Consider the following 57,671-nt stretch of genomic DNA (forward strand, 5'->3'; position numbering starts at 1 on the left):
ATATGGAAAGTTTTATTAGAACAAATATTCATAATAACATTGCTACAATTTCCTTTTTTCATCCATCAGGAAATTCATTTCCAAGTATTCAACTGGAAAAGCTAACATTAGAAATACAACGAATAGGAAAATTGAATACTGTTTCAGTTATAATTCTAAAAAGTGAAGGAGAAGGTGCTTTTTGTGCTGGAGCTTCATTTGATGAATTGTTACAAGTATCCAATTTAGAAGAAGGCAATCATTTTTTTTCAGGCTTTGCCAATGTTATTAATGCAATGAGAAAGTGTCCAAAGATAATTATTGGTCGAGCACAAGGAAAAGCAGTTGGTGGTGGCGTAGGTTTGTTAGCGGCTTGTGATTATGTGCTAGCACATGAAAATGCAGCCATAAAGTTATCTGAACTCGCTATAGGAATTGGTCCATTTGTTATTGAACCAGCTGTTACAAAGAAAATAGGTAAAACCGCAATGGCAGTTATGACATTAGAAGCTACCCAATGGAAAAGTGCCGCTTGGGCAAACGAAAAAGGATTATTTTCACAAGTTTTTTCATCTGTGGAGACATTAGATGCGACGGTATTACAATTTTCAGAACAATTAGCTAGTTATAATCCAGATGCATTGTTAGAAATGAAAAAGGTTTTGTGGGAAGGAACGGAACACTGGGACACACTTTTATATGAAAGAGCCGCTATTTCTGGTCGTTTAGTACTTTCCGATTTTTCTAAAAAGGCATTGGCACAATTTAAACAAAAATAAAGTATAATTACATTAAGCTATCCAAAGGCTATTGTTGTAAAATAGCCCCGGTTGTAGCAAGTTACCTTGTAACGCGTAAAACGGGAGCAATAGTCTACTGAAAAACAATGTAGTGCTCCTAAAAATTATAATTTTCGAGTTTTTAACCAACCCGTAATACTTAATCTTTCTCTACGAACCGGTTTTACCTCGTGTTCTAATATTTGGCTTTCAAAAACAACCATTCTTCCTTTTAGTGGAAATACATTAATGGTTTCATTTTCTTTATAAATGGCTAATTCGCCTCCAAAATCTTCGGTCCAGTCTTCTTCATTGAGATAACAAACAATGGATAATTTTCGACTATCATCATTTTGAAACGTATCTAAATGTCTTTTATAGAAAGTTCCAATTGGATACAAAGCATAATGAAATTCTCGTTCTTGAATTCCAAGAAAACAAGTACGGTTTAAATAATTTGTAAAATGTTCTATTTTATCGAAAAAAACAGCTTCTGCTTCGTTTTTTTGTGATTCATCTATCCATGAAATAAAATCACCACGAATTGTTTTGATAATTTGTTCATTGAACTGATTGCCAATAGCTGCTTTTTTAAATTCATCTTCCTCATATTTTTTCAATAGACTATCCCTAAGATTTTCTACTTCATCGACTGAAAAAAAATCATCAACAATGCTATATTGCTGTTCTAATAGGTCTTGGATAACCTTCTCATATTTTGGAATTAAGACAAATTCGCTCATAATGTTATTCAAAAAAAGTGAGCAAATATAATGCGAAAAAAGCAACAAAAAACAAGAATTAAAATTTAGTAACTTTGCAGAAATATAGGATTATAAAAAATGAGTAAAATTAGAATTACAAAACAGTTTTCATTTGAAACAGGTCATGCCTTATATGGTTATGATGGCAAGTGCAAAAATGTACACGGACATAGTTATAAGCTTTCAGTAACTGTTATTGGAACACCTATAACAGACATTTCTAATGTAAAATATGGAATGGTGATCGATTTTACCGATTTAAAAAGAATTGTAAAAGAAGAGATTGTAGATCAATTTGATCATGCGACTGTCTTTAATAAAAATACCCCACATATTGAATTAGCAAAAGAATTAAGTGAAAGAGGACATCATGTAATTTTAGTGGATTATCAACCTACCAGTGAGAATATGGTGATTGATTTTGCTAAAAAAATACAAGACCGTCTTCCTAAAGAGATTCAATTGCATTCGTTACGTCTTCAAGAAACGGAAACTTCATTTGCAGAATGGTACGCTTCAGATAATGAATAAAAGCAAATGAGAAAAGCAAAGCCCTTAAAGTAATAACTTTAAGGGCTTCTAAATTTAACTATAAAAATTGCAATTAACTAATTCATTATTTTTTTACAATTAAGAATTCTGAGCGTCTGTTTACAGCATGTTGTTCCTCAGTACATTCATCACAAACTACCTTAGGTTCGCTCTCCCCGAATCCTTGTCCTGAAATTCTATCTTTACTAATTCCTTTAGAAATAATATATTGAACAGTTGCTTTAGCTCGACGATCGGATAAATCTAAGTTATATTTATCTTTACCTCTACTATCTGTATGAGATTTTGCGAAAATAACCATCTCTGGATGCTCATTCATTACTACTACTAATTTATCTAGTTCTTCTGCACCTTGAGCTGTTATGTTACTTTGGTTGAACTCAAAGTAAATAGGTTGTAAAATAACCTCTTTCTCTGTAATAATTGGTTTAATTGGTTCTAAATTAGCATCAACAGTTACAACACCATTTGGTGAGGCAGGCATAGTAAATATTCCATCTTCAAATCCTTCTTTTGATACCTTAAAGCTATATTCTTTATTACATTCAATCTCAAAAATTTGACTTCCTGTACCATCGCTAAAACTATTAGCTACTAAAGAATTAGAGTTATCTAAAACCTTTATTGACGCACTTTCAATTACTTTACCTGTAGTCGCATTTTTTACAATTACAACAGCATTTACTCCACATACAGGAGTAGCCATATATAAATTATCTATTCCTGCATCTCTATTACTAGAAAAAATAGCCATTTTTTTAGAAGCATTGTAACTAAATCCAAAATCATCTTTATTGGTATTTACAGGTTCTCCCACATTAACAGGAACTGTATTAGTATTTAGATTCGCTTCAAATACATCAAAACCACCAAAACCGGGTTGAGCATCAGAAGAAAAATACAATATGTTTTCACTTGTTATAAAAGGGAAACTCTCATTGCCTGGAGTATTTATTTTATCGCCTAAATTTTCAGGTGTACCATATTCATCACCATTTACACTCACTTTCCAAATATCTTCACCACCAAATCCACCAGGCATATCAGAAGAAAAATACAGCGTCTTTCCATCACTACTAATACTTGGATTACGTAATGAATATTCGATATTATTAATAGGTAATGCTTCTAAATTTGACCATTTACCATCTTTTTTAGTAGCCTTGTATAAATACATTCTACCCATTTTAGATTTTTTATCTTCTGATTTTTCAAATTTATTCTCATTAAAGCTTTCACTAGTTATATACATCGTATTCCCGTCTGTAGTAAAAGTAGCAGGACCGTCATGCCATTTCGTATTTACACTTTCTACAAGAGTAGGTTCGCTTGTTGAACCGTCTTCGTTGTAAATTGCCTGATATAAATCTAAATAAGGCTGATCATTCCATCCATAGGTTTTTCTCGCTTCATTTCTTGCGCTAGTAAAATAGATTGTATTATCATCGTTTATAACACCTCCAAAATCGGATTTAGTACTACTTAAACTTGAAGGTTTGATATCAAACAGTGGTCTTTTTGATTTCAATTCCGTTAAATAATCAGGGTCATTTTTAAAAGCAACGGCTCTTTCGTCTTTTGGCTCTAATTGTGCAAATTGCTGCATTTGTCTATTGGCTGCATCATAATTTCCTTCAGCTTTAAGCATTTGAGCATATTTATAATATACCTCAGCATCTTTAGGACTATTTTCAATTAATTTTGCATACCATTTTATGGCTTCAGATGTATTAAAAACATTATAATAACTATCGGCTAATCTTTGTTGAATATAACTGTCTTCAACTCCTTTCTCTGTTAATTTTAAATAGGCAGAAGCTGCATCTATATATTCAAATCGATTGTATAAATTATCAGCATCTTTTGTTTTTGCGTTTTGTGCACTTAGTATTCCACTAGCGATTACAAAACTTAAGGTTATATATAGTTTCTTCATTTCTTATCGCTTTTAAATTAAAAATATCGTGGTGAACGAGACACTTTTTTCGATAAATTCAAATCGAATAACAAAATAATCTCATGAGAAGATGGAGTAGTAACTTTTAAATCAGATACAATATGATCGTAAGCGTAACCCACTCTTAAACTAGGTGAAATAGCATAATTAATCATAGCTCCGAAACTATCATCTATTCTATAAGTAGCTCCAATTTCAAATTTTTGATTGAATAAGAAATTTGCAGATAAGTCTAAAGAAGGAGATACTTCAAACGCAGATTTTAACATAAAGAAAGGTTTAAACTTTATTTTATCGTTTAAATCAAAGACATATCCTCCTGTTAAGAAATAATGACTCGTCTCTGCACCAAATTCATATTGATTACCTGAATCATTAACTGTCAAATGTGTTTTCTTTAAAAAATTTGGAACAGAAAAAGCAACATAGTAATTATCAGAATAGAAAAACATTCCTGAACCTAAGTTAAAATAAGTATTACTCACATTTTGACCAAAAGCTGGGTCAATTATAAAATTATCTTGGAGAGACGGATCAACATCGCTTAGCAAACCGATTTTCTGCATAGTCAAACCCGCTTTAATACCAAAAGCTAATTTATGTGCATCCCCTAAATTTAAAGTATAAGAAAAATCTCCAAAAACATTGTTTTCTTCTACTGGACCTAATTTATCTGAAACTACAGATAATCCAAGTCCTACATTTTTACCTGTTGGTAAATGTCCAAAAAGTGTTGCGGTTGTAGGTGCATCTTCAATTTCAATCCATTGTTTTCTATACAACAACCCCATTGAAAGCGTTTCTTTAGACCCTGCATAAGCTGGGTTTATTACACTCATATTATACATATATTGAGTATAGTGCGGATCTTGTTGCGCTAAAGTATCAATTGTAAAACCAAACGCAATTATAGCAACTAATATTAGTTTTTTCATTATTAATATTTTGTGATTAAGCAGCTTTCATTTTATCAATGAAAGCTGCAATATTTTTATTCCCCTTTATTGATATATACCCAACCAGTAGAGCTTTCTCTGTCATAAAATTCTATGCTAAAATAATATGTCCCAGAAGGTAATACATTACCATTATCTTGTTTACCTCCCCATTCATCAACATAATCATTTTTAGAGTAAACCTTAAGACCGTATCTATTAAACACTTCCACTTTTTTAACATTAAAAGCAGATAAATCCCAAGTATCATTATTACCATCACCATTAGGAGAGAATCCTTTTGGAATGGTACATCCTTTTATAGATATATCAATTGTGGTTGTAGCAGCACAAAAGGCAACATCAGGAGTAAAAGTATAAGTTGAATTCCCAACTAAAGAGGTATTAATAGTAGATGGATTCCATGTTCCTGTAAAACCTTCTATTGAAGTTAGTGGTAATTCTGTGGATAAAGAACCCGAACATAATTCTGCTATAGGATTAAAAGTAGGTATTGCTTTTTGATCAATTACAACAGATAAAGTTCCAGTACTAGCACATTGCCCTGCATCTGGGGTAAAAGTGTAAGTAAAATTACCTGAAGCTGATGTGTCTATATCTACTGCATCCCAAGTTCCTGTATATCCTTCTAATGAATTACTAGGCAGATCATTATCTGTAGATCCCTCGCATAGTGAGATTACATTAAATGTTGCAACTGTACTTGAATTAATTACAATATCGAATGTTTCAGTACCTGCATTAATACAATTAGATGTATCCACAAGAACTGAATATGTAATAGTATAATTACCTGATGTACTATTTAAAACATTAATTTCTCCAGTATTCATATCAATATCTAAACCAGTAGTATTAGATGTAAAAGTACCCCCAGTTGTAAATCCAGCAACAGAAGTATCAGGAAGCAAATTAACATGGTCTTCACAAACTGGAGTTGTATAAGTAAAATTTAAAACTGGCTCACTAAATACAGGTGCATTTACCACAACACCTAATGGATCTGAAGTACAACCTGTAACAGAATCAAAAGCAACTACAGTATATGCACCTGGTGCAACATTTGTAAATAAAGGGTTAGTTTGTACTATAGGATTTAAACCATCACTTAAAGTAAATTGATAACTAGATAAAAATAAACTATAATTACCTACATCTGAATAATCAAATACAGTTGTAGTCCAATCTGTAGCATTCCAATCTGCTGGATCAAAAGTTGTAGAAGGTAAAATAGTTCCTGAGGCTATTCTTCTATAATTATATCCTACACCATAAGGCAAAATAGTACCATCTGTATTACCCCAAACATCTACATCCACATTAGCTAAGTCTGTCAATCTAATATTATCATTATTATTTATATTGAAACCTGTAAATGACAAATTAGGAACTATACCAGCTACATTAGCTGAACTTCCAATTTTAACTATCACTACGTCATCATTATTTAACATTCCAGACAAAACATATTCGTTGGTAGCTGGTCCTGGATAACCTCCTCCATTATATAACCTTAGTTTATAACTGCTTAAATCTACAGTTGCTCCTGTTCCATTATAAATCTCTATATAAGTTAAAGAACCAGATTGAGCATCAGTAACTTCAGAGATAAACAAGTCAGTTGGGTAATTCAACTGATTAATCAACGGTGAAGTCACTTCTACTTCTCCTGTTTGAACAGCACAAGTAGGCTGAGTGACAGATGCAGTTGGTACTGGAACTGTAACAATTGTCACATTTGCCGTTACACCACTTAATGTGCTTGAACAAGTGGTAGTATTATTGGTAATATCTAACAATTGTACTTCTATATTATTGGTTGGAGCTGGAATAGTAATAGTATGAGTACCCATTGCATCTAATACTAAAGGAGGATTATTATTACCATTAATAGTATAATTTACAGTTGCATTTGGAGTTCCATTTATTATAAATTGAGCATCACTTCCAATACAAACAATATTATCAGCTGCAACAAAACTTGTAATTGTAGGTAATGGATTCACAACCACTATATCAGTATTTGTTAATGGTATATTACATACTGCATTATGTATGTCTATTAAAGCTAGATTAACATTACCCACTACAGGATTAGTTACAGTAATTGTTCCAATTCCAGTATTATCTAAACTTAATGGTGCTTGAGGCATACCATTTATACTGTATTGTACTTGAAAATTTGGAGTACCAGTAACAGTAAACACAGCATTTTCACCGAAACAAATTTCAGAATTGTTTGTTATTTGGGTTATTGAAGGAGAAAAATCTGTAATAACTATTGTTGTCATATCAGAAATCACACATCCATTAATCTCAAAATTAAAATTATCATACGTTCCAGCATTTAATCCTGTAATTATTATTTCTCCATTAGAATTTGCTGTAAAGTTTGTTGGCCCTACAGCTATTGAATCATCATTATAAGTCACGCTATAAACATCACCAGCATTAAAACCAGAAACAGTTATAGATGCATTAGAACTACCACATTCTTCATTAGTGAATGTAAATGTTGGTGTATTTTGAATAGTAAAACTTGCTTTGAAATTATTTCCTGCATTATTAATGATTATAGTGTCATCACAATCAGTTGTACTATCATTATCTCCAACTAAATCAAAATAAACGTCAATTATGTAATCGCCAGGAGCATTAGCTGCTAAATTAATGTTTAAAATATTTGAATCAACTCTCCATTTTTGGTCACCATCATTACATGTACCACCAGTTGGAAAATTCCCAGTTACACAACTATCATAAAGTGTCATTGGCACTTGTGTATAAGAAGGTGTTCCACCAACCGGATAAATTGAATAATAGAGATTCGCACCACATACATTAGAAGCTGTAGTTTTAAAAGATTTTAACTCCGCTCCATTAAAGAATAAATTACCTGAACCTTGAACAAATGTACCATAATCGTTATTTGGAAAAACATTTGTAAGTGGGCCAATACTTGTTGTACCTGAGCCAGTAATATTAAAAAATTCACCTCCTGGAGTAGTTTCACAGCTTTCTATATGTACTGCAGTAGCAATAGAGTTGAATGTACATGCTGCAGTAACTTCGACATCTATCGTTATAACTTCTGCACATTGAAAAGATGCATCAGGGGTAAAAGTATATTGAGTTATTCCTGAAGTAGCTGTGTCAATAGTTGCAGAAGGTGTCCATATTCCTTGTACGCCATTATTAGAAGTATTAGATAAAACTACAGGCGTATCTCCTTGACAAAATGGTCCAGGAACAGTAAATGAAGGTATTGTTTTTTCTAATACGGTTACTTCAATAAAATCTGCAGTAGCACAAAGTGCATTCGTATCTGTTGATTCGACATTAATTGTATATGTCCCTGGAGCTGGAGGTGTGAATACCACTGTATTACCTGTTGTTGCATTTAATCCAACACTTGGAGTCCAGTTATATACTCCATTACCACCTGTAACATCAAGTGTTAAAGTCTCATCAACACAAATTGTCGTGTTAGCCTGGGTGATTTGAACGTCTGTTGTTGTAGATCCACCAGAAGTTACAGTAACCGAGTAATCACAAACTGCTCCTGCAAAACCGTCAATCATTAAATAATATGTTTGACCTGGCACTAAACCATTAAATGTTAAAGAATTTGTACCTACAGTCATTTGAAAGAAACATCCAATAACATTTAATGGGCCTGAACCTGGGGTTGCAGCACTAAAAATCATAAATTGGATATCACTTCCATTAAAACAATTTCCTACTAATACATCCATAGAAATTGAAGTAGATGTAGCTTGGAAAATTAAAAAAGAATTATTTTCAATAGAACCACAGAAAGCCGTGTTTAATTCTGGCCAGTTATTTTCATCGGTGTATGCTGCTGAAGTATTTCCGCAATAACCATTTAAATTACAAACAGGTGCAGCTTGAGGCACATCATCACCCGCAGGTACTGATCCACCACAACCTGGAAATAATGTTGTAAAACTTGCTGGTCCTGACCAAAAACTATAATCTCCACCTCCACAATCTGCTCTAACATAAAATTCATAAGCCGTATTAGGGTCTAGTCCACTAACCGTAAATGGCATTGTGGGAGCATTTATAATTGTAGAAGCACCTGTTGGATATCCTAAAATTACTGGTTGAACAACAATTTGCCAAGTAGTTGCAGAACCTGCCTCATTCCAAGAGAGAGTTGCCCCTGTATCTGAAATTAAACCTACAGTTAAATTAGTTGGATTAGGACAGGTTGGAGGCACTATACATTGAATTGATGCGTCCCATCCTGCTGTTTGTGTAAATCCATTAGATACAAATTGAAACGTTAAACAACCATTTGCTGCTGTTGAAACTAAAATTGGAGGTAGATTTGTACCTGTATATGTTCCTAAAACTGGGGCAGCTGTTGTACTACCATTATAAACAGTTAGGACATCATTAGTATCTAAATTAAATGAATTAAAAAATGCAGCAACTGTATTTCCAGGTACATCTGGACAAATCGTTGTTATAATATTTTCATTAGCGGCATAAGTTCCGTTTAATCCTCCTGTATCATAAAAATGATCACCAGCACAATAATCTGGTGCAGTTGTAAATGTTGTTCCTACTGACCAGTCACTTATATCTGAAGCCGAACATCTTGCACGCACATATACTACATAATCAGTATAAGATTGTAAACCTGTAGCTAAGTAAGAATATGGTGGTCCTGCAGATGTAATACCTTGATTTGTTGGAGTAGTTCCAGCTGTAGGTGGTGTTGCAGGTGCAGGCACAATATAAATATCCCATTCTGGTGCACCAATATTATGATTCCAAGTAATAGTACCACTGTCTGGAGTTAAAGATGTATAGGTTACCTCTATAGGTTTAGGACATGTTGGAAAAGGTTGACATATAACATTTGCTGTCCAACCTGGATTAGTTACAGAAGTATCACTTCTAAATCGGAAAGTTAAACATCCTTGCGCGTTTGTAGCCTCAAAAGGTCCTGGTATAGTTGTACCCCAAAAACCACCAGGAAGACCACCAGGAACATTCCCTGGTCCATTAGTACTTGCTATTTGTGGCGAAGTAATACTAGGTCCATCATAAACATATAATGCATCCCAATTAGCCTCTGTATTAAAACTGGTAAAAACAACTGTTACAAAATCACCTGGATTATCTGGACATAATGTAATTATATAATCTGAATTATTGGGATAATTAGCAGAAACACCACCTTCATCTATATAGTTACCTCCACAACCTGGTGGTAATGCCGATGTAGTAAAACATTGTGGTCCAGACCAACCGCTCACATTGTCGCTTGAACATAATGATCTTACATAAAAACAATAAGTAGTTAAAGGTGATAATCCAGTAAGGTTATAAGGAGGCCCTGAATTTACAGCTACAGTAGTTCCTGTGCCTTGAGTAAAACCATTTGGTCCATATTCTATTTCCCATTGCGTTGCGGTACTTGGACTAGTCCAATTCAAATTAGCTGAAGTAGATAATGGGGTTGCAGATAAATTTGTATTATCTAAACATTTAGAATCAATATTCACATTATCAATAAACCATCTATCACCATTGTCATTTATCATTACAAAAGCAACATAAATTTGAGAACCAACCGGATAAGTAGCCAATGGTATATCAACTACTTTCTGTATATAAGTAGTCTGCTCAGCAACTGTAGTTCCATTCATTAATGTAGATTCATCCCATGTTTGAATAGTCGTATAATTTGCTGCAGTAGTTTGAGTTCCATTAGAAGGGTTTATTCTAACCGAAAAAGTACTTCCTTGAATACCTGCTTGAGTTAGTTTAGTATAAAATCTAATTTGCCCGTTAGCTGGAACGGTTACAAAATCTGTAACCAACCAATCTTCAGCAAGTGTACCATCTACAACATTTTCTCTGTTTAGATAGGCAGCTCTGGAACCTGCATACTGTTGACCTGCAGGGGAAACACCCCAACGCTGTGCGGTTCCAATTCCATTGTCAAATACTGCCCAGTTACCAGAACCCAATGCCCAAACACTTGGACTAGGACCTGCTACTGGCACAGAAGTACCTTCAAATCCTTCAGACATTTGTCCAAAGGATGCAAAAGTTAAAATTGACATGAAAAAAAGTAGTAATTTTTTCATTCTATAATGTTTTAGTTAAAATTTGATTAATATTTCAAAGTTAACAATTAAATAATGTTAATAAACATCTATCGGTAAAATGTATTTTTTCATCGTTAAAATACATTTATTAACAATTAACTAATCTCCTTTTTTTTATCTATTTTTGCTTTTCAAAATCAAATCATTAAAAAATAAGTTTAAATTGAAAATCTATTTTGCTTCCGATCAACATTTAGGTGCTCCTACTCCTGAAAAAAGTTTCCCAAGAGAACAGAAATTTGTAGCATGGTTAGATTATGTAAAACAAGATGCAACCGCTATTTTTTTATTAGGTGATTTGTTTGATTTTTGGTTTGAATACAAAACTGTTGTTCCAAAAGGTTTTGTTCGGGTTTTAGGCAAACTAGCTGAAATAAGGGATTCAGGAATACCAATTTATTTTTTTGTTGGAAATCATGATTTATGGATGCATGATTATTTTGAAAAAGAATTAAATATTCCTGTTTATCATGACAATCAAGAATTTACATTTAATGAAAAAACTTTTTTAATAGGTCATGGAGACGGAAAAGGACCTGGTGACAAAGGCTATAAAAGAATGAAAAAAGTGTTTACCAACTCTTTTTCAAAATGGCTTTTTAGATGGTTACATCCCGATATTGGAGTTCGTTTAGCGCAATATTTATCTGTTAAAAACAAATTGATTTCTGGAGCAGAAGATGTTAAATTTTTAGGAGAGGAAAACGAATGGCTTGTTCAATATGCCAAACGAAAATTGGAAACAAAAAACTACCATTATTTTGTTTTTGGACATCGTCATTTACCCATGATTATCGACCTAAATGAAAACTCAAAGTATATTAATCTTGGAGATTGGATTGGTTATTTTACTTATGGTGTTTTTGACGGAGAACATTTCGAATTAAAAGATTTTAAAAATTAAGATTCTTTTTCCAAGTCCTCTATCTCTTTCTCTAAATCCAAATTTCTAAATTTCGGTGACACATAAGCAGTTACCAAAACAGTTCCAATAGTCATACATCCACCAAAAACAACTGCTCGCACTGCACCCATTAATTTAGCCGTTACTCCACTTTCAAAAGCACCTAATTCGTTAGAAGAACCAACAAAAATTGAATTTACAGAAGACACTCTACCTCTCATATGATCTGGTGTATGCAATTGTAAAATAGTACTTCGAATAACAACCGAAACCCCATCCGCAACTCCACTTAAGAACAAAGCAAAGACTGAAACCCAAAAAATTTCCGACAAACCAAAAAGGATAATACTTCCTCCAAAAATAAATATCGCAATCAGTAATTTTTTACCGGCATTTTTATTTAATGAAAAATAAGCTGAAGCCAACATGGTTACAATAGACCCAACAGCAGGTGCAGCTCTTAAAATACCAAAGCCTTGAGAACCTACCTTTAAAATATCTTGGGCAAAAACAGGTAATAACGCAACTGCACCGCCAAACAAAACAGCAAACATATCTAAAGAAAGTGCTCCTAAAATAGTATGGTTTTTAAACACAAAACGCACTCCTTCTTTTAAACTTTGAAAGACTGGCTCTCCAATTTTAGGATTTAAAATGGGCTTTCTTTCAATTTGACTTAACCCCAATAATGCCAAAACTGTAAAACCAAAAACCAAACACATGGACCAATGAACTCCCATAAAACTTATTGAGACCCCTGCCAATGCTGGTCCAAACATTGCGCCCATTTGCCAAGTAGAACTACTCCAAGTGGCAGCATTTGGATATGTTTTTTTGGGAACTATTAAGGATAACAATGAAAAAACTGTAGGACCTATAAAGGCTCTAACCAAACCTCCCAAAAAAACCAATGCATAAATGATAAGCAATACATTTGAAACCGACAATGCTTTTTGAATACTAGGAATCGTAATCAAAAAAAGCCCTAAACTTACTGTAGAAAAACCTAATAAACATTTTACTAGCAATGATTTTTTCTCGTTTTGATCTACTATATGTCCTGCGAACAATGCCATTGCAACTGCAGGAATAATTTCCATTAGACCTATAAATCCTAAGGACAACGGGTCTTTTGTTATACTATATACTTCCCATTCAATAATTACAAACTGCATGGCCCAAGCAAAAACCATAGCAAAACGCATGAATAAGAAAAAACGAAATTCTTTAAAACGCAAGGCTGCGTAAGGGTCTTTTTTAGCCATTTTTCTCTTTTATTGCTCTAACATTCAATTGCAAACTCACTTGATTATTCCATTCATTTTCATCAACTACATACGCCATTTGAAATTCTTTTTTACTTTGTACCAAAGGCAAATATTTTCCTAATCCAAAACCAATGGCACCAATCCCTGCTTCCTGCGAGGTTTCAAATTGCTTTACATACAGTTTTAAATGTTCACCTTCACTACCTAATGTTTTGGCAAAACCGGTATCAAAAACTGAAGTACTCATAAAAACAGGATGCATATTTTGGGGACCAAAAGGTTCAAACTCTTTTAAAATTCGAATTAATTTTGGTGTAATATCCGAAAAATCAATTTCCATATCTATTGTAATTTCAGGAATTAATAGTTCGGGATTAATGGTGTCTTTTACCACATCTTCAAAGGCTTGTTTAAAAACCGAATACTTTTCTTCTTTTAATGTCATTCCTGCAGCATACATATGCCCTCCAAACTGTTCTAAATGATGCGAACATGCTTCCAAAGCCTGATACACATCAAAATCTTGAACTGATCGTGCAGAAGCGGCTAACTTATCACCACTTTTGGTAAACACTAATGTTGGTCTATAATAGGTCTCTGTCAAACGAGATGCTACTATTCCTATAACCCCTTTATGCCAATCCTCATTATACACTACTGTTGTAAATCGAGTCTCTTCTTTGTTTTCTTTAATTTGATGAAGGGCTTCTTTGGTTATTTGTTTGTCTAAACCTCTACGTTCTGCATTGTTTTCTTCAATTTCTTGAGCAAAGGTTTCGGCTTGTTTTAAATCGAACTCGGTTAACAACTGAACCGCATAATCGCCATGCTTTATTCTTCCCGCTGCATTAATTCTTGGCGCCACTATGAAAACTACATCGGTAATAGTTAAAGTCTTCTTTTTCACATTTTGAACCAAAGCTTTAATTCCGGGTCTTGGATTCGAATTGATAACTTCCAAACCAAATTTAGCCAAAACCCTATTTTCACCAGTCATGGGGACGATATCTGCCGCAATAGCTGTAGCCACTAAATCCAAATACGGTACTAAGTCCTGAATCGTTTGCCCCTTATTTCTCCCTAAAGCTTGTATCAATTTAAAACCTACTCCACAACCGCACAATTCATCATAAGGATACGTACAATCTTCTCTTTTGGGATCTAAAACAGCAACGGCATCTGGCAAAATGGCTCCAGGTCGATGGTGATCACAAATAATAAAATCAATTCCTTTTTCTTTTGCATAAGCCACATGATCAACTGATTTAATCCCACAATCTAAAGCTATAATTAGTGTAAACCCATTGTCTTCTGCAAAATCAATTCCTTGAAATGATACACCATATCCTTCTAAATAACGATCTGGAATATAAGTCGCTACATTGGAATAATCGGTTTTTAAATAACTTGAAACCAAGGAAACGGCCGTTGTTCCGTCAACATCATAATCTCCAAAAACTAAAATATTTTCTTGATTTGCGATAGCAGTTTCAATACGAGCCACTGCTTTATCCATATCTTTCATTAAATACGGATCGTGAAGGTCATTTAAAGTGGGACGGAAAAAAGATTTAGCTTGTTCAAACGTTTCAATGCCTCGTTGAACTAATAATGTAGCAATGATTTCGTCTACCTGAAGAACTTCTTGTAAGGCTTGTACTTTTTCTTTATTTGGCTTTGATTTTAAGTTCCAACGCATGTTTGTTAATTTTAGAAATTTGAGTTTTCTTTTTGGCTTATACAATTGAAAAACAAATTTACTATTAAAATTGATGTTGGCTTATTTTAATACCAATAAAATTTAGTTAATTTTGAACTCATTACTTTCAAAACTAAAGCATGCAAATTCAAGGACAAATTGTAGATATCGCAAACAAAAAAATATTTTCAGGAGAAATTACCGTTGAAAATGGAAACATTACATCCATTGTACCCAAAGAACATCAAGTAAAAAACTACATCCTTCCAGGTTTTATCGATGCTCATATTCATATTGAAAGTTCGATGTTAGTTCCTTCAGAATTTGCTAAAATTGCTGTACTACATGGTACTATTGGTACCATTTCTGACCCACATGAAATTGCGAATGTATTGGGAAAAGAAGGCGTTTATTATATGATTGAAAACAGTAAGAAAGTACCTTTAAAATTTCATTTTGGAGCACCCTCTTGTGTACCAGCCACCTTTTTTGAAACTGCTGGTGCTGTTATTGATGCAAATGATATCAAAGAATTATTAGCTTCACCCGACATTCATTATTTAGCAGAAATGATGAATTACCCTGGTGTTTTATTTGATGATGCCGAAGTTTTAAAAAAAATGGAATGGGCTAAACACTTTAACAAACCAATAGACGGTCATGCTCCTGGCTTACGAGGGGAACCGTTACAAAAATATATTGCTGCTGGAATTACAACAGATCATGAATGTTTTACTTATGAAGAAGCTAGTGAAAAATTAGCACTCGGCATGAAAGTAATTATTCGGGAAGGAAGTGCAGCTAAGAATTTCGAAGCATTGATCGATTTATTGCCAGAGCATTATGAAAACATGATGTTTTGTTCCGATGATAAGCATCCAGATGATTTAATTGTCAGTCATATTAACGCATTATGTGCTAGAGCTGTAAAAAAAGGAATTGATCTTTTTAAAGTATTGCAAGCTGCTTGTATCAACCCGGTGCATCATTACAAAATGAATGTAGGTATTTTACGAGAAGGTGATTTTGCTGACTTTATTGTAGTGGAAGATTTGGTTGATTTTCAAGTATTACAAACCTACATTAATGGTGAACTAGTGGCCGAAAATGGCACTTCTAAAATAGCAGATATTGATTTTGAAACACCTAATAATTTTAGCACTTCTTTTAAAAAGCCAGAAGATTTTGAAATGAAGAGTTCAGCCAAAACCATTCGCGTGATTGAAGCTCTAGAAGGCCAATTAATCACAAATGAACTCCATCATAACGCTTTTTTAAAAGATGGAAAATTAGTTTCAGATACAAAGAATGACATTTTAAAAATGGCAGTAGTAAATCGGTACGAAAATGCTCCAATAGCAGTAGCTTTCATTAAAAATTTCGGTTTAAAAGAAGGAGCTATAGCGAGTTCGGTTGCACACGATTGCCACAATATTGTTGTCGTAGGTACTTCTGACGAAGAAATTTGTAGCGCTGTTAACCTCTTGATCGAAAATAAAGGAGGTGTTTGTGCCGTAAATGGTGCTGAAAAAAAGGTATTGTCTTTACCTGTTGCAGGTATTATGAGTGCCAAAGACGGTTGGGAAACAGGTAAATTATACCAAGAAATTGATGCAAAAGCCAAATCATATGGTAGCACCTTGCATGCTCCTTTTATGACGCTTTCTTTTATGGCTTTATTAGTTATTCCAGATTTAAAACTTTCTGATAAAGGTTTGTTCAGTGGAAATAGTTTTTCTTTTGTGGATTTGCAAGTGGAATAGTAATAAAGTTGTTGGTTGTTGGTTGTTGGTTGTTGGTTACAATATAAAAACAAATATGATTTACATTTTCAATCACATGAAATGGTATAGCCGAAAAATTATACCTTTCATTGGTATACTATTCTTTATAAATTGTACCCAAAACAAAGAGGATTTAGTTTATTTATTTCCTTCAAAAATGAAGGTTATTACAAACACAGAAATAGATTCGTTATGCGATAAAGTTTTCACTCTTCAAAGTAGCTTTTCAAGTGAAAAAAATCTGCAAGATATACCATTAGATTCGGTAGTTTTTAAAAAAGAGGGCAGTATTTATTCTTTCAACAAAAAAGTAGGCACTTGGCAAACAGACAGAACAATTTATTTATCAAATTACAAAAGAAAGTTCTATTTTAATTATATTACAAAGAATAGCTTAAGAATATATTCGAGATACCAAATCGAAAAGGATACCACTTTAAAACAAATAAAACTTCATTTAGTAAGCGAAAAAAATAGGAAATCCGAACCTGAAAGTGAATTTGATTTTTAAAAAATCATTATTTTATTTTCTTGCTATGTCATTTCGACTAAAGGGAGAAATCACATAAAGACCTTTAATTCAATCAAAATGATAATTTAAAAACTCAAAACTAGCATTAAACCGTTTTATTAATTCTAGTTTTTTATCTCTACGCCATTTTTTTAATTCTTTTTCTCTTGCAATTGCTTCTTCCACCCAAACAAATTTTTCATAATATACTAAAATTGCAAATTATATTTAGCTGCAAAAGTTTTATTTCCAAGTTCTAAATTTTCTTTATGTTGAAACATTCTTTGTTTCAAATTATTTGTCATACCAATATAAAAAGTCGATCTATATTTATTTGTAATAATATAAACATAATAAGAATGGAAACCTAATTGAGGATTAAACTCATTCATGATATTAATTGATGCGATTTCTCCATTCAGTCGAAATGACAATTTGAATTATTTCAATTCCAAAGCATTTCCTTCAAAAGAAATACCTTCCCAACCCGAGTTGATAAAATTTCTAATATTTTGATGATCCATTTCTTTTGGTGTTGCTAATACTTTTTGATAATGTTCCCCAAATAAAAACAAGGTGTCTTTTTCATTTAATTGGTACATTTTAGCAAAAGAAAACACTTTACACGAACCGTTATTGCTATTGGCTTCGTTTGTTACAGTTCCATTTGTAAAAGGGGTTGGTGTAAATATAAAATGAGTATCTATAGTAGCAATTACTTCTGAGAAAGCTACCATTTCAGCTTTTTGGACTGCTTCAATCAAATTAGAAATCGTCATATAAAAGAAGGAATTAATCGTGATGAAAAATAGTTTTAATTTCTATTTTGGCAAATTGTCGAAACATTTCCATGACACCACAATATTTTTCTACCGATAAATTCACCGCTTTTTGAAGCTTATTTTCGTCTAGATTCTTCCCATAAAAATGATATTCAACCGTAACCGTATCGTATACTTTTGGATGTTCTTCGGTTAAATTAGCAATCGTTTCAATTTTAAAGTCTTTAACTTCTAGCTTCATTTTTTCAATTAAAGAAGCCACATCCAAACCCGAACAACCTGCTAAGGATGACAACAGTAATGCTTTTGGTCGTAAGCCAGCTCCTGCTCCACCATGTTCTGGAGCAGCATTGATTAAAAAGGTTTCCCCACTAGGATTTGTAGATTCAAATTGCATTTTTCCTTTCCAAGTGGTAGTGGTTGAATGTGTTGTCATGTTGTATCTAGTTTTTAATGAAATAAACAAAAGCTATTTGCAATAAAATAGCAACCACAAAAATGATTCGAATAGTCTTAACATGATTGATTGAGAAAACTTTCTCGTTGAAAAAAGCATTGGTTTTTCCAACTAAATAATTCACTTTTTGTTCCTTTTCTTGTGAAATAAACTCTTTATTAATAACGTCTATATACTCAACTAATGGAATTTTAGAAACCAAATAATTAATCCCTTTTACAATTATTTTGGGAACATTTTCATAAGAACTGTTAATAATTTGAGGAATATTTACAATTTGATTTACGGTCATTCCTGCTTTAGTTTTTGCACCAGCCTCTAACTTATCGATTACACTTTCCGCGAATTTCAATTTGAAAGTTTCTAATTTATCAAAGTAAATTTTACCTGCTTCAAGAAGCACTTGATGATATCTTTTTGTCGTGGCTCGAAAAGTAGACACTATTCCTACAATTAAAATAAGAATTACTAATACTATTTTATAAGCAATTATATCTCCAACAAATAGATAAACTAAACCTGTAATCAAAAAAATCAAATTGAAAACGATAAAGAAAATTAAGGTTTTGGTTACTTTAAAAACTGATGAAGCTGATAACTTAGACGCTTCTTTTAACAACGGGAGACTCTGCTTTAATTTTTCTTGAATTTTTTCCATTACTTTTTTATTTCAAACTTTTTTATTTTAAATTTTTTCCAGCCACACAAACCACAATTTCTCCTTTTGCAGGTTTGGCTTCAAAATGTTGTAAAACTTCTTCAGCTGTACCACGAATTGTTTCTTCATGCAATTTCGACAATTCTCTGGAAACTGTAACTCTTCGTTCGGCACCAAAATATTGCACCAATTCGGCTAATGTTTTATTTAATTTATGTGGAGAAACATATAAAATCATGGTTCGGGTTTCTTCCGCCAAGGCTAAAAAACGCGTTTGTCTTCCTTTTTTATCGGGTAAAAAACCTTCAAAGACAAATTTATCATTGGGCAAACCACTATTTACTAATGCAGGTACAAAAGCAGTGGCACCAGGCAAACATTCTACAGCCACACCATTTTCGACACACGCACGCGTTAACAAAAAACCAGGATCGGAAATAGCAGGTGTGCCTGCATCGCTAATTAAAGCAATGGTTTCACCAGCTTGCATTCGTTTTACTAAATTATCCACCGTTTTATGCTCGTTATGCATGTGATGGCTGTGCATGGGTGTGTTAATTTCAAAATGTTTCAACAGTTTTCCACTATTGCGTGTATCTTCGGCTAAAATCAAATCCACTTCTTGGAGCACTTTAATGGCTCTAAAAGTCATGTCTTCAAGATTTCCAATTGGCGTTGGTACTAAAAAAAGTTTTCCCATATTATTTTTTAAAATTTAAATCAATATATGTTATTACCTCTTCTTGTGATAAAGCGCTAAATTTGGCATATCTTTTTTCGCTATGCACATCCACAATTTCATCTAGCGCATCTAAAACTAGCATTTTATTTTCCCAAGAATTTAGATGAACAATTACTTTAGGCAAGCAATTTTTCTTATAACTTATTTGACCTATAACATGAATTAAAGTATTCCTAACCCTCTTAGTGGTATCATTCTGCAATTCTTTTAACAAAGGTAGAATATCTTCTGGATGTGTCCTTCCTCTCAATTCAATTCCATGACAAATTTCTCTTCTTACTTCTTTATCATCGTGATGTAAATATTGTTTCGCCCAATTTAGAATTGGTTTTGGATTTTTCTCGCTCATTTTTTTTACAGAGCCAATTACTGCATTGCGCACACAATGATGTTCGTCAAACAACCCATTATCAAAAAACCAAACTACATCTTCAAAATAATATTTCCCTATTTCACCAGCTGCATTCACTACCGTTTGCCTTATTTTTTCATTTTCCCTTTCAAATAAGTTGCGCAACATTTCTAAAATAATTTGTTGCAAATAGAGGTTTGCATTATATATTTTACCAACTGCTAAATAAGCGTTTTTTCTAATATAAGTATCTTCATCAGAAAAATAGACTTCTAAATTTAGGGATGACTTATTTTTAAAATCTGAACGAATTGCCTCAGTAATTTGCGCTACTAATTGTTCTCTCTCTGTTTTTGACAAATCATAAAAAGCCATAATTAACTTCTAACTTTTTTACCTAGAAAATAAGAAATCAATAAAAACAGAAAGGCAAAAAGAGCCATATTTTGACCACCATCTTTAATCATATAATGTGCAAAAAAAGCAAGTAGAATTTCAAAAAAGAAGGCAGCATAAGCCCATTCTTTTAATGTCTTGTTCCAATTTGTCAAAATCACAACTACTCCAGTTATTTTAAGAACAGCCAATGGATAAATGAGATAATTTGGATATCCTAATTTTTCAAAATAACTTTTGATTATTTCATATTTCGAGAGATACATCACTGATGAATATATCATTAGCAATGAAAACAATACAGTAAAAATCCAATATAAAAACTTCAGATATGTATGCATTATTTTAATTAAACTTGCGTTCAATAATTTCTAAAAAACGCGTTTCATATTCTTCTTTACCTTCCCAATTATCGTAATCAGGCTTCACAAAATCATTGATAAAATCTTTGGCTTCCTCGAAAGAATCGAAAGTATTCAATTGCGATAAAACTCGATTGAAATCTTGCGCACTTCCGCCAAACAATCTCTTTTCGAAAGCAATACGATCGTTTAACCCAAAAGAAATGCCTCGGGTTAATCTATCATTTAACGATAGGGTTCTCGGTTCTTCATCAAAAGTCTTCTTGGCTTCAAAAATAGTTTCGGATTCTATCTTTTCAGGTTGAATAGCTTCTATAATCTCTTTAATAGGTTCTTCAATTACCTCTTTTACTGGCGAAGTAGTTTCAATTTTTTCAAAAGAAACATCAGCAATTTTTTCAATTTCTTTTGGTAAATCTTCGACTTTTACAAAATCAACCTCTTTATAGTCATTCATAAACACACCTTCAAATAAAGCGGGTTGTTCTTTTTGCTCTTCCTCTTTTAAAATAGGCTCCTCTTCCATTTCTTCGACTTCCTCAACAACTTCTTCTTTCATTTCCACAGGCGCTTCCGTTACAATTGGGGTTGCTCTTTTTACTTCTTCGACAACAACGGGTGCTTCCAATTTTGCTTCTAATTCCTCTTGCGAAACCTGGTCTTTGATGGCTTCAAAATTTTCTTCGTAGAAACGTAAAATAGTTAATTGCTCATATAATTTTTTGGCTTCTTCTTGCAATTGTTTAGTTTCTGAACGATTTTTTAATTTTAAAACACGATGTGCAATACTGATTAATTCGGCTTCTAATTTTTTCTTCATAACTTTATAGAATAGAAATTGAATATATGGGTGGTTTTTTAATAAATTTGTTCCCATTACAAAAATAGCAGAAAATACTATTAATCGACTGAAAAAAACAAAATGTTTCTAGAAAATACAGTAAACCAATCTGAACAATTTGGCTGGATAGAAGTTATCTGCGGGTCGATGTTTTCAGGAAAAACAGAAGAGTTAATTCGCCGTTTGAAAAGAGCTCAATTTGCCAAACAAAAAGTAGAAATTTTTAAACCCGAAGTAGATACTCGTTATCATGATGAAATGGTAGTTTCGCATGATGCGAATGAAATTCGTTCCACACCTGTTCCTGTCGCTGGAAACATTCGTATTTTAGCACAAGGCTGTGATGTGGTGGGTATTGATGAAGCTCAATTTTTTGATGACGAAATTGTATCAGTTTGTAACGATTTAGCGAATAGTGGTATTCGTGTTATTGTAGCGGGTTTGGATATGGATTTTAAAGGCAATCCTTTTGGTCCGATGCCTAATTTAATGGCTACAGCCGAATATGTAACCAAAGTACATGCGGTTTGTACGCGAACTGGAAACCTAGCCAACTATAGTTTTAGGAAATCACAAGATGAAAAATTAGTTTTACTTGGAGAAACCGAAGAATACGAACCTCTTAGTAGAGCTGCCTTTTATAAAGCTTTAAAAGAAAACAAAGAAGCCAAAGAATAAGTGACCTTTTCTATTCAAAATATTATTCCTCATATCCAGGCAAAAATCTCAGGTATCGCTGATGATTTAACCATTGAGAACATTTCAATTGACAGCCGTTCGTTACAAAATAATGCTGGAACTTTATTTTTTGTTTTAAAAGGGCAAAACCATGACGGTCATCATTATATTCCTGAACTGATACAAAAAGGAGTTCGCTTTTTTGTAGTAGAAAAAGTACCTGAAAATTATCTGGATAAAGCCACATTTTTAGCAGTTCAAAATACTACTGAAGCGTTACAAAAAACGGCAAAATATTATCGTAACCTCTTTCATTTTCCCATCATTGGAATTACTGGAAGCAATGGAAAAACAATAGTGAAAGAATGGCTGAATTTCTTACTCAGTCCGGATTATAGTATTGTAAGAAATCCTAAAAGTTACAATTCACAAGTAGGTGTTCCCTTGTCTATTTTTGGAACCAATGAAAATCACAATCTAGGTATTTTTGAAGCTGGAATTTCTCAAAAAAATGAAATGAGGAATTTGGAAAACATAATCCGTCCTACTATTGGAATTTTTACCCATATAGGAGTTGCCCATGAAGAGGGATTTCATTCCTTAGAAGAAAAAATAGTTGAGAAAACCCAACTTTTTACTTCTTGTGAAGTGGTAATTCTTCCAAAAAATGAAGTAGTGGAAAAGTACATTCAAGTACCCACATTTACTTGGAGTCTTACAGATAAAGAAGCAATCGTTTTTGGAACTATAAAAACTCAAAAAAACCAAAAAACCATTATTCAAATACACTATCAAAACAACAGTTTTGAAGTAACCATTCCTTTTCAAGACAGCATCGCAGTAAACAATGCTATGACGTGTATTGCTACTTTATTGTACTTAAAAATTGATACCCAAGTTATACAAGAACGCATTCAAAAATTATATCCTGTTGAAATTAGGTTACAAGCCAAAAAAGGAATTAACGGTTGTGTATTAATTGACGATTCCTATTCTTCAGATTACCAATCCTTAAAAATTGCTTTGGATTTCTTAGAGCAACAAAAATTACATTCTAAGAAGACCATCATACTTTCTGATATTTTCCAAGGAGGTTTGCCTATTGATAAACTCTATCAAAAAGTAGCATTGGCCATTCAAAATAATAATATTGACCGAATTATTGTCATTGGGGAAACCATTTCAAAACATTTATCGGAATTGCCCAATATAATTGCTTTTAGCACAACTATAGATTTTCTAAAACAGTTCAATACACAATCTTTTCAAAATGAAACCGTTTTAATAAAAGGAGCACGCAGTTTCAACTTTGACGAAATTGTGGTGCTTCTAGAAGAAAAAAAGCACGAGACTGTTCTTGAAATTAATTTGGATGCGTTAACGCACAACCTCAATTTTTATAAATCCAAACTCCATTCAAACACCAAAATCATGGTGATGGTGAAAGCATTTGGTTATGGAAATGGTGGTTTTGAAATAGCCAAACTACTGGAACATAATTCCGTTGATTATTTAGGTGTCGCTTTTGCAGATGAAGGTATCGAATTGAGAAAAGCAGGCATTACATTACCCATTATGGTATTGAATCCTGAAAACAGTAGTTTTCCAGCCATGATTGCTTATGATTTAGAGCCAGAAATTTACTCGATTACGGGTTTACAAGCTTTTTTACAATTGGCCCAACAAAAAAATATTACTTCCTATCCTATTCATATTAAATTAGATACAGGCATGCATCGATTAGGGTTTGAAGCAAATGATATGGATACATTAATTTCTCTTTTACGCAACAATAATTTTGTAACTGTGAAAAGTGTTTTTTCCCATTTATCGGCATCAGATGATACCCATTTTGATGATTTTACACAGTTACAATTTGAACGCTTTCATGCACTTTCGCAAAAAATTATAAAAACTTTAGACATTCAACCTATTCGTCATATTTTAAACACTTCTGGTATTTTTAATTATGCCCAAGAAATGCAATTAGAAATGGTACGATTAGGAATTGGATTATATGGCATGGGCAACTCAAAAGCAGAAAGGAACAATCTTCAAAATGTAAGTACTTTAAAAAGTGTAATTTCTCAAATTAGAGCAGTTAAGGAAGGAGAAAGTATTGGCTACAGCCGAAAATTCATGGTAAAAAAAAGCATGAAAGTAGCGACCATTCCTATTGGATATGCAGATGGTATTCGAAGAGCTTGGGGAAATGAAAAAGGGTATGTTGTCATAAAAAATCAAAAAGCTCCTATTTTAGGTAATATTTGTATGGATATGCTTATGGTAGACGTTACTTCCATTTCTTGTATCGCAGGTGATGAAGTAATTATTTTTGGGGAAAGCCCCAATATTACTGAAATTGCAACAGTAACTGAAACCATTCCTTACGAAATCTTAACAGGAATTTCGCAACGTGTGAAACGGGTTTTTTATAAAAATTAAAAATATGTTAATTTTTTCACTAAATTAGCTTATAAATAACCCTTTAATTAACTAAAACAAACAAAATTATGCTTAAAGAATTTAAAGAATTTGCACTTAAAGGCAATTTAGTGGACATGGCCATTGCCTTTGTAATGGGAGGTGCATTTGGAAAAGTGGTTACCGCTTTTGTAGAGAAAATGTTTGCTCCTATAATAGGACTATTGTTAGGTGGTATCGATTTAAATGATAAAAAACTAGTATTAAAAGATGCAATTGTAGATACAACTGGAGCTGTTACAACACCAGAAGTAGCTATAGAATGGGGCACTTTTTTAACTGCCGTTATTGACTTTACAATAGTTGCATTTGTAATGTTCTTGATTATCAAAGCTATGAATAAATTAAAAAAACCAGCAGAAGCTCCTGCTGCACCAGCTGGACCAACACAAGAGGAATTATTAATTCAAATTAGAGATTTATTAAAAAAATAAATAGTCCGCTACACTACATATTCTAACTAAACCCTGAAATTGATTCAGGGTATTTTTTTTAAAAAAATGTTACAAATATAAATTTTTGTGAAATATTTTTTTTCCAGTAATTCTACCAAAATTATTCTATATTTTTGCATCACTAAATTCACAAAAAAATGAAAGTTGCAGTAGTTGGTGCTACCGGAATGGTTGGCGAAATCATGCTTAAAGTATTACAAGAAAGAAATTTTCCTGTAAGCGAATTAATTTTAGTTGCTTCTGAAAAATCGATTGGAAAAGAAGTAGCTTGGAATGGTAAAACCTATAAAGTAGTTGGTTTACAAACTGCTGTAGATATGAAGCCTGAAATTGCTGTTTTTTCTGCAGGTGGAGAAACCTCTTTACATTGGGCTCCAAAATTTGCTGAAGCAGGCACTACCGTTATTGATAACTCTTCGGCATGGAGAATGGATGCGACTAAAAAACTTGTGGTTCCAGAAATTAATGCTTCCGTATTAACTAAAGAAGACAAAATTATTGCCAATCCTAACTGCTCTACTATTCAAATGGTTATGGCTTTGGCACCACTTCATAAAAAATATAAAATTAAAAGAATTGTTGTTTCAACCTATCAATCCATTACAGGAACAGGTGTAAAGGCAGTAAAGCAATTAGAAAATGAATATGCAGGTGAAAAAGGAGAAATGGCTTATAAATATCAGATTCATAGAAATGCGATTCCACAATGTGATGTTTTTGAAAACAATGGGTATACTAAAGAAGAAATGAAATTAGTTCGTGAAACCCAAAAGATATTAGATGACAAAACAATTGCAGTAACTGCTACGGCTATTCGTATTCCTGTAGTAGGCGGACATAGTGAAGCTGTAAATGTAGAATTTGAAAATGATTTTGATGTAGCAGAAGTAAGACAATTATTACATCAAACAGATGGTGTTACGGTTCAAGACAATTTAGACACTTTTACTTATCCAATGCCTTTATATGCTGAAGGAAAAGATGATGTTTTTGTAGGAAGAATTCGAAGAGATGAAAGTCAGCCCAACACTTTAAATTTATGGATAGTTGCAGATAATCTTAGAAAAGGAGCTGCAACCAATACCATTCAAATAGCGGAATATTTAATTAAAAACAAATTAGTTTAAATTCAATATAAAAAATGTTAAATAAAGAGTATTCTAAAAAGATACTCTTTATTATTTTATAACCAATTGATTTTTGTTATTATATTTGCGCTTCATGAAGCAAAAGATTGCCATACTAAATTTTGTATTGATGTTTTCGGTTATTTTAGCCGTGAGCTATCAATCATTACATATTTTGCATCACCATTCCAATCCCATTATCGAAAAAACGGATAGCGCATTAAATAAAAAAAAATTCAAAATAAAAATAACAGAAAAAGAAGAGTGTCACATTTGTGATTTTAAATTTGCTTCTTTTCTTTCACCAAAAACTTTCACTTATTCTTTCTACGTTCCTTTTAAAGAAAGTCCGTATTCTTTTAGTGTTAAAGAAGCGCTTTCATTCTTTTGTGGAAGTTTATTTTCGTTAAGAGGTCCACCTAGTTTCATTTAATCATATTCACAATTTTGCACAATAGAGCAAAATACATTTCACAGATAAACAGTTTATCTGCGAACTATTCTTATATATTATTAAATGAAAAAAAATGAAAAAAATATTTTTATATATGCTACTTCTAGTAGCAGGTCTCAACTATGCACAAAACACTTTAAAAGGTAAAATTACATCAACTAGCAATACTCCTTTACAAAATGTAGCAATTCACATTATAGAAAACAATTTATATACTGAAACAGATGACAATGGTTTATACACTATTACCAATATTCCAAAGGGAAATATAACAATTGTTGTTTATTTATATGGTTACGAACAAAAAACAGAAAAAATTAATAGCAATCAAAAAGAGGTTACGCTAGACTTTACATTAGCAGAAAAGGAGCAACATTTAGATGAGATTGTAGTTTCAACTTCCTTTAACAAAATACAATCGCAAAACGTAATGAAAGTAGAGCACCAAACGGTAAAACAAATGCAAGAAAATGGCGCAGCTTCTTTAATAGAAGGTATAGCTTCCATTGCAGGAGTAAATCAAGTTTCAACAGGTGCATCTATCGGCAAGCCCGTAATTAGAGGATTAAGTGGAAATCGTATTTTAGTTTACGCTCAAGGAGTTCGCTTAGAAAACCAACAATTTGGAGAAGAACACGGTTTAGGTTTAAGTGCTTCTGGAATTGAAAGCGTGGAAGTCATTAAAGGGCCTGCTTCGCTTTTATATGGTTCCGATGCAATTGGTGGTGTTTTATATTTTAATCCAGAAAAGTTTGCACAAAGCAATACATTTGCAACCAATGTAAATCAGCAATTCTATAGTAATACACAAGGTACAAATACTTCTTTTGGCTTTAAAGCTTCTCCTAACAATTGGAAATTATTAGTAAGGGCTAATTATAATTCTCATGCTGATTATAAAATTCCTAATGGAGAACGTATTATTAATACTCGTTCAATTGAGAAAGATTTAAAATATGGACTTGGTTATGCAAATTCTCATTTTTCTACTGATTTTAGATACAATTACAACAATTTAGATTTAGGATTACCAGAAGAAGAAATCGAAACTTCAGGATTTAGAACTCCTCTGTATCCAAAACAAAATATTGACAATCACATTTTGAGTCTTTCAAATAAATTCTTTTTCAAAAATTCTAAAATTGAAGCCGATTTTGGATACATTTTTAACAATCGAAAGGAATTAGAAGACATTGAGGAAATTGCCTTACATATGAAGTTAAAAACGGTTAATTATAATCTAAAATATTATTTACCGAAATGGAATAACATCGAAACAATCATAGGAACACAAGGAATGCATCAAACCAATACCAATTTTGGAGAAGAATTATTGATTCCTGATGCTACAGTAAACGATTACGGTTTCTTTTTAAATTCAAATTATGAATGGAATAAAAATGCGCTTCAAATAGGGATTCGCTATGATAAAAGAAATATTTTAACTTCAGCACATGGAGAAGAAGGAGAAGAAGGTTATTTTTCGCCAATAGACAAACGTTTTCAAAGTTTTAATTTTGCTTTGGGATACAAAACAAATATAACAGATAAAATCATTTCAAGAATAAATGTAGCTTCAGGTTTTAGAGCACCTAATTTGGCAGAACTTACCTCAAATGGAGTACATGAAGGAAGCAATCGATACGAAATAGGTAATTCCAATTTAAAAAACGAGCAAAACTTTCAAGTGGATGTAAACATAGAATACAACACCGAACACTTTGAGTTTTTCATTAACGGTTTTTATAATCATATTTCTAATTACATTTATATATCACCTACTTCAGCGATTATAGATGGTAATGATGTGTATGAATACCTTCAAAACAATGCAAGTTTATTTGGTGGGGAAGCTGGAATTCATTTTCATCCTCATCCTTTGGATTGGTTACACTTAAGAAGCAGTTTTGAAACTGTTTCTGGAAAACAAGAAAACGGCAATTATTTACCATTAATTCCTGCCAATCAAATTAAAAACAACATTAGAACTGAATTTCAAATTTCGGAATGGTTTACCAAAAACTATTGCTTTGCACAAATAAATTACACTTTCAATCAGAACAATGTGAGCACATTTGAAACCCGCACTTTAGATTACACCTTAGTTAATTTAGGTTTTGGGGGAACTATAAAAATAAATAAAAATAGCTTTGGAATTTATTTAAACGCAAACAACATATTAGACAAAACTTACATTGCACATTTATCTCGATTAAAAAATGATGGCATTCCAAATATGGGAAGAAATATTATTTTAGGTTTGAATTTTGATTTTTAAGTTACAGAATAAACAAATTTTATCAAATTAGGTTTTAATTAACAATTGCATCCTTTTCAATTACTTATTTTTGTGAAACAACTAAATCCTAACCCATGAAAAAAACAATCACTTTTCTTTGCGCAGTGATTACTATTGTCAGCTGCAAAAAAGAAGAAAAAAAAGAAATGAAAGAAATAGACATGAGTGTTACCTATCCTGTAACTAAAAAAGTAGACACTACCGACACTTATTTTGGAGAACAAATTCAAGACCCGTACCGATGGTTAGAAGACGACCATAGCGAAGAAACAAAAGCATGGGTTAAAGCGCAAAATGAAGTTACTTTTGGCTATTTAGAAAAAATTCCATTCCGAAATGCACTGAAAGAAAGAATGCAAAATTTATGGAATTACGAAAAAATTTCAGCTCCTTTTAAAGAAGGAAAATATACGTATTTCTACAAAAATAACGGTTTACAAAACCAATCTGTTCTATACAGAAAAAATGAAGCTGGTAAAGAAGAAGTCTTTTTAGATCCGAATACCTTTTCAAAAGATGGTACTACTTCATTAGGTGGTATCAATTTCACTAAAGACGGAAGTTTAGCTGCCTATGCTATTTCAGAAGGTGGAAGTGATTGGAGAAAAGTAATTGTAGTAAATACAGATACCAAAGAAATAATCGGTGATACATTAGTAGATGTAAAATTTAGCGGTATGTCTTGGTATAAAAACGAAGGTTTCTATTATTCAAGTTATGACAAGCCAAGAGGAAGCGAATTATCAGCAAAAACAGATCAGCACAAATTATATTTCCATAAATTAGGTACGTCTCAAAAAGAAGATAAAATTATTTTTGGAGATAAGGCAAAAAGAAGATATGTAGGAGGTTATGTAACTGAAGATGAAAATTATTTAATTATCTCTGCTTCTACTTCAACTACTGGTAATGAATTATATTATAAAGATTTATCCCAAAATGGTGCAATTATAAATATCGTAAACAACTTTGAAACCAATAATAACATCATTGACAATGTGGGTACAAAATTCTATGTTGAAACCGATTACAAAGCTCCCAATCAAAGAGTAGTAACATTCGACTTAAAAAATCCAAAACAAGAAAATTGGATTGATTTTATTCCTGAAACTGAAAATGTCTTATCAGCTTCAACTGGAGGTGGTTTTCTATTTGCAAAATACATGAAAGATGCCGTTTCTTATATTAAACAATATGATTATGATGGAAAATTAATTAGAGATGTAAAACTACCTGGAATAGGTACTGCAAGTGGTTTTGGCGCAAAAAAAGAAGAAACCACACTATACTATTCGTTTACCAATTATACCACACCAGGAACTATTTATTCCTATGATCCAAAAACAGGAAAATCTGAAATTTATCAAAAACCGAAAGTTGATTTCAAATCGGAAGATTATGAATCGAAACAAGTTTTTTACACTTCAAAAGACGGCACTAAAGTACCCATGATTATTACCTATAAAAAAGGAATGGAACTCAATGGCAAAAACCCAACCATGTTATATGGCTATGGTGGATTCAATATTAGTTTAACACCAAGTTTTAGTGTTGCCAATGCGGTTTGGTTAGAAAATGGTGGTATTTATGCTGTACCCAATTTAAGAGGTGGTGGTGAGTATGGAAAAAAATGGCATGATGCGGGAACACAAATGCAAAAACAAAATGTTTTTGACGATTTCATTGCGGCGGCTGAATATTTAATTAAAGAAAAATATACTTCTACTGATTATTTAGCTATTTCAGGACGTTCCAATGGTGGACTATTAGTCGGCGCAACCATGACACAAAGACCTGATTTAATGAAAGTAGCTTTCCCAGGAGTAGGAGTTTTAGACATGCTTCGTTATCATACCTTTACAGCAGGCGCAGGTTGGGCATATGATTATGGAACCAGCGAACAAAGCAAAGAAATGTATGCCTATTTAAAAGGCTATTCTCCTGTTCATAATGTTAAAGCAGGTACAAAATACCCAGCAACATTAGTAACAACTGGAGATCATGACGACCGTGTTGTTCCTGCACACAGTTTTAAATTTGCTGCAGAATTACAAGAAAAACAAACAGGACCAAACCCCACCTTAATTCGAATCGATGTTAATGCAGGACATGGTGCTGGAAAATCTACTGAAGCCATCATTCAAGAATATGTAGACATTCAAGCTTTTGCACTTTATAATATGGGCATAAGAGAACTAAAATAAAAATAGGGGAAAAATCCCCTATTTTACTCTTTTTATTTTTTTATTTTTGCGGTGAACAATAAACAAATAAAAAAATGAAAAAATTATTAATTGGCGTTTTAACTATTTTGGCTTATCAAAATAGCAATGCACAAGAAGAAATTACTTACAAACCCACAACAGGTACTATTACTACAGAAGTAGGTTTAACAGGTGGTTTAAACAATGCAAATTTCAACCTAAATGGAGGTGTTCTTAAATTTAGGTATTTTCTAAAAGAAGATTTAGGTGTTAGATTAGGTTTGGGTGTTTACAATTCAAATGATGAAGATGTAACAGGACAATCACCAAATCAAATAACTTACACCGATAAATTATCTTCCAATACAATTAAATTAGGTATTGAAAAACATTTTGCTGGTGCTAATAGATTATCTACATATGCAGGTGCTGACTTACTAGTTAGATTTGGAAAAGAATTAGATGAAGAAAATGAAGAAAATGGTGATTTTCAGAAAACTGAATCCAAAAATTCTTCGTTTGGTGTAGCTATTTTTACAGGTGCTGATTACTATATTACACAAAAAGTATTCTTAGGTGTAGAAGCAGGTTTAAATTTTCTTTCTACAAAATATAAAGACGAAGAATATTCATTTAAAAATGGTAACAACACAGGTTCAAGTTCAGATCCTGGAAAAAAAGAATCGGATTTTGTTTCCAATGTTTTTGGAGGTGTTCGAATTGGTTTTCAGTTTTAATTAAAAAACATATTTAAAAGACCTTCCTATTAGACCGTCTAACAGGAAGGTTTTTTTATTAAAAACTATTATCGCCATCAAGCATTCTTCCCAATCCTCCTAGCAAACTACCTTCTCCTTTGTCTTTACCTCCCATTTGAGGTGCAGCTTGAAGAACTCTGTCTGCTAATCTACTAAATGGCAACGATTGAATGTAAGCCACTCCAGGACCTCTTAAAGTAGCAAAAAAGACGCCTTCTCCTCCAAAAATAGTATTTTTAATACCTCCCACAAATTCGATATCATATTGTACATCTTTGGTAAACCCAACAATACAACCCGTATCCACTTTTAAAACTTCACCAGCTTGCAATTCTTTTCTTGCCAATGTACCTCCAGCATGTACAAATGCCATACCGTCACCTTCTAGTTTTTGCATGATAAAGCCTTCACCTCCAAACAATCCTCTTCCTAATTTTCTAGAAAAATCAATACCTACAGAAACCCCTTTTGCTGCACATAAGAAAGCGTCTTTTTGACATACAAATTTTCCTCCATATTTTTGTAAATCGATAGGAACAATCTTTCCTGGATATGGAGAAGCAAAAGAAACTTTTTTCTTACCATACTCTATATTTTGATAAGCAGTCATAAATAAACTCTCACCTGTTAAAACGCGTTTCCCTGCAGATAAAAGTTTTCCAAAAATACCACCTTCTTGTTTGCTTCCGTCTCCAAAAATGGTTTCCATTTTTATCCCATTTTCCATCATCATAAAGCTTCCAGCTTCCGCTACAACTATCTCTTGTGGATCTAATTCAATTTCCACATATTGCATTTCTTCACCAAAAATTTGGTAATCTATTTCATGTGCTTGCATAATTATTGTGTTTTAATGTATTAGTTTATCAAATTATATAAATGTTACAATTAAAAACAAAAATTACCCTAAAATTTTAATTAAAATAACCCCATTTTAATACAAATTCTATTTTATATGCATAAAAACAAAGAAAACATTAAAAGTTTTATATATTTGCTTTAAAACCAACCTAATACAAGATGAAAAACACTATTTTAACAATTTTCATTCTATTATTTTATTATAATGGATATTCCCAAAAGAATCTATGGGAAAAAACATCCGAGAGACAAGTTAGTTCTCTTGCAAAAATGGACAGAAATGCCATGCCTTCCGATTACCAACTTTACAAATTAAATCTAAATGATTTAAAAAATAAGTTAGTAATGGCACCGAATGATTTAAGTGGTCAAACTTCTAATATCATTCTTGCTTTTCCAAACTCTCAAGGAGTTTTAAATAACTTTACAATTTATGATTCTCCAGTAATGGAATCAGAATTAGCAATGAAATTTCCAGATATCAAAACTTATTTAGGAAAAGGAATTGATGATCCTACGGCAACAATGAGGTTTAGTATTACTGAATTTGGACTTCATGCAATGATTCTATCTGGAGTCCAAGGAACTGTATATATTGACACTTATACCAAAAATTTAGAAAATTATATTGTTTATAACAGAGCCAATCTACAAAGAACAAGAACTTTTGAATGTGGTTTTGATGAAATAAATCATGATGCTTTTAAATCAGCAATAAATGATAATAATGAATTAAATAAGGCGAGCGATGGTAATTTTAGAATCTACCGATTAGCTATGGCTTGTACTGGTGAATATGCCGCTTTCCATGGCGGAACTGTCGCAGGTGCGTTAGCAGCTATTACTGTTACGGTTAACAGAGTGAATAGTGTATATGAAAGAGATTTCTCTGCTAGACTAAATTTAGTAGCCAATAATAATTTAATAATCTATACTAACTCAGGAACAGATCCATACACCAATAATGCTGGTGGAACAATGCTAGGTGAAAACCAAACCAATGTTACTAACATTATTGGCTCTGCAAACTATGACATTGGACATGTAGTAAGTACAGGTGGTGGTGGTGTCGCTGGACTTGGTGTTGTGTGTAATACAAATCAAAAAGCAAGAGGTGTAACAGGATCTTCAGCACCAGTTGGTGATCCTTTTGATATCGATTATGTAGCTCATGAAATAGGACATCAATTTGGATGTAATCATACTTTTAATGGCGATTCTGGCAGTTGTGGTGGTGGCAACAGAAATAATAGCACTGCTGTTGAACCCGGAAGTGGAACCACAATCATGGCATATGCTGGTATATGTTCCCCACAAAATGTACAAAATAATTCAGATGCCCATTTTAGTTTTATAAGTATTGCTGAAGCAAATGCTACTACACTATTAGGTACAAGTTGTGCTAACACAACTGCTAATGGCAATATTCCTCCAGTGGTTAACGCTGGACCAGATTATATTATTCCAAGAGGAACCGCTTTCATTTTAAAAGGAAGTGCAACCGACGCAAACGGAGATGCTTTAACCTATTGCTGGGAACAAACCAATACTGAAATATCTACTCAACCCCCTTTGCAAACAGCTACATCTGGGCCAAACTTTAGATCTAGATTACCAATTGCTTCTCCTGATAGATATATGCCAAGAATACAAGATGTGATAAACAATAATTTAGCTCCTACATGGGAAGTGGTTCCTAATGTAGCTAGAACAATGAATTTTGCACTTACAGTTAGAGATAATAGAACACCAAATGGAGGACAAACTGGAAGAGATGATATGGTTGTTACAACGGCATCTGTAGGTCCGTTTTTAGTTAACACACCAAATACAGCTGTTTCTTGGGTAGCAGGAACTAATCAAAATGTGACATGGACAGTGGCAGGAACAGATTCAAATGGAATTAATGCTTCTTATGTAGACATTTTACTTTCTACAGATGGAGGATTTACTTATCCAATACTTTTAGCAAGTAAAGTACCTAATGATGGATCAGAAATTATCACTGTTCCAAATAATCCAGGTACTCAAAATAGGATAATGGTAAGAGGATACAATCATATTTTCTATGATATTTCAAATAGTAATTTTACTATTACAAGTGCTCCTTCATCTTTTTCTGTAGCATTTTCAGGAATAGAAGGAACCCAAAACACCTATGCATGTTCTGTAAACTCGACTAGTTTCACTATAAATTATGCAACTTATGGAGGTTTTAATTCTAGTACAAATTTTTCAATAACAGGTAATCCTGCTGGTTCAACAGTAACTTTTAATCCTAATCCTATTAGTACAGCAGGTACAGTTACATTAACATTAGGAAATTTAAATGCGGTAGCGGGTGGAGATTATCAACTTTTAGTAAATGCTACTTCTGGATCCACTACCAAAACTGTCCCTTTCTATCTTACTATAGGTATTAGCCCTGTTGTATTGACAAATCCTGCTAATAATGCAAATGGACAAAACACTTCTTTAAATTTAACATGGATACCTAACCCAAATGCAACATCATACGATGTTCAAGTTGCTACAAATAATACTTTTACCAACATCGTAAGTTCTGGAAATACAACTACAAATTCTTATAGTGTTTCTGGTTTAAATCAAGGAACAAATTATTTTTGGAGAGTATTACCTAAAAATGCTACCTGTACTGGTGTTTTTGGTAGTCCTTTTACATTTACAACTGGAGTTATTTCTTGTGCTACCACTTCATCTACTAATGTACCAATGACAATTCCTGCAACAATTACTCAAGTTTTTGTTGGAACATCTACATTAAATATACCTTCTGGTGGGACAATAGCTGATGTAAATATCACAATGAACATAACCCATTCTTGGATAAATGATTTAACAGCGACTTTAACAAGTCCTTCAGGAACTGTAGTTCAATTATTTTCAAGAGAATGCAATCCTAATGCAGCTGTTAGCGGTATATCTGCGACCTTTGACGATTCAGGAACAGCTTTAGTTTGTGGAAATAATCCTGGTATTTCTGGAACTGTATTACCTGATCAAGTCTTGTCTGCTTTTAACAATCAAAATTCAACTGGAACATGGACTTTAACAATTATAGACGAATTTAATCAAGATGGTGGTTCATTAAATAGTTGGAGTTTAAACATTTGTACAGCTCAACCGCTAGCTTCAGAAAGTTTCGAATTTGAAGATTTTCTATTGTATCCAAATCCAAATAATGGTAGTTTCACAGTTAAACTAATGTCTAAATCTTCAAATGACATCGCAATTGATGTTTTTGATATTAGCGGAAGACAAGTATTTAAGAAATCTTTTTCAAATACGGGTAACTTTAATCAAAACATTAATTTAAGCAATGTTGAAGCTGGTGTTTATATAGTTGGAATTACTGATGGTTCAGCAAAAACAGTGAAAAGAATTATTATAGAATAAAAGAAATAATGATTTAATAAAATTTAAAAAAGCACCCTTTATTACAAAAAGGGTGTTTTTTATTTTATAACGACATCAATAGTCTTAACTACATGAGAAGTAGCAGATATTTGAAAATCAAATTTTAAATGATACTGATTATTTTCTTTCTTTATATCTAGTCTTCCATTAGCAACTTTATAATATCCAGCTTCCCCTTTACAGAAACAATGTTTACCAAACAACATGTTTACAGTTTCGAGTTCTGAATCCAAAAGATTTAAAGTAGCAGCGTCATTTTGAATTTGAAAAATAATTTCTTCTACATAACTGTTATCTTGAATCTCTTTTTCAGTATTTCTAGTATAAGTGAACTTAATTATTGAAAAATTATTATTATCTTCTGTGTGATAATAAATTCCATTCAAATCGTCTTGTTTAATAATAATGTTTTTGTTTTCAAGTTTCTCAACTTGACAAATTCCATCGTTAGGGCAAGATAAAAATGTATTTTTAGCAATCATTGCACTTTCTTTTTGGTTGCTATCATTATTCTTTTTAAGATTACTGCATGATGTTAACAATACTAATAAGATGATTAGATTTACTTTTTTCATATCTCTACTACAATTAATTACAATAAAGATAATAAAATAAAAAATGAACTATTTGCCGTTAAATAAATTCATTGTATTACTCAATCCAGCTAATGCAAAAGATTTAATAATTTCTGAAGCTATTTCTAAACGTTCTTTTAATTTATCTTTTTCTTCATCAGTCCATTCTCCTAATACGTAGTTTACTTGTTGCCCTTTTTTAAAGGCATCACTAATTCCGAATCGAAATCTAGGATATTCTGATGTATTAAGTAGCAATTGAATATTTTTCAATCCATTGTGACCACCATCGCTTCCTTTACTTTTTATTCGAATTGTACCAAAAGAAAGATTCAAATCGTCTGTAATTATTAAAATATTATCTTTTTCTATATTTTCTTTTTCCATCCAATACTTTACAGCTTTACCGCTCAAATTCATATAAGTATTAGGCTTTAATAAAAGTAAACTACGTCCTTTAATTTTAATTTCTGCTATATCACCAAGTTTTGCAGTTTGAAAAGATACTTCTTCTTTATTTGCTAAATAATCCAATATTTTAAACCCAATATTGTGTCGTGTATTAACATATTCTGATCCAATATTTCCTAACCCAACTATTAAAAATTTCTTCATAGAATCTATTTTATTATCTTTTTTTCTTACTATTTTTTTTAGCCATTCCATATATGTTTGCACTCATTTGTTTACAAAAATACTTCCTTTTTACTACTTACCAAAAAGTAAAGGGTTGGCTATCTAACCCTGACAGGAATGATAGCTCACGATTTATCGTGACTATAATGAATGGCAGGCAAAAGGATAACACATAAAAACCAAACCATTCGTTTCAAATAAAAAAAGCACCAGTTGTAAAACTGATGCTTTATTATTGCTAAATAATTTAAAATTATTTTTTCTTTGCTGGAGTTTTTGCAGCTTTTGCAGCTTCTTGAGCAGCTTTCATTGCCGCACGAGAAATTCTTACTTGACATACTACAGTATTGTCTGGGTGCATTAATTTAAAATTATTTGTCACTAATTTAGTTACATATAATTTATTACCCATTTCAAGTGGAGTAATATCTGCCTCAACAAAATCAGGCAAATCTTTTGGTAAAGCTTTCACTTTTAAACGACGTTGGTTTAAACGTAACACACCTCCTGCCATTACACCTGGAGATTTACCAACAACTTTTACTGGAACTTCCATGATAATTTCTTTATCATCACTTAATTGGAAGAAATCGATATGTAAAATTTTATCAGAAACTGGATGAAATTGAATATCTTGTAAGATAACATCCATTTTTTTACCTTCTAATTCAACTACAACAGTGTGCGCATTTGGAGTATACACCAATTCTTTGAATGCTCTTTCATCTGCTGTAAAATGCACTGGTTGATTTCCTCCGTAGATAACGCAAGGAACCATTCCAGCATCACGTACGGCTTTAGTTGCTTTTTTGCCTACGTTTTCTCTTTCTGATCCTTTAATCGTAATTGATTTCATTGTTAAAATATATAATTAATTAAAATTCTTTTTTATAAGCTATTACATTAAAAATTTTCCGCTTATAGAGTTGTTGTTTTGAACCATATGCATTACCTCTGCGAATAAATTAGCACATGAAACAACTTTTATTTTTGTTGATTCTTTCTTTAAAGGAATAGAATCTGTTACTATTAATTCTAATAATTTAGAATTCTCAATTTTTTCATAGGCATTGCCTGATAAAATAGCGTGAGTACAAATGGCTCTAACACTTAATGCTCCTCTTTCCATCATTACATCGGCAGCCTTAGCTAAAGTACCTCCAGTGTCAATCATATCATCAACTAAGATTACATTTCGTCCAGTAACATCTCCTATTAACTCCATCGTGTCAATCACATTAGCCTTCTTACGTTGTTTATAACAAACAACTACATCCGATTCTAAGAATTTAGAATACGCATAAGCTCTTTTAGATCCACCCATATCTGGTGAAGCAATTGTTAGATTTTCTAAATTCAAACTTTTAACATAAGGTAAAAAAATCGTAGACGCAAACAAATGATCTACTGGCTTTTCGAAAAAACCTTGGATTTGATCCGCATGTAAATCCATAGTCATAATTCGTGTAGCACCAGCTGTTTCCAACAATTTAGCTACTAGCTTTGCTCCTATTGGCACTCTTGGCTTATCTTTTCTATCTTGTCTTGCCCATCCAAAATAAGGAATTACTGCAGTAATATGACGAGCAGATGCTCTTTTTGCTGCATCGATCATCAATAACAATTCCATTAAATTATCTGAACTAGGAAAAGTAGAACAAACAAGAAAAACACGCAACCCTCTAATCGATTCTTCAAACGAAGGTTGAAATTCTCCATCACTATATTTTGAGAACGTAATATTACCTAGCTCCACTCCATAGCTTTTCGCTATTTTTTCGGCTAAGTACACACTCTGAGAACATGCAAATATTTTTGCTTCAGGCTCGTTGTATGACATCTTAATTTGTTGTTTAGTAGTTGTTTAGTGTTGTGTTGTTATTATCGAGGTGCAAATTTAGAAATAAATTTGGACTCTGAAAGTAAATTTTCAAGTATTTTAGTTCTATTTTTTAAAAATTTAATTACATTTGCACTCTCAAAAACAAAATAACGTTATATAATTTTGTTTTATGCCTTGGTGGCGGAATTGGTAGACGCGCACGACTCAAACTCGTGTTCTTCGGAGTGTGGGTTCGATTCCCACCCAAGGTACTTAAGCTTCAACAAATTGTTGAAGCTTTTTTATTTTAAAATTTCTTTATTCACTCTTCCAGAGGCAATCCAAGAAGACAATAATCCTAAAGGAATTATTGTTCCTATCACTAATAAGATATTTAAAATATCAAATTTAACTGGATAAGCTATAGTTGCTGTAATCATTAAGATAGAAAATTGTTGTTGCAAAACAACCAACAAACAACCTAACAAAATCCCAAACAACAAGCCTATGACTGTTATCATGACGCCTTGAATAAAAAAAACATTTCTTATTTCTTTAAATGTTAACCCAATATTATAAAGTGTATTAATATTTTCTTTTTTATCAATAATAATCATAACAATAGCACCAGCCAAACAAAAAAGTGTCAATATAACCACAAGTGTACTAAAAAGGTAAATAAACAAATTTTCCGAATTTAGCATTTTATATAAAGAATCATTTAATTGAACTTTCGTTCTAATTTCAACTTTGTTTTTAAAAATATTTTGCAATTCAGCAATTATCACTTCATCAGATACTATACTGTCTTTTTTTATTTCTATACTACTTATTTGATTCTGTTTAAATCCAAATAGTTTTCTCGCAATTTCAATATCGCAAAATACATATTTATTATCGATATCTTCATTAATGTTGAACATTCCAACGGGTTGTAATCCAATTATATTAAAAGCACTTTCATTACTTTCTATCAGACCACTTCCAGGTTTAGGGGAAAAAACTTCTAAAGAATGCTGGTAATCAAATAAACCTAAGGATAATTTTCTAGCAATTTCACTACCCACAATAGCTTCTTTAGTATTAGATGCTATCCAATTTCCCACATAAACATAATTATTGATTTTTGTCACATTTACATAAAAACTATCCACTCCTTTAATTGAAGCAATTTGCTCTTTATTATTATACTTAAACAGGACTCTATCCTCAATAATTTTACTAAAACGAATTATCTTTTTAGTACTTTTTAATTTGACTTCTTCTTCTTTATTTAAGACAAATGATTTTCCAGTTTTAGCAGTAATTTTAAAGTCTGGATCAGAGGAATTACTATAACTAAGAGTAAAGTCTCTTAAGCCACTAAATATAGACAAAAAGACAAATAAAGACATCGCGCTTGCAACAATAGCCACTGAAGAAATAATTGTTATAATATTTATGGCAGAATTTTTACTAAGACTTACCGCATATCTTCTAGCTATGTAAAAAGGAAAATACAATTGTTATGATTTTTTTCTTTTATCTAATAATTCAGGATTTAAAACAGGATTTTCTTTACCACTGAGTGCGTTATCGATTTTTTCGATATAATCCAAACTATCATCAATATAAAAAATCAAGTTAGGAACTTTTCTCAATTGATTTTTCACTCTTTGTGATAAATCATGTTTAATTAAAGGAGTATTTGTTTTGATTGCATCCAAAATTTCTGCAGATTTATCTGTTGGAAAAATACTCAAAAATACTTTTGCAATTGACAAATCTGATGTTACATTAACTTTAGAAACAGATATAACTAAATTAGAAATACCGTTTTTTCTTATTTCTCCTTGCAAAATATCCACTAAATCATTTTGCAAAAGCGCACCTATTTTTTTCTGTCTATTCGTTTCCATTTTGCAAAAATAAGGAATAAAACAATAAAGTTTAATTCATTTGCTTTTTTTGAAAAACAATCTTTTGTTATTTTGTAATAATTCTAAACAAAGAAATATTTAAAATGAGAAAAGTTGAACACATTGGCATAGCGGTTAAAAATTTAAAAACTTCAAATATAATTTATGAAAAACTATTGGGCATTGCACCATACAAACAAGAAGAAGTAGAAACCGAAGGAGTGATGACCTCTTTTTTTCAAGTTGGACCAAATAAAATAGAACTACTTGAATCTACTAAAGAAAATAGTCCTATCGCAAAATTCATAGAAAAAAAAGGAGAAGGAATTCATCATATTGCATTTGAAGTAGAAAATATCTTAGAAGAAATGGAAAGACTAAAAAAAGAAGGTTTTATACTTTTAAATGAAAAACCAAAGAAAGGCGCTGATAATAAATGGGTTGCTTTTATTCACCCAAAAGAAACCAACGGTGTTTTAATAGAACTTTGTGAAGACATAAAATAAAAGTCAAAAAAATGTTGCACTGAAAAAAAAATAGTAGTAATATTGCATCCTCAAAATTAAGTCACTGACTTTTTTTGTTGTAAGCATTTTTTTATAGAATTGCAAACAACTGGTCCTATAGCTCAGTTGGTTAGAGCACCTGACTCATAATCAGGTGGTCCCTGGTTCGAGCCCAGGTGGGACCACAACAAAACAAAATAGCCTTTTTAAAAAGGCTATTTTGTTTTTTATAAAGAAAATAATTTTAAAAGTTTTTGTTTGAAAAAATTGTTAAATACAGAAATATTTATATTTTCGTAATTAATAATATGATTGGCCTCAATTTTTATTCACAGAATATTAAAGAACATTTTCTTTTTTAATTAGAAAAAGTTTATATTTTTGTAACCTAATGAAGATTATGATGAACAAAAGACTTATTCTTTTATTGGTTTTGATGTCTTTTCAGAATGCTTTTTCTGATTCGACACCACCACCTCCACCACCTACACCACCACCAGGATTACCTATTGACACTGGTGTAATTGCTTTGCTATTAACTGGATTACTACTCGGCTATTATTTAATTCGAAAAATAAATTCTAAAAAAGAATCTTACAGATAAAGATTAGAGTCTTAAGTCTTGTAGCCTTTTTACGTATTTACCAATTACATCAAATTCTAAATTAACAAGAGTACCCACCTTAATTTTTTTGAAGGTTGTGTTCTCATAAGTATATGGTATTATTGCTACAGAAAACTCATTCTCCTTAGAATCTACAACTGTAAGACTTGTTCCGTTTACCGTTATAGAACCTTTCTCAATGGTAATATTTTGAAGATTTTTATTATATTCAAAAGTAAAGTACCAACTACCTTCTGCTTCTTTTATTTCTTTACAAACACCTGTTTGATCAACATGACCTTGCACAATATGCCCATCTAACCTATCACCTAACTTCATTGCTCGTTCAAGATTAACAATATCATCGATATTCCAATAATTAATATTTGTCTTCTCTATTGTTTCCTTAATTGCTGTCACAGTATAAACCTCTCCATCTATCGCCACAACGGTTAGGCAAATACCATTATGAGCCACACTTTGATCAATTTTTAATTCATTGGTAATTTTAGAAGCAATTTTCAAATGCAAATTCTCCTTTTCTTTGATAATTTCTTTTATAGTTCCTAATGTTTCAACAATACCTGTAAACATAACTGATTTATTTTACTAAATTTGTGGTTCAAAAGTAAGGAATAAATCTAACTAGTTATGGTTAAAAAGGGAGAAAATATAATTGTAGGTATATCTATAGGAGATTTAAACGGAATAGGTCCTGAAGTAGTATTAAAAACATTTGAAGATAATAGAATGCTAGAATTATGCACTCCTATAATTTTCGCAAATGTTAAAATCATGTCTTTCCTTAAGAAGAATTTAAATTTAGATTCTAATTTACAAGGCATAGATAATTTAGAGCAAATTGTTTTAGGCAAAATTAATGTTCTAAATGTATGGAAAGAAGGCGTAAATCTTGAATTTGGAAAAAATGATAGTACAGTAGGCAAATATGCTATAAAATCTTTTCAAACCGCTACTAAAGCATTAAAAGAAAAGAGTATAGATGTATTAATAACGGCTCCTATTAACAAATATAATATTCAATCTGAAGATTTCAAATTCCCTGGTCACACCGATTATTTAGATAAAGAGCTATCTGGTAGCGCTTTGATGCTTATGATTCATGAAAAATTAAAAATTGGTTTATTAACCGATCATATTCCAGTAAATGAAATTTCTAAACACTTAACTCCAGAATTATTAGAAAGAAAGACAGATACTATACACAAAACATTAGAACAAGATTTTGGAATCACAAGACCTAAAATAGCCATATTGGGATTAAATCCCCACAGCGGAGATAATGGTGTAATTGGCAATGAAGAAGAAGCTATTATAAAGCCTACCATAAAAAAAATGTTTGATCAAGGAAAAATGGTATTTGGTCCTTATGCTTCTGATAGTTTTTTTGGATCCTTACAACATGAAAAATATGATGCCATATTAGCGATGTATCATGACCAAGGTTTAATTCCTTTTAAAACTTTATCTTTTGGCAAGGGTGTTAATTTCACAGCTGGTTTAAATCGTATTCGTACCTCACCTGATCATGGTACTGCATATGAAATAGCAGGAAAAGGAATTGCGAATCATGATTCATTTAAAGAAGCTGTTTATCTTGCATTAGATATTTACAAGAATCGGAATGAATATCAAGAACTTACAAAAAAACCCTTAAAAGCCAAACAAAATTAGTTGTAAACAAAAAAATGTTTATAACATGTTTGATTTTACAATAATTTTATATCTTTGCAACCCTTAAAGAAAGGTTAACTGTTGTTATGAAAAATTTAAAAGCATATTTGATTCAGTTTTCTGGATTAAAAATAGGAAGGCATCAGTTTGATTATCAATTAGATAATTCGTTCTTTGAACAATTTAATTATGAAGACTTTAACAGTGTAAATGTTACAGTTGACTTAATTTTAGAAAAAAAAAGCAATATGCTTGAATTAAATTTTAAGCATAAGGGAATTGTTAATGTTCCTTGCGATTTAACAAATGAACCATTTGATTTACCTATAAAAGGCAAATTAAAGTTGATTGTGAATTTTGGAGAATCATTTAATGATGAAAATGAAGAGTTGCTCATTTTACCTCACGGTGAATTTCAGCTAGATGTTTCTCAATACGTATATGAAATGATTGTTCTTTCTGTTCCAGCCAAAAGGATACATCCAGGCATTAAAGATGGTACATTAAAAACAGATGTTCTAAATAAATTAGATGAATTATCTCCAAAAAAAGAAGATAAGACAGCAGGTGAAGATAAAAATATTGACCCAAGGTGGGAAAATTTAAAAAAACTATTAACGGATAAATAATATAGTAAAATGGCACATCCTAAGAGAAAAACCTCGAAAACGAGAAGAGACAAAAGAAGAACGCACTATAAAGCGTCTGTTCCTCAAATTGCAACATGTCCTGTTACAGGTGAAGCGCATTTATACCACAGAGCTTACTGGCACGAAGGTAAAATGTATTACAGAGGTCAAGTAGTAATTGATAAAGCAGAAGCTGTAGCTTAATTGCTTTAATAAAATAGAGAAAAACTCTCACAAAGTGAGAGTTTTTTTGTTAATATACTTTTTTTATGTTAAAATCTCTATTTTTATCAGGTTTGATTTTTTTTTTGTAATTTCAAACACTTTTTTAATAAGCAATTCTTAAAAAAGAAAAATTATTTTTATGAATAAAATTACAGCCGCAATAACAGCAATTGGCTCCTATGTTCCTGATTACATTTTATCTAATCAAGTATTAGAAACTATGGTGGATACTAATGATGAATGGATAACCACAAGAACAGGAATTAAAGAAAGAAGAATTCTCAAAGAAGAAGGTGAAGGAACTTCTTTTTTAGCAATAAAAGCTGCTCAGAATTTAATTGAAAAAGCCCATATTGATCCAAAAGAAATTGATTTGGTAATTATGGCAACGGCAACACCCGATATGCCTGTAGCTTCAACTGGTGTATATGTAGCCACAAAAATAGGCGCAACTAATGCATTCGCTTTTGACTTACAAGCTGCTTGCTCCAGTTTTTTATATGGAATGTCTACCGCTTCAGCCTATATTCAATCAGGAAAATATAAAAAAGTTTTATTAATTGGTGCAGATAAAATGTCTTCCATTATAGACTATACTGATCGTGCCACATGTATCATTTTTGGTGATGGTGGTGGAGCTGTTTTATTTGAACCAAATGAAGAAGGATTTGGGCTTCAAGATGAAATATTAAGAAGTGATGGAATAGGAAGAGAATTTCTTAAAATTGAAGCTGGCGGTTCTATTTTACCTGCATCTGAAGAAACAGTAAAAAACAAACAACATTTCGTTTTCCAAGATGGAAAAACAGTTTTTAAATATGCTGTCTCTGGAATGGCTGATGTTAGTGAAAAAATAATGGAAAGAAACCAATTAACACATGATGATGTTAACTGGTTAGTTGCTCATCAAGCAAATAAAAGAATTATTGATGCAACAGCTAATAGAATGGGAGTAGATGAATCAAAAGTTTTAATAAACATTCATAAATATGGTAACACCACATCTGCTACTCTACCTTTATTGTTATGTGATTTTGAAAATCAATTAAAAAAAGGAGATAATATTATTTTTGCAGCTTTTGGAGGTGGCTTCACATGGGGAGCAATCTATTTAAAGTGGGCTTACGATAAAAAATAACAAACCAAACCAAATTTCAAAAGTATGGATATTAGAGAAATTCAAAACTTAATTAAATTTGTAGCAAAATCAGGAGCTACCGAAGTAAAATTAGAAATGGATGATTTTAAAATCACCATAAAAACAACTAACGAAGGAGCAGAAAACACAACTACTTATGTACAACATGTACCAGTAACAAACGCTCTTCCTCAAGCTCCAGCAAATCAACCTGTAGCACCAACAGCTCCAGCAGTTGTAGCAACTTCTAAAGATAGTGATGATAGTTCAAAATATATTACTATAAAATCTCCTATAATTGGTACTTTTTACAGAAAACCAGCACCAGATAAACCTGTTTTTGTAGAAGTTGGTAGTTCAGTTTCTAAAGGAGATGTAGTCTGTGTGATTGAAGCTATGAAATTATTCAATGAAATTGAATCCGAAATTTCAGGTAAAATAGTTAAAATATTAGTAGACGATTCTTCTCCAGTAGAATTCGATCAACCTTTATTTTTAGTTGATCCATCTTAATAAAGTTAGAGATTAGTATTTAGAAGTAATAACTTCTTTTTGTCTAATTGACATATTGTCTAATTATCTAATTAAAAATATTATGTTTAAAAAAATATTAATAGCAAATAGAGGTGAAATTGCATTACGTGTAATTAGAACCTGTAAAGAGATGGGAATTAAAACTGTCGCAGTATATTCAACTGCAGATGCTGATAGTTTACATGTTCGTTTTGCAGATGAAGCAGTTTGCATTGGACCGCCTCCAAGCAATCTTTCTTATTTAAAAATGTCAAATATTATTGCTGCTGCAGAAATTACAAATGCAGATGCAATACATCCTGGATATGGTTTTTTATCTGAAAATGCCAAGTTTTCAAAAATATGTGAAGAACACGGTATTAAATTCATTGGTGCTTCTGCTGACATGATTGATAAAATGGGAGACAAAGCTACAGCTAAAGCTACCATGAAAGCAGCTGGTGTTCCTTGTGTACCAGGATCAGATGGTATTTTAGAATCTTTTGAACAAGCTCAAAAAATTGCCAAAGAAATGGGATACCCAGTAATGCTAAAAGCTACTGCTGGAGGTGGTGGAAAAGGTATGAGAGCGGTTTGGAAACCTGAAGACTTATTAAAAGCTTGGGAAAGCGCTAGACAAGAAGCTGGTGCAGCCTTTGGCAATGATGGTATGTACATGGAAAAATTAATTGAAGAGCCAAGACATATTGAAATTCAAGTAATTGGTGATTCTTTTGGTAAAGCATGTCACTTATCTGAAAGAGATTGTTCAGTTCAAAGGAGACATCAAAAATTAACAGAAGAAACACCTTCTCCTTTTATGACAGATGAACTTCGTAATAAAATGGGTGATGCAGCCGTAAAAGCAGCAGAATTTATTAAATATGAAGGTGCTGGAACAGTTGAGTTTTTAGTCGATAAGCATAGAAATTTCTATTTTATGGAAATGAATACGCGTATACAAGTAGAGCACCCAATTACCGAACAAGTAATTGATTATGATTTAATTAGAGAGCAAATTTTAGTTGCCGCTGGAGTACCAATTTCTGGAAAAAATTATTTCCCACAATTACATTCTATTGAGTGTCGTATTAATGCTGAAGATCCATATAATGATTTTAGGCCTTCACCTGGAAAAATAACCGTTTTACATTCTCCAGGAGGACATGGCGTTCGACTTGACACACATGTATATGCTGGATATACTATTCCTCCTAATTACGATTCTATGATTGCTAAATTAATTACAACTGCCCAAACCAGAGAAGAAGCAATTAATAAAATGAAACGTGCGTTAGATGAATTTGTTATTGAAGGAATAAAAACAACCATTCCATTTCATAGACAACTAATGGACGAGCCAGATTATGTAGCAGGAAACTACACTACAAAATTTATGGAAACTTTCGTTATGAAAGAAAAAATAGAAGACTAAAAAAAACTCCCAAATTTGGGAGTTTTTTTTTATGATAAATTGTTAATTAATCGCTCGACTTCTTCTTTTTGCATTGAATACTTCAATTGTAATTCCGAATTCTCTCCCATTCTTGCATAATATTGTAAGCCTTTGTTACCAAAATGTTTAAGATAAAAATTGGATACTCTTGGTATTTTAGGAAAATTGGTGTGAAATAACATTTCATAATAAGCTTGCCACTCTCTTTCATTTTTGTCTTCCACTAATGTTTCTAAAGCTTTTTGTTTTACATGAAGCATTTCATGAGCTAACAAATTTAAAATCAAAACTAGAGGAAATTCAAATACATTTTTAGGAATTTGAACTTTTTGTGGTTTTCCTAAAGCACCTATTGTAATCAAGCAAATAAAGTCTGGCTGGGCTGCTTCAGTAAGCTCAAAACCATCAAAATTGGAATGATTTAAATCATAAATATCTATTAAAAATTTAGCAGCTTCTATGCTTAACTCTAATTTTTGAAATGTTTTAACGGTTAACTCAATTTCTTCAAATGGCATCATAATCATAAAAATGAAATGGTTTGTGTTTTAAAGTGTTTCTTTCAACCATTTGAAAAATTCTCTTTGCCAAACCAATCCATTTTGAGGTTTTAAAACCCAATGGTTTTCTTCAGGAAATAACATAAATCTACTTTTAATTCCTTTTAATTGTGCTGCTTGAAAAGCTTCTTGACTTTGTCCAATTGGAACACGATAATCTTTGGCTCCTTGAATAATAAAAATTGGAGTGTCCCAATTGTTAATTAGAGTAATTGGATTGAATTCAGTATATGATTTTTGCGCTAATTTATTGTTTGTTTCCCAATATGCACCACCCATATCCCAATTAGTAAAAAACACCTCTTCTGTAGTACCAAACATACTTTGAGTATTAAAGATACCCGCATGAGCAATAAATGTCTTAAAACGCTTTTTATGAATCCCAGCTAAATAAAATACGGAATATCCACCATAACTTGCTCCAACAGCCCCTAATCTAGATTTGTCAACATAATTTTCTGTGGCTACATCTTCAATTGCACTTAAATAGTCATCCATTACTTGTCCGCCCCAATCTTTACTAATTTGTTCGTTCCAAGCAACCCCATGTCCAGGCATTCCTCTTCTATTTGGAGCGACAACAACATAACCTTGAGAAGCCATAACTTGAAAGTTCCATCTAAAAGAATAAAACTGAGATAAAGCTCCTTGTGGACCACCTTGACAGTATAGAAGTGTAGGATATTTTTTTGAAGCATCAAAATTAGGAGGTAAAATAACCCACACTAACATGTTTTTCCCATCGGTGGTTTTTACCATTCGTTTTTCTATTTTGGGTAAAGATAATTTATTATAAATATCGGTATTTACATGAGTAAGTTGGTTCCATTTTTTCTTCTTTAAATCGTAACTAAAAATTTCATTAGCATGATTCATATCGCTTTTAGTTACTAAAATCATATCTTCATGAAAACCAATAATTTGATTTATATCGAAATGTCCTGTTGTGATTTGATTTACACGAAGAGCTATTTTGGTTAAACCAGGGAAATTGACTTCAAACAATTGTTTAGTTCCATCTACTGGGGCTAAAAAATAAACTTTTTTACCATCTTTACTCCAAGTGAAACTATCTACTGTGCCATCCCAATTTGAAGTTAAATTTATATCTATTCCTTTATGTCGAACAATAATATCGTTTTTATCTGCTTCATAACCATCCCTTCTCATCTGCAACCATGACAAATCTCCAGAAGGAGAAAACTGAGGAGCTACGTCATAACCTAGATTCTTCTCTGTAAGATTGGTCGTGTTTTTAGTAACTAGATCGTATTCATATAAATCAGTATTTGTACTGGTAGCATAATTTGTTCCTTCTTTCTTTTTACACACATAAATTACTTTTGAACCATCTGGTGACCAAATATAATCTTCATCACCACCAAATGGTTTTTGAGGACAATCATAAGGCTCGTTATTTAATATATCAATTTCTTCTTTATTATCATTTGTAATTATGACGTGATTATGATGACCATCATTATAAGTATCCCAATGACGATAATCTAAAGCATTAAATATTTGTACATCACATTTTTCCAACTCTGGATAAAAATCTTTTCCATCAACTTTATCTATTTTAACTTCTTTACTACTTAAAGTCCATTTCTCATGTTTGTTTTTATCAAATAGTAAATCTTTATGATTATTAATGCTAATAGATTTGCCGCCAGCTATAGGAATACTAAAAAATTCGGAATTCGATTTATTATCTTCAACAGAAGGTGTACTAACTTTGTAGATAATATTCTTTCCATCTTTAGAAATTCCTAAGGGCGAAATCCTTCCTAATTTCCATAATAATTCTGGGGTCATAACTTCTTGAGCGTTTGCGGTTATTCCTGCCATGCTAATAAGTATTAAAGCTATTTTTTTCATTATGTTTGCTTTTTTATAAAGTCTAAAATTAGTTATTTTTAAAGAAATAGACGTTTAGAAATTCATAAAATAAAAAAGACCTTCAAATTGAAGGTCTTTTCTGTAAATAGATATTTTAAAATTATTGTTTGATAAAGCGTTTGCTTGTTACAAAATTATTATCTGAAATTTCAATTATATAATTACCTGCTGGTAACACAGAAACATCAATAGAATTGTTAGCAATTTTACCATTCAAAACATTTTGACCTACTAAACTATACACTCTAAAAGTAGCTTTCTCACTAACAGAAGTTAAATTTAAAATAGATGATGTTGGATTAGGATATAATGTAATTTCTGGTTGTGTAACAAAATTGCTTTCTTCTTTACCTGATGAAGTAATATTTACTGTATAATCTTCTACTTGACCATAGGTAAATGTTTCACAAGTTGAAGGAATAGCATTATATTTCATTGAAACTCTCATTCTGGTAGCTCCTAAATTTGCTGTAGTAGGAATAGTAATTGTTCCACTAATTGGAGTTGTTTTAGAAGCCGCTCTTGAATAAACTAATTCACCAGAATCTGCAAAATCTCCATCTTGATTAAAATCAATCCAAACCGCATATCCTTCATTATAAACAGTTCCAGTCCATAAAGGAGTAATTGTAATAGTTTGTGATGTTCCTCTACCAACATTTGTAGATAGGGAAGTAAAATCTTCATAACCAGCCGTACCAGTTGATGAGTTATCGATACTACCATACACTACACGAGCAATTCTTTCATCGTTAGTATTGTTTCCTTGTGAAGAACAGTAAGAAACAGTATTTGATAAAGTAGTTACACTTACGACATTACTAGAAGCAGAAATATTTCCTGCAGCATCTTTAGCTTTAACAGAGAAGCTATAAGTAGTTGATGGCGTTAACCCTGTTGCATTAAAAGAAGCTGTTGTTGCAGTTCCAATTTGAGTACTTCCTTGATAAACATTGTATCCTGTTACACCCACATTATCTGTCGAAGCGGTCCACGATAAATTAGTTGTTGTTTGTGTAGTTCCTGAAGCAGTTAAATTTGTAGGTGATGATGGTGCAGTTGTATCTGAAGATCCAGCAACAATATTTACTGTATAATCTTCCACTTCGCCATAAGAGAAAGCTTCACACGCTGTTGGAATACCATTGTATTTCATAGAAATTCTCATCCTTGTTGTTCCAGTTGAAGCCGTTAAAGAAACTGTAAAACTTCCAGAAGCTGGAGTTGAAGTACTTGCAGCTTTACTCCAAACTAATTCCCCTGCATCATCAAAATCTCCATCCTTGTTATAATCAATCCATGCAGCATATCCTTCACTATATACAGTTCCAGTCCATGTAGGAGTAACAGTTAAAGTATAAGCTGTACCTTGTGTCAAACTTGTAGATATACTAGTAAAATCTGTATATCCATTATTACCTGTAGAAGCATTATTAATAGTATTTAATTGTACCCTTCCTATATATTCGTCAGCTACACTATTTCCTTTAGAAGCACAATACGTTGGATCAGTTGTTCCCGTTAAAGTAGTTACATTTACTGTGTTACTTACAGAAGAAATATTTCCTGCAGCATCTTTAGCTCTTACCGTAAAGGCATATGCTGTTGCTGGTGTTAAACCTGTTACATTATATGTTGTAGTAGTTGATGAACCAATTTGAGTTCCATTTTGAAGAATATCATATCCTGTTACTCCTACATTATCTGTAGAAGCTGTCCAAGCTAAACTTGTGGTAGTTTGCGTAGTTCCTGATGCAGTTAAATTTGTTGGTGTAGATGGTGCTGTAGTATCGCCACCTCCTGAACCTGCTGTAATAGTAAAGTTAGTATTAGACACATCAAAGAAGATATGATCAGTACCTTTAACCATTATTCTACATTGAGTTGAAGGAGTGTTTGGAATTGTTACTGCTTGAGAACCATCATTAGGTGTTGCTGCCAACAAAGTAGACCAAGTAGAACCTCCGTTTGTAGAGATTAAAATATCAACGTTAGCACAGTTTACTCCATTAGCTGTTGTCCCAGCAACATTCCAAGTAATTGTTTGTGAAGAATTACCAGCATACGAAACCGCAGTATTAGGAGAAGACACAGAAAAAGGTCCTGCAGTACCATTAACAGTAACAATCATATCGTCACTATTATTTGCACTTCCACCTGCTCTATTATCACGAACAGTAAATCTAAAATTCATTGTTCTAGCTACAGAAGGTAAAGCTTCAACAGTAATTTCTGATCCAGAAGTTGTTGTTGCACCAGCTAAAACTCTTTCCATTTGAGGGAAATAGCGAACTGTAGCTGTTGAAGGCGAATAAGATCTAAAAGTAGGACCAGAAGTTTTTGTAGCACTCGCTGCCGAACTTGCTCCAGTTTGAGAAGAAGAAGCATTATCAAATTGCTCCCAACAAAAAGTTAATGCATCTCCATTAGCATCAGTACCAGAGCCAGTTAACATAAAAGGAGTACTTTTTGGTATTGTATAATCCAATCCTGCATTTGCTGTTGGTACAGAATTTCCAGTATCTGTTACTGTTGGACAAGTTTTATTTTTTATATTGTTCGTTACTTGTTGAATACTTATTGCATGAAAATAAGCATCTGAATGAGGTTGCACATCTTGACTTGTGATACCAGCATATCCCATGATTGTTGATCCTGAACCTGGTTCCATGTTAGCTCCTGTTCCTTCATTACTCATTGAAAAAGTGTGGTTCGCACCGAATTGATGCCCTAATTCGTGAGCCACATAATCAATATCGAAGTTATCTCCAGAAGGAATACCATCTGCAGGTGATGTATACCCGCTACCTTTTTGATTATTTACACAAACACAACCAATACAACCTGCATTTCCACCACCACCAGACGCTCCAAATAAGTGTCCTACATCATAATTAGCCTCTCCAATTACTGAAGTTAAAGTAGATTGTAATTCGCTATTCCAAGCACCTCCAGCTCCAGTGGAAGCATTCGAATAAGGGTCAGTGGAAGCATTTGTATAAATTACAGCATCTGTGTTAGAGATTAAAATTAATCTAACCCCAAAATCTTTTTCAAAAACACCATTCACACGAGTCATAGTGTTATTTATAGCAGCTAAAGCATTTGCTTTAGTTCCTCCAAAGTAAGCCGTATATTCTCCTGTTACTGACATAGCTAACCGAAAAGTTCTTAGTTTAGAATCGTCTGCATTTGGTCTTAATAGTTCACTTCCGTCAGGAGACATTTTGTGACTCACTTCATCGATTACACTACACTCAAATTTTGAGAAAGCTGCTTTTTTATCAGACTTTTTATATACCGTATAAGAAGATAAATCATTAGTATAAGGCTCTATAAATTCAGCTGCTCTATCAGCATGAAGTGTCATCGCTTGTAATCCTAAAGGAGAAATACTAAAATATATTGTAGAACTTGGGTTTTCAATACCTTGTCCTACATATGATTTAATTTGAGGATATCTAGCAGCCAGATCAGCATCCATATTAGAATATTCAACTATTTTAAAGTTTTCTAAAATACCTTTCGAATTTGGAAAAGATAAAATTACATTTGATTCTGTTGCTCTTGAACCTGGAGCAGGAACAGCAATCAATTTTTGTCTCATTTTCTGAAAATCCAAAGAAAAAAGAGTTGGATTTTTAATCATTACTTTATTAGCAATTACTTCAGAATTGGCCTTTTTTTGAGTGGTAACCCAAAAAGAATCTCCTTTTTGCCCAAAAGAGAAACTTGAAATTGCCAAAGCGGCAATTAAAAGGAATTTTTGTTTCATAATTTGTTCTTGTTTTGTTTTTAGCGTGCCAAATATATGTAATATATTTTGAATAAAATTACATTTTAAATATAATTATGGTTAAATCACGGAAAATAATTCATAAAACAAATAGTTTTATCAATAAAAATCTTATTTTTTTTAAATTTTAAAAAAATAATTAATTCTCCCTTTTAAAAAAATATCCGTATTTTCACACTTTTTAAAAATATGAGTTAAATGAAAAAAATAGCATTACATTGGCAAATATTGCTAGGAATGATTTTAGGAGTATTATTTGCTGTTGTTTTAATTCAATTTGAATGGGGTAAAGAAATAATTATTGATTGGATTAAGCCATTTGGTAATATATTTATCAATCTTTTAAAACTAATAGCAGTACCATTAATATTGGCCTCATTAATTAAAGGAGTATCAGATTTAAAAGATATTTCTAAATTATCAAAAATGGGTGGAAGAACAATAGGTTTATACTTAATAACTACAGTTCTTGCTGTTTCAATAGGATTAATTATTGTAAACATTATAAAACCTGGTAATTATATTTCGGAACAAACTAGACAAGAATTAATTACTGGTTATGCAAATGATGCAAATTCTAAAATTGCATCAGCTGAAAAACAAAAAGAAGCAGGTCCCTTGCAAGCTTTAGAAGATATAGTACCAAGTAATATTATAGGCGCATCTGCAGACAACGGCAACATGTTACAAGTTATTTTCTTTGCACTCTTCTTTGGTATTGCTTTAATGTTAGTTCCTCAAGAGATAGGCGCACCAGTAAAAGCTTTTTTTGACGGTTTTAACGAAGTGATTTTAAAAATGATTGACATTATTATGCTTGCTGCTCCTTTTGGTGTTTTTGCATTATTAGCTTCATTAGTAGCTGAATCTCCAAGTTTAGATTTGTTTCAAGCTTTAGCTATATATGGATTATGCGTTTTATTTGGTTTAATATTAATGATTGGAGTTTATTTAGTAATAGTTTATTTATTCACTAAAAAAACACCTAGTTTCTTTTTAAATGGAATCTCTCCTGCACAATTGCTAGCTTTCTCGACAAGTTCATCTGCAGCAACATTACCTGTAACTATGGAACGCGTGGTGGATAATTTGGGTGTAGACGATGAAGTTGCTAGTTTTGTATTACCAATTGGTGCTACTATTAATATGGATGGAACCAGTTTATATCAAGCGGTTGCAGCAGTGTTTATCGCACAAGCTTTTGGAATGGATTTAAGTTTTGGTGTTCAACTAGGAATTATTGCAACAGCCACTTTAGCCTCAATAGGTAGCGCAGCTGTTCCAGGCGCAGGAATGGTTATGCTAGTTATTGTTTTAGCACAAGCAGGTATTCCTGAAGCTGGTTTGGCTTTAATCTTTGCAATTGACAGGCCTTTAGATATGTGCAGAACTACCGTTAATGTAACAGGAGATGCAGCGGTATCATTGATTGTTGCAAAGTCTGTTAACAAATTAGAATAATAAACTTTTTTACATACATTTACGAAAACATTTTTGAGTGAAAAACAATAAATTATTCGTTGCTATAATTTTAGCATTATTAATAGGAGTTTTTGCTGGTGCTCTAATTCACTATTCGTTCCCTAATTATCAAAATCAATTTTCAACAAATATTAAATTACTAGGAACTATTTTCATAAGGATGGTTCAAATGATAATCGCCCCATTAGTTTTTTCCACTTTAGTAGTTGGAATTGCAAAGATGGGAGATTTGAAAATGGTAGGTCGCGTAGGAGGAAAAGCAATGATTTGGTTTATCACCGCTTCATTAATCTCATTATTATTAGGACTCATTTTAGTTAACACCTTAGAACCAGGATTAAAAACAGATATTTCTTTAAACGAACTTGATGGAGCTACCGAATTATTAGAAAAAACACAATCTTTTTCATTAGAAGAATTCATTAAACATTTAATTCCTAAAAGTTTATTTGAAGCTTTGGCTACTAATGAAATCTTACAAATTGTAATTTTTTCCATTTTATTTGGAATAGCTTTGTCTTCAATGAATAAAAAAGGAAAAAAAATTATTAATTTATTAGATATATTATCTCATGTAATATTAAAAATGGTTACCTACATTATGTGGGTTGCTCCACTTGGCGTATTTGGATCAGTATCCGCTGCTGTAGCAAAACATGGTTTTAGTATTTTTGGATTATATGCAAATTATCTTCTTGCTTTCTTTATTGGCATAATTGTTTTGTGGCTAATTCTATTATTTGTTGGATACTTATTTTTAGGAAAAAGATTATTTGTTTTATTACAAAGAATAAAAAGCCCTCTTTTAATTGCCTTTTCTACCACAAGTTCAGAAGCAGTATTTCCAAAACTTGTAGAAGAGCTTGAGCGTTTTGGTTGTCAAAATAAAATAGTATCTTTCACCTTACCATTAGGATATTCATTTAATCTTGATGGCAGCATGATGTATATGACATTTGCAAGTATTTTTATAGCTCAAGTTTATGGAATAGAGATGTCGTTAGGAGAACAGTTCACTATGTTATTAGTTCTAATGTTAACAAGTAAAGGCGTTGCAGGTGTTCCAAGAGCTTCATTAATAGTTATTGTAGCAACTTGCGCCATGTTTAGAATTCCTCCTGAGGGAATAGCTTTGATTCTTCCAATAGATCACTTTTGCGACATGGCCAGAAGTATGACAAATGTATTAGGCAATTCACTTGCCACAACAGTAATAGACAAATGGGAAACAAAATCTTAAAAAATGAACGACTTTAAATGGACAAAACTTTTTAATCCAGAGTTTTATATAACTATGGAAGTTGGTGGAATTCCAATAGGAATTTATATGGTTTTGTTCATCGTTTTTGCAGAAACAGGTTTGTTTGCAGGCTTTTTTCTTCCGGGAGATAGTTTACTATTTCTTTCAGGGATTTATTCCAGAGAGCTTGTTCAAACCTTCTTTTTTATCCCAAGCGACTTCTCTAATGTAACTGTACTATCATTATTAATAGCAACAGCTGCAACATTAGGTAACATGTTCGGTTATTGGTTTGGTGCAAGAAGTGGACAATTCTTATACAAAAAAGAAGATAGCTTTTTCTTCAA

At 32.1% G+C, this 57,671-nt stretch carries 51 protein-coding genes and 2 tRNA genes (2 of these 53 cut by a window edge); 28 read left to right on the forward strand and 25 right to left on the reverse strand.

Features of this window, described 5'->3' with window-relative positions:
- Both HALO113_RS09655 and HALO113_RS09660 read left to right on the forward strand, forming a co-directional pair.
- A protein-coding gene (locus HALO113_RS09655) for a T9SS type B sorting domain-containing protein (protein ID WP_159778826.1) crosses the window boundary here: on the forward strand, position 1 shows a 1-nt sliver of it. 3,506 nt of this gene lie to the left of the window's left edge; just 1 of its 3,507 coding nucleotides falls inside the window; its start codon lies beyond the left edge, outside the window; its stop codon straddles the left edge of the window (only 1 of its three bases is visible, at position 1).
- A gap of 1 nt (position 2) precedes the next feature.
- Positions 3 to 758 (forward strand): enoyl-CoA hydratase/isomerase family protein, encoded by a 756-nt coding sequence (locus HALO113_RS09660; RefSeq protein ID WP_159778827.1) that lies wholly within the window; start codon positions 3 to 5, stop codon positions 756 to 758.
- Between the two features lie 125 nt (positions 759 to 883).
- Here the strand turns inward: HALO113_RS09660 and HALO113_RS09665 are convergent, their stop codons facing one another.
- On the reverse strand, positions 884 to 1,501 hold the full coding sequence (locus tag HALO113_RS09665) for a 2OG-Fe(II) oxygenase (RefSeq protein ID WP_159778828.1): 618 nt from the start codon (positions 1,499 to 1,501) through the stop codon (positions 884 to 886).
- Positions 1,502 to 1,600: 99 nt separating this feature from the next.
- Between HALO113_RS09665 and HALO113_RS09670 the strand changes: the two genes are divergently transcribed.
- Entirely contained in the window at positions 1,601 to 2,053 is a 453-nt protein-coding gene (locus HALO113_RS09670; protein ID WP_159778829.1) for a 6-carboxytetrahydropterin synthase, read from the forward strand.
- A gap of 85 nt (positions 2,054 to 2,138) precedes the next feature.
- On the opposite strand, the gene HALO113_RS09675 is transcribed toward HALO113_RS09670, so the two are convergent.
- From HALO113_RS09675 to HALO113_RS09685, 3 genes are read right to left on the reverse strand one after another with little or no spacing between them, the layout of a single operon-like run.
- The gene (locus HALO113_RS09675) at positions 2,139 to 4,010 is read right to left on the reverse strand and encodes an OmpA family protein (RefSeq protein WP_159778830.1); all 1,872 of its coding nucleotides are present in this window, start codon (positions 4,008 to 4,010) and stop codon (positions 2,139 to 2,141) included.
- 17 nt (positions 4,011 to 4,027) lie between these two features.
- A complete protein-coding gene (locus HALO113_RS09680) occupies positions 4,028 to 4,966 on the reverse strand; it encodes a type IX secretion system membrane protein PorP/SprF (RefSeq protein ID WP_159778831.1) in 939 nt (312 codons plus the stop codon).
- 56 nt (positions 4,967 to 5,022) lie between these two features.
- The gene (locus tag HALO113_RS09685; RefSeq protein ID WP_159778832.1) at positions 5,023 to 11,115 is read right to left on the reverse strand and encodes a gliding motility-associated C-terminal domain-containing protein; all 6,093 of its coding nucleotides are present in this window, start codon (positions 11,113 to 11,115) and stop codon (positions 5,023 to 5,025) included.
- Between the two features lie 184 nt (positions 11,116 to 11,299).
- Between HALO113_RS09685 and HALO113_RS09690 the strand changes: the two genes are divergently transcribed.
- The gene (locus tag HALO113_RS09690) at positions 11,300 to 12,040 is read left to right on the forward strand and encodes a UDP-2,3-diacylglucosamine diphosphatase (RefSeq protein ID WP_159778833.1); all 741 of its coding nucleotides are present in this window, start codon (positions 11,300 to 11,302) and stop codon (positions 12,038 to 12,040) included.
- Here HALO113_RS09690 and HALO113_RS09695 read toward each other — a convergent pair.
- Positions 12,037 to 13,305, reverse strand: coding sequence for an MFS transporter (locus tag HALO113_RS09695; protein WP_159778834.1), 1,269 nt, complete (start codon positions 13,303 to 13,305; stop codon positions 12,037 to 12,039). The two genes, HALO113_RS09690 and HALO113_RS09695, sit on opposite strands and share 4 nt — an antisense overlap.
- Positions 13,298 to 15,007, reverse strand: coding sequence for a single-stranded-DNA-specific exonuclease RecJ (recJ, locus tag HALO113_RS09700; RefSeq protein WP_159778835.1), 1,710 nt, complete (start codon positions 15,005 to 15,007; stop codon positions 13,298 to 13,300). The genes HALO113_RS09695 and recJ overlap by 8 nt, the downstream gene beginning before the upstream one ends.
- A gap of 140 nt (positions 15,008 to 15,147) precedes the next feature.
- On the opposite strand from recJ, the gene ade reads away from it, so the two are divergent.
- Positions 15,148 to 16,770 carry an adenine deaminase gene (ade, locus tag HALO113_RS09705; RefSeq protein WP_159778836.1) on the forward strand — a complete coding sequence of 541 codons (1,623 nt, stop codon included), beginning with the start codon at positions 15,148 to 15,150 and terminating at the stop codon, positions 16,768 to 16,770.
- Positions 16,771 to 16,948: 178 nt separating this feature from the next.
- Positions 16,949 to 17,302, forward strand: a complete 354-nt coding sequence (locus tag HALO113_RS09710; protein WP_159778837.1) for a hypothetical protein — start codon at positions 16,949 to 16,951, stop codon at positions 17,300 to 17,302.
- A 209-nt stretch (positions 17,303 to 17,511) separates the two neighbouring features.
- On the opposite strand, the gene HALO113_RS09715 is transcribed toward HALO113_RS09710, so the two are convergent.
- The 8 genes from HALO113_RS09715 to HALO113_RS09750 are packed head-to-tail and all read right to left on the reverse strand — an operon-like array spanning position 17,512 to position 21,871.
- Positions 17,512 to 17,736, reverse strand: coding sequence for a GIY-YIG nuclease family protein (locus HALO113_RS09715; protein WP_370519367.1), 225 nt, complete (start codon positions 17,734 to 17,736; stop codon positions 17,512 to 17,514).
- 6 nt (positions 17,737 to 17,742) lie between these two features.
- A complete protein-coding gene (locus HALO113_RS09720) occupies positions 17,743 to 18,081 on the reverse strand; it encodes a HopJ type III effector protein (protein ID WP_159778838.1) in 339 nt (112 codons plus the stop codon).
- Between the two features lie 13 nt (positions 18,082 to 18,094).
- Complete coding sequence (locus HALO113_RS09725; RefSeq protein WP_159778839.1) at positions 18,095 to 18,520, reverse strand: OsmC family protein; 426 nt, start codon at positions 18,518 to 18,520, stop codon at positions 18,095 to 18,097.
- 7 nt (positions 18,521 to 18,527) lie between these two features.
- Entirely contained in the window at positions 18,528 to 19,199 is a 672-nt protein-coding gene (locus HALO113_RS09730; protein ID WP_159778840.1) for a hypothetical protein, read from the reverse strand.
- A gap of 22 nt (positions 19,200 to 19,221) precedes the next feature.
- A complete protein-coding gene (gene rsmI / locus HALO113_RS09735; RefSeq protein ID WP_159778841.1) occupies positions 19,222 to 19,899 on the reverse strand; it encodes a 16S rRNA (cytidine(1402)-2'-O)-methyltransferase in 678 nt (225 codons plus the stop codon).
- 1 nt (position 19,900) lies between these two features.
- A complete protein-coding gene (locus HALO113_RS09740) occupies positions 19,901 to 20,668 on the reverse strand; it encodes a HEAT repeat domain-containing protein (RefSeq protein WP_159778842.1) in 768 nt (255 codons plus the stop codon).
- Positions 20,669 to 20,670: 2 nt separating this feature from the next.
- Positions 20,671 to 21,030, reverse strand: a complete 360-nt coding sequence (locus HALO113_RS09745) for a DoxX family protein (RefSeq protein ID WP_159778843.1) — start codon at positions 21,028 to 21,030, stop codon at positions 20,671 to 20,673.
- Between the two features lie 4 nt (positions 21,031 to 21,034).
- A complete protein-coding gene (locus HALO113_RS09750) occupies positions 21,035 to 21,871 on the reverse strand; it encodes a hypothetical protein (protein WP_159778844.1) in 837 nt (278 codons plus the stop codon).
- Between the two features lie 102 nt (positions 21,872 to 21,973).
- Between HALO113_RS09750 and HALO113_RS09755 the strand changes: the two genes are divergently transcribed.
- The 8 genes from HALO113_RS09755 (at position 21,974) to HALO113_RS09790 (ending at position 32,330) form a co-directional block, all read left to right on the forward strand.
- Positions 21,974 to 22,570, forward strand: coding sequence for a thymidine kinase (locus HALO113_RS09755; protein ID WP_130736295.1), 597 nt, complete (start codon positions 21,974 to 21,976; stop codon positions 22,568 to 22,570).
- Positions 22,571 to 25,015 carry a bifunctional UDP-N-acetylmuramoyl-tripeptide:D-alanyl-D-alanine ligase/alanine racemase gene (locus HALO113_RS09760; protein ID WP_159778845.1) on the forward strand — a complete coding sequence of 815 codons (2,445 nt, stop codon included), beginning with the start codon at positions 22,571 to 22,573 and terminating at the stop codon, positions 25,013 to 25,015.
- A 68-nt stretch (positions 25,016 to 25,083) separates the two neighbouring features.
- Positions 25,084 to 25,488 (forward strand): large-conductance mechanosensitive channel protein MscL, encoded by a 405-nt coding sequence (gene mscL / locus HALO113_RS09765; RefSeq protein ID WP_159778846.1) that lies wholly within the window; start codon positions 25,084 to 25,086, stop codon positions 25,486 to 25,488.
- Between the two features lie 158 nt (positions 25,489 to 25,646).
- Positions 25,647 to 26,636: an aspartate-semialdehyde dehydrogenase gene (locus HALO113_RS09770; protein WP_159778847.1), complete on the forward strand. Its 990-nt coding sequence runs from the start codon at positions 25,647 to 25,649 to the stop codon at positions 26,634 to 26,636.
- A 94-nt stretch (positions 26,637 to 26,730) separates the two neighbouring features.
- Positions 26,731 to 27,069 (forward strand): hypothetical protein, encoded by a 339-nt coding sequence (locus HALO113_RS09775; RefSeq protein WP_159778848.1) that lies wholly within the window; start codon positions 26,731 to 26,733, stop codon positions 27,067 to 27,069.
- A 94-nt stretch (positions 27,070 to 27,163) separates the two neighbouring features.
- Positions 27,164 to 29,368: a TonB-dependent receptor gene (locus HALO113_RS09780; protein ID WP_159778849.1), complete on the forward strand. Its 2,205-nt coding sequence runs from the start codon at positions 27,164 to 27,166 to the stop codon at positions 29,366 to 29,368.
- 95 nt (positions 29,369 to 29,463) lie between these two features.
- A complete protein-coding gene (locus HALO113_RS09785) occupies positions 29,464 to 31,593 on the forward strand; it encodes a prolyl oligopeptidase family protein (protein WP_159778850.1) in 2,130 nt (709 codons plus the stop codon).
- A gap of 74 nt (positions 31,594 to 31,667) precedes the next feature.
- Positions 31,668 to 32,330, forward strand: a complete 663-nt coding sequence (locus tag HALO113_RS09790) for a BT1926 family outer membrane beta-barrel protein (RefSeq protein WP_159778851.1) — start codon at positions 31,668 to 31,670, stop codon at positions 32,328 to 32,330.
- A gap of 58 nt (positions 32,331 to 32,388) precedes the next feature.
- On the opposite strand, the gene HALO113_RS09795 is transcribed toward HALO113_RS09790, so the two are convergent.
- Positions 32,389 to 33,189 carry a TIGR00266 family protein gene (locus HALO113_RS09795; protein WP_159778852.1) on the reverse strand — a complete coding sequence of 267 codons (801 nt, stop codon included), beginning with the start codon at positions 33,187 to 33,189 and terminating at the stop codon, positions 32,389 to 32,391.
- A gap of 182 nt (positions 33,190 to 33,371) precedes the next feature.
- Here HALO113_RS09795 and HALO113_RS09800 point away from each other — a divergent pair, with 182 nt between their 5' ends.
- Complete coding sequence (locus HALO113_RS09800) at positions 33,372 to 36,629, forward strand: reprolysin-like metallopeptidase (protein ID WP_159778853.1); 3,258 nt, start codon at positions 33,372 to 33,374, stop codon at positions 36,627 to 36,629.
- A gap of 59 nt (positions 36,630 to 36,688) precedes the next feature.
- Here the strand turns inward: HALO113_RS09800 and HALO113_RS09805 are convergent, their stop codons facing one another.
- From HALO113_RS09805 to HALO113_RS09820, 4 genes are all read right to left on the reverse strand, one after another.
- The gene (locus HALO113_RS09805) at positions 36,689 to 37,225 is read right to left on the reverse strand and encodes a hypothetical protein (protein WP_159778854.1); all 537 of its coding nucleotides are present in this window, start codon (positions 37,223 to 37,225) and stop codon (positions 36,689 to 36,691) included.
- Between the two features lie 48 nt (positions 37,226 to 37,273).
- Complete coding sequence (gene pth / locus HALO113_RS09810; protein ID WP_236554648.1) at positions 37,274 to 37,840, reverse strand: aminoacyl-tRNA hydrolase; 567 nt, start codon at positions 37,838 to 37,840, stop codon at positions 37,274 to 37,276.
- A gap of 274 nt (positions 37,841 to 38,114) precedes the next feature.
- On the reverse strand, positions 38,115 to 38,717 hold the full coding sequence (locus tag HALO113_RS09815) for a 50S ribosomal protein L25/general stress protein Ctc (protein WP_159778856.1): 603 nt from the start codon (positions 38,715 to 38,717) through the stop codon (positions 38,115 to 38,117).
- A gap of 42 nt (positions 38,718 to 38,759) precedes the next feature.
- Positions 38,760 to 39,701, reverse strand: a complete 942-nt coding sequence (locus HALO113_RS09820) for a ribose-phosphate pyrophosphokinase (RefSeq protein WP_159778857.1) — start codon at positions 39,699 to 39,701, stop codon at positions 38,760 to 38,762.
- 174 nt (positions 39,702 to 39,875) lie between these two features.
- Here HALO113_RS09820 and HALO113_RS09825 point away from each other — a divergent pair.
- Positions 39,876 to 39,955, forward strand: a tRNA-Leu gene (locus HALO113_RS09825).
- Between the two features lie 30 nt (positions 39,956 to 39,985).
- On the opposite strand, the gene HALO113_RS09830 is transcribed toward HALO113_RS09825, so the two are convergent.
- The gene (locus HALO113_RS09830; RefSeq protein ID WP_159778858.1) at positions 39,986 to 41,185 is read right to left on the reverse strand and encodes an ABC transporter permease; all 1,200 of its coding nucleotides are present in this window, start codon (positions 41,183 to 41,185) and stop codon (positions 39,986 to 39,988) included.
- A 3-nt stretch (positions 41,186 to 41,188) separates the two neighbouring features.
- On the reverse strand, positions 41,189 to 41,581 hold the full coding sequence (rbfA, locus tag HALO113_RS09835) for a 30S ribosome-binding factor RbfA (RefSeq protein WP_159778859.1): 393 nt from the start codon (positions 41,579 to 41,581) through the stop codon (positions 41,189 to 41,191).
- A 104-nt stretch (positions 41,582 to 41,685) separates the two neighbouring features.
- On the opposite strand from rbfA, the gene mce reads away from it, so the two are divergent.
- From mce to HALO113_RS09850, 3 genes are all read left to right on the forward strand, one after another.
- Positions 41,686 to 42,087, forward strand: coding sequence for a methylmalonyl-CoA epimerase (mce, locus tag HALO113_RS09840; protein ID WP_159778860.1), 402 nt, complete (start codon positions 41,686 to 41,688; stop codon positions 42,085 to 42,087).
- 111 nt (positions 42,088 to 42,198) lie between these two features.
- Positions 42,199 to 42,272: transfer RNA gene (locus HALO113_RS09845), tRNA-Ile, on the forward strand.
- Positions 42,273 to 42,487: 215 nt separating this feature from the next.
- Entirely contained in the window at positions 42,488 to 42,691 is a 204-nt protein-coding gene (locus HALO113_RS09850) for a hypothetical protein (protein ID WP_236554650.1), read from the forward strand.
- Between the two features lie 3 nt (positions 42,692 to 42,694).
- Here the strand turns inward: HALO113_RS09850 and HALO113_RS09855 are convergent, their stop codons facing one another.
- Complete coding sequence (locus HALO113_RS09855; protein ID WP_159778862.1) at positions 42,695 to 43,285, reverse strand: riboflavin synthase; 591 nt, start codon at positions 43,283 to 43,285, stop codon at positions 42,695 to 42,697.
- 57 nt (positions 43,286 to 43,342) lie between these two features.
- Between HALO113_RS09855 and pdxA the strand changes: the two genes are divergently transcribed.
- The 6 genes from pdxA to accC all read left to right on the forward strand — a co-directional run bounded on the left by pdxA (position 43,343) and on the right by accC (position 48,326).
- Positions 43,343 to 44,386 carry a 4-hydroxythreonine-4-phosphate dehydrogenase PdxA gene (gene pdxA, locus HALO113_RS09860; RefSeq protein ID WP_159778863.1) on the forward strand — a complete coding sequence of 348 codons (1,044 nt, stop codon included), beginning with the start codon at positions 43,343 to 43,345 and terminating at the stop codon, positions 44,384 to 44,386.
- Positions 44,387 to 44,472: 86 nt separating this feature from the next.
- Positions 44,473 to 45,015 (forward strand): DUF177 domain-containing protein, encoded by a 543-nt coding sequence (locus tag HALO113_RS09865; protein ID WP_159778864.1) that lies wholly within the window; start codon positions 44,473 to 44,475, stop codon positions 45,013 to 45,015.
- A gap of 9 nt (positions 45,016 to 45,024) precedes the next feature.
- Complete coding sequence (gene rpmF, locus HALO113_RS09870) at positions 45,025 to 45,219, forward strand: 50S ribosomal protein L32 (protein ID WP_026993360.1); 195 nt, start codon at positions 45,025 to 45,027, stop codon at positions 45,217 to 45,219.
- 160 nt (positions 45,220 to 45,379) lie between these two features.
- Positions 45,380 to 46,378 carry a beta-ketoacyl-ACP synthase III gene (locus HALO113_RS09875; protein ID WP_159778865.1) on the forward strand — a complete coding sequence of 333 codons (999 nt, stop codon included), beginning with the start codon at positions 45,380 to 45,382 and terminating at the stop codon, positions 46,376 to 46,378.
- Positions 46,379 to 46,402: 24 nt separating this feature from the next.
- Entirely contained in the window at positions 46,403 to 46,891 is a 489-nt protein-coding gene (gene accB, locus HALO113_RS09880; RefSeq protein WP_159778866.1) for an acetyl-CoA carboxylase biotin carboxyl carrier protein, read from the forward strand.
- An 82-nt stretch (positions 46,892 to 46,973) separates the two neighbouring features.
- Positions 46,974 to 48,326 (forward strand): acetyl-CoA carboxylase biotin carboxylase subunit, encoded by a 1,353-nt coding sequence (accC, locus tag HALO113_RS09885; RefSeq protein ID WP_159778867.1) that lies wholly within the window; start codon positions 46,974 to 46,976, stop codon positions 48,324 to 48,326.
- A gap of 29 nt (positions 48,327 to 48,355) precedes the next feature.
- Here the strand turns inward: accC and HALO113_RS09890 are convergent, their stop codons facing one another.
- The 3 genes from HALO113_RS09890 to HALO113_RS09900 all read right to left on the reverse strand — a co-directional run bounded on the left by HALO113_RS09890 (position 48,356) and on the right by HALO113_RS09900 (position 54,581).
- The gene (locus HALO113_RS09890; protein WP_370519368.1) at positions 48,356 to 48,868 is read right to left on the reverse strand and encodes a hypothetical protein; all 513 of its coding nucleotides are present in this window, start codon (positions 48,866 to 48,868) and stop codon (positions 48,356 to 48,358) included.
- A gap of 27 nt (positions 48,869 to 48,895) precedes the next feature.
- The gene (locus HALO113_RS09895; protein ID WP_159778868.1) at positions 48,896 to 50,785 is read right to left on the reverse strand and encodes a S9 family peptidase; all 1,890 of its coding nucleotides are present in this window, start codon (positions 50,783 to 50,785) and stop codon (positions 48,896 to 48,898) included.
- A gap of 121 nt (positions 50,786 to 50,906) precedes the next feature.
- On the reverse strand, positions 50,907 to 54,581 hold the full coding sequence (locus HALO113_RS09900; protein WP_159778869.1) for a reprolysin-like metallopeptidase: 3,675 nt from the start codon (positions 54,579 to 54,581) through the stop codon (positions 50,907 to 50,909).
- A 219-nt stretch (positions 54,582 to 54,800) separates the two neighbouring features.
- Between HALO113_RS09900 and HALO113_RS09905 the strand changes: the two genes are divergently transcribed.
- The 3 genes in view from HALO113_RS09905 to HALO113_RS09915 are tightly spaced (at most 37 nt apart) and all read left to right on the forward strand, a layout consistent with a single transcriptional unit that may run on beyond the window.
- Entirely contained in the window at positions 54,801 to 56,063 is a 1,263-nt protein-coding gene (locus tag HALO113_RS09905) for a dicarboxylate/amino acid:cation symporter (RefSeq protein ID WP_159778870.1), read from the forward strand.
- A 37-nt stretch (positions 56,064 to 56,100) separates the two neighbouring features.
- The gene (locus HALO113_RS09910; RefSeq protein WP_159778871.1) at positions 56,101 to 57,324 is read left to right on the forward strand and encodes a dicarboxylate/amino acid:cation symporter; all 1,224 of its coding nucleotides are present in this window, start codon (positions 56,101 to 56,103) and stop codon (positions 57,322 to 57,324) included.
- A 3-nt stretch (positions 57,325 to 57,327) separates the two neighbouring features.
- Positions 57,328 to 57,671, forward strand: the start of a protein-coding gene (locus HALO113_RS09915; RefSeq protein WP_159778872.1) for a DedA family protein. Its footprint extends 349 nt past the window's final position; only the first 344 of its 693 coding nucleotides appear in the window; it begins with the start codon at positions 57,328 to 57,330; its stop codon lies beyond the right edge, outside the window.

The sequence above is a fragment of the Flavobacterium sp. 9AF genome, assembly GCF_902506265.1.
Lineage (GTDB): Bacteria > Bacteroidota > Bacteroidia > Flavobacteriales > Flavobacteriaceae > Flavobacterium.

Coding starts and splice junctions, on each gene's coding strand:
- HALO113_RS09675 (WP_159778830.1), bottom strand. CDS start 4,010: ATGAAGAAACTATATATAACCTTAAGTTTTGTAATCGCTAGTGGAATA.
- HALO113_RS09895 (WP_159778868.1), bottom strand. CDS start 50,785: ATGAAAAAAATAGCTTTAATACTTATTAGCATGGCAGGAATAACCGCA.
- HALO113_RS09850 (WP_236554650.1), top strand. CDS start 42,488: ATGATGAACAAAAGACTTATTCTTTTATTGGTTTTGATGTCTTTTCAG.
- HALO113_RS09755 (WP_130736295.1), top strand. CDS start 21,974: ATGTTTCTAGAAAATACAGTAAACCAATCTGAACAATTTGGCTGGATA.
- HALO113_RS09740 (WP_159778842.1), bottom strand. CDS start 20,668: ATGGCTTTTTATGATTTGTCAAAAACAGAGAGAGAACAATTAGTAGCG.
- HALO113_RS09855 (WP_159778862.1), bottom strand. CDS start 43,285: ATGTTTACAGGTATTGTTGAAACATTAGGAACTATAAAAGAAATTATC.
- HALO113_RS09890 (WP_370519368.1), bottom strand. CDS start 48,868: ATGATGCCATTTGAAGAAATTGAGTTAACCGTTAAAACATTTCAAAAA.
- HALO113_RS09730 (WP_159778840.1), bottom strand. CDS start 19,199: ATGGAAAAAATTCAAGAAAAATTAAAGCAGAGTCTCCCGTTGTTAAAA.
- HALO113_RS09795 (WP_159778852.1), bottom strand. CDS start 33,189: ATGCAAGCACATGAAATAGATTACCAAATTTTTGGTGAAGAAATGCAA.
- HALO113_RS09725 (WP_159778839.1), bottom strand. CDS start 18,520: ATGACAACACATTCAACCACTACCACTTGGAAAGGAAAAATGCAATTT.
- HALO113_RS09785 (WP_159778850.1), top strand. CDS start 29,464: ATGAAAAAAACAATCACTTTTCTTTGCGCAGTGATTACTATTGTCAGC.
- pth (WP_236554648.1), bottom strand. CDS start 37,840: ATGAAGAAATTTTTAATAGTTGGGTTAGGAAATATTGGATCAGAATAT.
- HALO113_RS09800 (WP_159778853.1), top strand. CDS start 33,372: ATGAAAAACACTATTTTAACAATTTTCATTCTATTATTTTATTATAAT.
- HALO113_RS09695 (WP_159778834.1), bottom strand. CDS start 13,305: ATGGCTAAAAAAGACCCTTACGCAGCCTTGCGTTTTAAAGAATTTCGT.
- HALO113_RS09745 (WP_159778843.1), bottom strand. CDS start 21,030: ATGCATACATATCTGAAGTTTTTATATTGGATTTTTACTGTATTGTTT.
- recJ (WP_159778835.1), bottom strand. CDS start 15,007: ATGCGTTGGAACTTAAAATCAAAGCCAAATAAAGAAAAAGTACAAGCC.
- HALO113_RS09905 (WP_159778870.1), top strand. CDS start 54,801: ATGAAAAAAATAGCATTACATTGGCAAATATTGCTAGGAATGATTTTA.
- rsmI (WP_159778841.1), bottom strand. CDS start 19,899: ATGGGAAAACTTTTTTTAGTACCAACGCCAATTGGAAATCTTGAAGAC.
- pdxA (WP_159778863.1), top strand. CDS start 43,343: ATGGTTAAAAAGGGAGAAAATATAATTGTAGGTATATCTATAGGAGAT.
- HALO113_RS09805 (WP_159778854.1), bottom strand. CDS start 37,225: ATGAAAAAAGTAAATCTAATCATCTTATTAGTATTGTTAACATCATGC.
- HALO113_RS09770 (WP_159778847.1), top strand. CDS start 25,647: ATGAAAGTTGCAGTAGTTGGTGCTACCGGAATGGTTGGCGAAATCATG.
- rbfA (WP_159778859.1), bottom strand. CDS start 41,581: ATGGAAACGAATAGACAGAAAAAAATAGGTGCGCTTTTGCAAAATGAT.
- HALO113_RS09670 (WP_159778829.1), top strand. CDS start 1,601: ATGAGTAAAATTAGAATTACAAAACAGTTTTCATTTGAAACAGGTCAT.
- accB (WP_159778866.1), top strand. CDS start 46,403: ATGGATATTAGAGAAATTCAAAACTTAATTAAATTTGTAGCAAAATCA.
- HALO113_RS09680 (WP_159778831.1), bottom strand. CDS start 4,966: ATGAAAAAACTAATATTAGTTGCTATAATTGCGTTTGGTTTTACAATT.
- HALO113_RS09720 (WP_159778838.1), bottom strand. CDS start 18,081: ATGACGATTTCTAATTTGATTGAAGCAGTCCAAAAAGCTGAAATGGTA.
- HALO113_RS09775 (WP_159778848.1), top strand. CDS start 26,731: ATGAAGCAAAAGATTGCCATACTAAATTTTGTATTGATGTTTTCGGTT.
- HALO113_RS09665 (WP_159778828.1), bottom strand. CDS start 1,501: ATGAGCGAATTTGTCTTAATTCCAAAATATGAGAAGGTTATCCAAGAC.
- HALO113_RS09710 (WP_159778837.1), top strand. CDS start 16,949: ATGAAGGTTATTACAAACACAGAAATAGATTCGTTATGCGATAAAGTT.
- accC (WP_159778867.1), top strand. CDS start 46,974: ATGTTTAAAAAAATATTAATAGCAAATAGAGGTGAAATTGCATTACGT.
- HALO113_RS09900 (WP_159778869.1), bottom strand. CDS start 54,581: ATGAAACAAAAATTCCTTTTAATTGCCGCTTTGGCAATTTCAAGTTTC.
- HALO113_RS09815 (WP_159778856.1), bottom strand. CDS start 38,717: ATGAAATCAATTACGATTAAAGGATCAGAAAGAGAAAACGTAGGCAAA.
- HALO113_RS09875 (WP_159778865.1), top strand. CDS start 45,380: ATGAATAAAATTACAGCCGCAATAACAGCAATTGGCTCCTATGTTCCT.
- HALO113_RS09685 (WP_159778832.1), bottom strand. CDS start 11,115: ATGAAAAAATTACTACTTTTTTTCATGTCAATTTTAACTTTTGCATCC.
- HALO113_RS09865 (WP_159778864.1), top strand. CDS start 44,473: ATGAAAAATTTAAAAGCATATTTGATTCAGTTTTCTGGATTAAAAATA.
- rpmF (WP_026993360.1), top strand. CDS start 45,025: ATGGCACATCCTAAGAGAAAAACCTCGAAAACGAGAAGAGACAAAAGA.
- mce (WP_159778860.1), top strand. CDS start 41,686: ATGAGAAAAGTTGAACACATTGGCATAGCGGTTAAAAATTTAAAAACT.
- HALO113_RS09660 (WP_159778827.1), top strand. CDS start 3: ATGGAAAGTTTTATTAGAACAAATATTCATAATAACATTGCTACAATT.
- HALO113_RS09820 (WP_159778857.1), bottom strand. CDS start 39,701: ATGTCATACAACGAGCCTGAAGCAAAAATATTTGCATGTTCTCAGAGT.
- HALO113_RS09790 (WP_159778851.1), top strand. CDS start 31,668: ATGAAAAAATTATTAATTGGCGTTTTAACTATTTTGGCTTATCAAAAT.
- ade (WP_159778836.1), top strand. CDS start 15,148: ATGCAAATTCAAGGACAAATTGTAGATATCGCAAACAAAAAAATATTT.
- HALO113_RS09750 (WP_159778844.1), bottom strand. CDS start 21,871: ATGAAGAAAAAATTAGAAGCCGAATTAATCAGTATTGCACATCGTGTT.
- mscL (WP_159778846.1), top strand. CDS start 25,084: ATGCTTAAAGAATTTAAAGAATTTGCACTTAAAGGCAATTTAGTGGAC.
- HALO113_RS09780 (WP_159778849.1), top strand. CDS start 27,164: ATGAAAAAAATATTTTTATATATGCTACTTCTAGTAGCAGGTCTCAAC.